This window comes from Streptomyces sp. NPDC031426 (assembly GCF_055581585.1).
Map to the genome: position 1 here is coordinate 1 of NZ_JBVIJE010000002.1, position 53,531 is coordinate 53,531.

Genomic DNA, 53,531 nt, shown 5'->3' on the forward strand with positions numbered 1-53,531 from the left:
CCGCTACGAGCGCAAAGCCGAACACTTCATGGCCTTCACCGCCATCGCCTGCAGCCTCATCTGCTACCGCAGACTCACCAAATGAGACGAGGTCTAAGGTGGCCCCGTGACCGACAGCACCAGGCGTCCGCTCGCCGTGTATGACCTCGACAACACTTTGGCCGACACGGCGCACCGGCAGCACTTCCTGGAGACACGGCCGAAGAACTGGGCCGCGTTCTTCGCCGCCGCGCCCGCGGACCCGCCCCTCGCCGAGGGCATCGCGCTCGCCCTGGAGAGCGCCCGCGAGTGCGAGGTCCTGTATCTCACCGGCCGTCCCGAGCGGTGCCGGCGCGACACGCTGGACTGGCTCGCGGCCCATGGGCTTCCCGAGGGGCGCGTGTACATGCGCAGCAACGCCGACCGCAGGCCCGCCCGGTTCACCAAGCTGGAGATCCTGCGCCGGCTCGCCCAGGACCGCGAGATCCGTGTCCTCGTGGACGACGACGAAATGGTCTGCGACGACGCCGAGCGCGCCGGGTTCACCGTCGTGCGTGCCCGCTGGGCCGCGAAGTCCGCGGCACTCCAGGAGGCTCAGGAGCGGGAGGGCCGCACCTGACGCCGGCCGGCGTCAGCCCGCGTCCTCGATGCGGAAGCCGACCTTCAGTCCCACCTGGTAGTGCTCGATCCGCCCGTTCTCGATCTGGCCGCGGACCTCGGTGATCTCGAACCAGTCCAGATTGCGCAGGGTCTGGTCGGCGCGGGCGATGCCGTTGCGGATGGCCTGGTCGATGCCTTCGTGCGACGTGCCGACGATCTCGGTGACCCGGTAGGTGTGATTCGTCATGAGGGTGCTCCTCTCGTGTCACGCCGTACTCCACCGTGCCCCATCCCCGCCCCGCCCGCACGGTGTCCGGGACCTACGCGGGTAGCCGGTGCCCCCTTGACCCTCCGTATTGGTCCATACCAAAATCCAGCACACCCGTGCGAGCGGTGCCGCTCGTCCCCCCACGTCGGGCCCCCACGCCTGTCCGCATTCCCGCCAGACAGAACAGGACCCCTCGTGAGACGTCGTCTGCTCGCCCTCGTGTGTGTCACCGGTTCTTTCCTGAGCGCCTGCGGGATGCTCCCCGGCGAGCACGAGCGCAAGACCGTCACCGTGTGGCTGATGAAGGACAGCGCCTCGGACGCGTTCCTGCGGCGCTTCACGGCCGACTTCGAGCGCAGCCACAAGGACCTGCGCCTGGACATCCGCATCCAGCAATGGACCGGCATCGTCGACAAGGTCCGCGCGGCGCTCAAGGACGACTCCGGGGACGGGCCCGATGTCATCGAGGTCGGCAACACCCAGGTGCCGCTGTACGCCGACGGCGGCAAGCTCGCCGACCTCACGCTGGAGTCGATGCGCGACTGGGGCAAGGACCAGTGGCTGCCCGCCCTCGCCGGGCCCGGCGAGGACGCCAACGCGCAGTACGGCATCCCCTGGTACGCCGCCAACCGCGTCGTCATCTACCGCAAGGACCTGTTCGAGGCGGCCGGCATCACCCGCCCGCCGAGGACCCGCGAGGAGTGGCTCGCCGACACCGAGAAGCTCGACTCCGCGGGCAACCAGGGTATTTACCTGGCCGGACAGGACTGGTACACGCTCTCGGGGTTCATCTGGGACGAGGGCGGCGACCTCGCCCGGCTGAAGGACTACCGGTGGGAGGGTGCGCTCGGCACCCCGGCCGCGCTGCGCGGCATGGACTTCTACCGGCGGCTGCAGGCGTTGGGGCGGGGCCCCGCGGACGCGGACGAGGAACACCCGCCCCAGGCAGGGGTGTTCGCCGACGGCAGGGTGGCGCAGATCATCGCCGTACCGGGGCTGGCGCAGTCGATCGTGCGGCAGAACCCGGATCTGCAGACCAAGCTGGGCTTCTTTCCGGTGCCTGGGAAGACCGCCGCACGGCCCTGCACCGTCTTCACCGGCGGCTCCGACCTCGTCGTCCCCTCGGGCACCAAGGACCAGTTCGCGGCGACCGCCGTCGTCGGGGCGCTCGTCGGTGCCAAGTGGGACACGGAACTCGCCCGCACGATGAACTACGTGCCCAACAAGACCACGCTGGCGAGCGCGGTCGCGGGCGAGGAGGGGGTCGCCGCCATGGCCGCGGGTGCGGCACACGGCCGGGCGACCCCCAGCACCCCTCAGTGGGCCGACGTCGAGGCCGACAACCCGATCAAGGAGTACATGTCCCGGGTGCTCCGGGGTGCGGACCCGGCCACGGAGGCCCGCCGGGCCTCCGCGAAGATCACCGAGGAACTCGCGCCGGAGGTGTGAGTCACCGTATTGCGTGCATTACTTTCCGCTGTTGCGTCGTCACTCAGATGGGTGTTGCATGGCGAAAGGGTGACGTAGTCCGAAGCCCTCACATAAAAGTCCTCCGGACGTATACGTGCCCGGCACAAGGAGGTTCAGCGATGGTCATTCCTGGGTCGGCGCACAGCCGTCGTCACTTTCTCGGTGCCGCAGCCGCGGCTGCCATGGCGGCCCAGTTCGACATGAGTGGTGGTGCGCAGGCGCAGCCCGCATCGGGAGAACGTGTGGCTCATCCCGCGGATGGTCCTGCGACGCGGACATCCTTCGGGCCGGTGAAGCAGATCAATGCCGGGCAGTTGAATGTGGGGTACGTCGAAGCCGGGCCCGCGAACGGCCAAGCGGTCGTGCTCATGCATGGTTGGCCCTACGACATTCACAGCTACGTCGAGGTCACGCCGTTGCTCGCCGCCAAGGGATACAGGGTCATCGTCCCTTATCTGCGCGGCCACGGAACGACGCGGTTCCTTTCCGGCGCCACACCCAGGAAGGCCCAACAGTCGGCATTCGCCGTCGACATCATCGCCCTCATGGACGCCCTCAGGATCGAGAAGGCCATCCTCGCCGGATACGACTGGGGATCGCGGACCGGTGACATCATCGCGGCCCTCTGGCCCGAGCGCTGCAAAGCACTGGTCTCTGTGACCGGCTATCTGATCGTGAACGTCGAAGCGAACAAGATGCCGTCGCCCCCGAAGAGTGAATGGGCGTGGTGGTACCAGTACTACTTCGCCACCGAAAGGGGTGTGCTCGGTCTCCAGGAATATCGGCGTGATCTGGCCAGACAGGTCTGGAAGTTCAACTCTCCGACCTGGAATTTCGACGAGGCCACCTTCGAACGAACGGCAGCCGCTTTCAGCAACCCCGATTACGTCGATATCGTCATCGACAACTACCGCTGGCGGCTCGGTCTCGCGAAGGGCGAGCCGCGGTACGCCGGTCTGGAAAAACGCCTCGCCGCCGCGCCGGTCATCAAGGTGCCGACGATCACCATCGACGGAGCACACGATCCCTTCACTCCTCCGGGGAACGGATCGTCTTATCGCAAGAGGTTCGCAGGCGCATACGCGCACCGGACACTGAACGCAGGGCACAACGTTCCTCAGGAGGCCCCGCAGGCCTTCGCGGCGGCTGTCGTGGAAGTCGACGGGTTCTGACCGCGCTGCTGGTACCCGGCGCGCGCACGCAGGGTGGGCGGCGCTCACCAGGTCTGCTCGGAAGCGCGGACGAGGACCTCGTTGACGGAGACCCGGCGGTTGCGAGTGACGACGAACGCAACGGTGTCCGCGATGTCCTGGGGACGCAGCATCTCCATCCCGGCCAGCTGCTGGTCCAGGGACGCCCTGATCTCGTCCCGCGAGTGCGTGACGAACTCGGTGTCCACCGTGCCCGGTTCGACCACGCTCACGCGCAGTCGCTGCCGCATGACCTCCTGGCGCAGGGCCTCGGTGAACCCGTTCACGCCGAACTTCGTCATGCTGTAGACGGCCGTGCCCGGCCGGGCCACACGCCCTGCGGTGGAGCTGATGTTGACCAGGTCGGCGACTCGGCGGGGCGAGTCCTCCGCCGCCCTCAACAGGTGCGGCAATGCCGCGTGGGTGACATGGAGCAGGCCGTGGAGATTCACCGTCAGCATGCGCTCCCATTCCTGAGCCGGCGCGTTCAGAACCGGTCCGGCCATGCCCACACCCGCGTTGTTGACGAGGATGTCCAGGCGACCGAGTTCAGCCACCACACGCTCCACGGCCGCCGTCGCCAGTTCCTGCTCGGTGATGTCGGCTTCCACCACGAACGCCGCCCCGCCCTCGGCGCGGATCTTCTCGGCCAGTTCCTCCAGTCGGTCACGGCGCCGGGCGACCACCGCGACGGCGGCGCCCTCGGCGGCCAGGCTCAGGGCGGTCGCCTCGCCGATGCCGCTGCTGGCGCCGGTCACCAGGGCAACGGTGTTCTGCAGACGTGCGGACATGACTGTCTCCTAAATACGGATCGAGATTGTCGAGTTCGAGATTGAACGGGATGGATCAGGGCCGGTGACTGCGCGGAACGGCAGGTTCGGGTCCGTGACGGCTCGGGGTGTGACGTCGTCGTCAGGCGGTCGTGGCGGAGTCGGCGAGCATGTCGAGGGAGACCTGCCACAAGCGGGCCGCGTGGTGCGGGTCCACGGCATGGGCGGCAACTCCGCGGCGCACACCCGGCCGGTGCGGGCCGGCCTCGTTGCAGTCCTCGAAGTACCGGCCGGTGACGCCCTCGGCGAGCGGGGAGGCGGCGAGCAGCACCGAGGTCGCGGCGCCCTGCTCGATGTTCTTCCAGGACACGTCGGTGCTGGCGGGGTCGAACGAGGTCGGGCTGTTCGAGATGTCCCCGATGTGGCGGCCGAGCCGGGTGCTGGTGATGCGGCCCGGGTTGAGGGCGTTGACGGCGATCAGGTCGGACGCCCAGCGGCGGGCCGCCTCGACCGCGAACAGGACGTTGGCGGTCTTGGACTGGCTGTAGGCCGCCCACGGGTCGTAGGGGCGCTGTTCGAAGTTGATGTCGTCGAACAGTACGTCGCCGTTGACGTGGCCGACCGAGCTGACGGCGACCACGCGTGCGCCGTGGGCCGCTGCCAGGGCGCTGTGCAGGCCGGTGGCGAGAGCGAAGTGGCCGAGGTGGTTGGTGGCGAGCTGCATTTCCCAGCCCTCCCTCGTCCGCTCCAGCGGCGAGGCCATCACGCCGGCGTTGAGGACCAGGATGTGCAGGGGGCCCCGCCATGCCTCGACAAAGGCCCGCACCGAGGCCTGGTCGGCGAGGTCGAGCTGCGCGGCGCGCACCGTCCCCGGGCCGCTTGCCGGTGCGATCTCCTCGGCGACCTGTGCGCCCGTGGCCGGGGCACGGACACCGATGGTCACGTCGGCACCGGCAGCGGCCAGGACTCGCGCGGTCTCCCGTCCGATGCCGGAGGCTCCTCCGGTGACGATGACACGCCGGCCGCCGAGGTCGACGCCGGCCAGCACCTCGGAGGCGGTCGTCTGCGCACCGAACGGGGTCGTGACGAGGTCGTGGGTCATGAGGCTCTCCAAGAAGACGGTGGGATCGGGAGGCGAGCGCACGCGCGGTGGCGCGGAGACACGGGGCGTCGTACCCTCAAATCCGGAACGGGTTCCGGTTACGCCTTCGAGAGTAAGCGGAACCAGTTCCGCTTGCAAGTGTGGTGAGAAAGGGAGGCGGCAGTGACCGGCATCGAGGGGGGCTCGGCGGCGCAGCGCAGGCCGCTGCGCGCCGACGCGCAACGAAATGAGGACCGGCTGCTGGAGGCGGCCGCGGCCGCCTTCGCCCGTGACGGAGCGAGCGCCTCGGTCAAGGACATCGCCCGCGCCGCCGGAGTCGGCGTCGGCACTCTGTACCGCCGGTTCCCGTCCAAGGAGCTCCTGATCGAGGCGATCTACCGCCAGGAGGTGCAGCGGCTGTGCGAGGCGGCACAGCAGCTCACGGCCACGGAGCCGCCGGTGGACGCACTGCGGACCTGGATGGAGCGCTTCATCGACTTCATGATCGCCAAGGAGGGCATGGCCGACGCGCTGGCCGTGGTGCTCACCGACGACAGTGAGAAGCTGCACACCCGGGCCCTGCTCGCCGACGCCATCGCCCACCTGCTCTCTGCCGTGGAGGGGCGGTCGGCGGCACGGTCGGGGGTCGACGCCCGCGACGTGCTGATGGCCCTGGGTGGGATCAGTCTCATGGCCACCGGTGAGGAACAGCGCGAACTGGCCACCAGACTCATCGACCTGCTCCTGTACGGCATCGTGAAGAACTGACGCGAGGTGCCGCGCCTCGTGACTCCGGTCCCGTGTGCATGGAGCAGCGGCAGACGGTCGGCGCTCAGCCGCCGGCCACGCCGTTCCGGCCGGGGCGGTGACGAGCGGCGGCCTGCGGGCCCGGCAGGCACTCGGGCCGTATCAGGCAGTTGATCGCGAGCCGATGACCGTGCGCCGGCGTCGGCACCAGCGGCGTGGTCGAGGGCCCGGCCTGCCGCTGGATGCCGGACCGGAACAAGCGGGACGACCGGCCGCCCAGGCCCTCCAGGACGGCCTTGGCGCCGAGGCGACCGCAGACCGCGCGCCCGACGCCGCACTCGTCAACTCGCGCGGCCCGTCGGCCGACCGTTAGCCTGAATGCGTACTCCGGCACCGACGAGGCAGTCACCGCGTCGTGCGTGGCCGGCCCGCCGAGCGAGCTTCGACGAGTGACCGCCTCCACGGGGACGCCAGCCTCGAACCTCCACATTCCCGCCGGGCCCCGGGGCCGGTCCGGCCAGCACAGATGCAGATCAAGGCCGTACTCCCGCGTGACATGAGGTGTCCGCGCAGTCTCCCCGGGCAGAGCCGTCCCCGGCGTTCGCACAGAGGGAGAATTTCATGACCGAGAGCCACGCGCGGACCCCGGCCACCCCCGGCGTCCTCGTCGATCCGCTGCGCAATCGTGGCGTGGCCTTCACCCCCGAGGAACGCGACGCCCTCGGCCTCACCGGGCGCCTGCCGTCGGGAGTCCTCACGCTCGAGCGGCAGGCCCAGCGCGCCTACCAGCAGATGCAGGTTCAGGGCAGCGACCTCGCCAAGAACGTGTATCTGGAACAACTGCACGACCGCAACGAAACCCTGTACTTCAAGCTCCTCACCGAGCACCTCGTCGAGCTGCTGCCGATCGTCTACGACCCCACCGTGGGCGAAGCGATCGAGAAGTACTCCCACGAGTACCGGCGCCCGCGCGGACTCTTTCTGTCCATCGACCGGCCCGACGACATGGAGAAGGCCTTCGCCACGCTCGAACTCGGGCCCGAGGACGTCGATCTGATCGTGTGCAGCGATGCGGAGGAGATCCTGGGCATCGGCGACTGGGGCGTGGGCGGGATCCAGATCTCGGTCGGCAAACTCGCGGTGTACACCGCGGCCGCCGGCATCGACCCGCGCCGGGTCGTACCCGTGTCGCTGGACGTGGGCACGGATCGCACAGCGCTGCGGGAGGACCCGCTGTACCTGGGCAACCGGCACCCACGCGTCCGCGGCGCCGACTACGACGCCTTCATCGAGAGATACCTGGAGACGGCATCGTCCGCGTTCCCCGGCGCGCTCCTGCACTTCGAGGACTTCGGGCCCAGCAACGCGCGGCGGATCCTGGAGCAGTACGGCGGCCGCTACCGGATCTTCAACGACGACATGCAGGGCACCGGAGCCATCACGCTGGCCGCCGCCCTGTCCGCCGTCAAAGTCAGTGGCGTGCGGATGCGGGACCAGAAGCTGGTCGTCTTCGGTGCCGGGACAGCCGGGGTGGGCATCGCCGACCAGCTGCGCGACGCGATGGTCCGCGACGGCGCGGATCCGGAGCGGGCCGCCGCTCAGGTATGGCTCGTCGACAAGCAGGGGCTGCTCACCCGGGACATGTCCGACCTGCGCGACTTCCAGCAGCCCTACGCGCGGGATCCGGCCGAGGCCGCGGACTGGGCGAGGGACGAGGGCGCGATCTCACTGCTGGAAACGGTTCGCCGGGTCAAGCCGACGATCCTGCTGGGCACTTCGACCGCGCACGGCGCGTTCACCCGCGAGGTCGTCGAGGCCATGTCCGAGGGCACCGAGCGGCCGGTCGTCTTCCCGATCTCCAATCCCACCTCCCGGATCGAGGCCATGCCCGCCGATGTCATCGCCTGGTCCAGGGGGAAGGCGCTCGTCGCGACCGGCATTCCCGTCGAGCCCGTGGAATACGAGGGCGTGACGTATCGGATCGGACAGGCCAACAACGCGTTGTTGTACCCGGGCCTGGGCCTGGGCACGATCGTGTCGGGTGCGTCCCAGGTGACCGCCGGCATGCTGCTCGCGGCCGCACAGGCGGTGGCGGACCAGGTCGACCCGTCCGGGCCGGGCGCTTCCCTGCTGCCGCCCGTGGACGATCTCAGGGAGTCCTCGGCCATCACCGCGACCGCGGTGGTCAAGGCGGCCCTCGACGACGGCGTGGCCACCTCCAAGCCGATCGACATCGCGGAGGCTGTCCGGGAGGCCATGTGGCAGCCGGTCTACACGGACGGAGCCGCAGCATGAACACGCCCCACCCCGTCGCCGGCCGGACCGGGTCGGCGGGTCCGGACGAAGCCCCGAAGCTCCTCGACGTCCCCATCGGACTGCACGCGACCGGCACCCGGCGGGAGACCGACTCCATGGGAGCCACCGACGTCCCCGCGGACCGCTACTGGGGCGCCCAGACCCAACGGTCCCTGATCCACTTCTCCATCGGGGACGACCGGATGCCGAAAGCCGTCTATCACGCCTACGGCTACGTCAAGAAGGCCGCCGCCGCCGTCAACGGGCGCGCCAGGCGGCTCCCCGCCTGGAAGGCCGGGCTGATCCAGAGGGTGGCCGACGAGGTCATCGCGGGTGAACTGGACGAGCACTTCCCGCTGTACGTGTGGCAGACAGGGTCCGGTACGCAGTCCAACATGAACACCAACGAGGTGATCAGCAACCGTGCGATCCAGCTGGTCGGCGGTGAACTGGGCAGCAAGTCCCCGGTTCACCCCAACGACCACGTCAACATGGGGCAGTCCTCCAACGACACCTTCCCCACCGCCATGCACATCGCCGCTGTCAAGGAGATCCACGAGCACCTGCTGCCCAGCGTCAAGGCGCTGCAGCACGCCATCGAGACCAAGGCGCGGCAGTGGCAGGACGTGGTGAAGATCGGCCGCACCCACCTGGAGGACGCCGTCCCACTCACCGTGGGGCAGGAATGGTCGGGTTACTCCCACCAGTTGCAGCAAGCCGTCGACCGGGTCACCACATCCGCCGAGGGCCTGTACGAGCTCGCCATGGGCGGCACCGCGGTCGGCACGGGGCTCAACGCCCCACCCGGATTCGGCGAGCAGGTCGCAGCCGAGATCGCCGACGCGACCGGTTACCCGTTCACCACCGCGCGGAACAAGTTCGCGGCCCAGGGCGGCCTGGACGCCATGGTCGCCGCCTCCGCCGGGCTGCGGGCCCTGGCCGTGCCACTGATGAAGATCGCCAACGACATCCGCTGGCTGGCCTCCGGACCCCGCTGCGGCCTCGACGAACTCGTCCTGCCGGCCAACGAGCCCGGTTCCTCGATCATGCCGGGCAAGGTCAACCCGACCCAGTGCGAGGCGATGGTCATGGTCTGCATCCAGGTGCTGTCCGAGGACGAGGCCGTCGCCTTCGCCGGCACACAGGGCAACTTCGAGCTCAATGCCATGCGACCGGTCATCATCAACAACTTCCTGCACGCGGCCACCATCCTCGCCGACGCCTGCACCAAGATGCGCGAGTACTGCATCGAGGGCACCGAGCTCAACCGGGACCGGATCGACGCTTACGTCGACCGGTCCCTCATGCTGGTCACGGCTCTTTCGCCCGTGATCGGCTACGACAAGGCCTCCGCCATCGCCCACAAGGCCGACGACGAGGACACCACTCTGCGCGCGGCGGCACTGGCCTCCGGCTACATCAGCGCCGAGGACTTCGACCGCATCGTCCGGCCCGCCGCCATGGTCGGTCAGGCCTAGGACAACACACTGCGGGGGCCGCCGCCGTGGCCGCGGGCGCGGCGCACAGTCAGGCGACCCCCGCACTCACCGGGCCACACTCACCGCACCACACTCAGCGACAGCGCGAAGCGGCCCTGCGCGTCCGTCCACCAGTGACTCAACTCAAGTCCCGCAGACGCCAGTTCGGCGGTCACACCCTCCCTGCGGAACTTCGCGGACACCTCGGTGCGCAGTTCCTCGCCCGCCGCGAAGTCCACGGCCAGGTCCAGCGCGGGCACCTTCACGGTCTGCGCGGTACGGGAGCGCAGCCGCATCTCGATCCACTCGTGCTCGGCGTCCCAGAGGGCCACGTGGTCGAAGGCGTCCGGATCGAAGTCGGCGCCCAGCTCCCGGTCGACCACGGCCAGCACGTTCTTGTTGAACGCCGCCGTCACCCCGGCCGCGTCGTCGTACGCCCGGACCAGCACCCGTTCGTCCTTGACCAGGTCCGTGCCGAGCAGCAGCCCGTCGCCGGGGGCGAGCAGGGAGCGAACGGAGGCCAGGAACTTCGCGCGTTCGTCGGGCAGCAGATTGCCGATCGTGCCGCCGAGGAAGGCCACCAGCCGGGGACCAGGTGTCGCGGGCAGGGCCATCGGGGCGGTGAAGTCGGCGATCAGCGCGTGCACGTCGAGGTCCGGACGGTCTTCGACGAGCGCCTGTCCGGCCTGGGTGAGGGCGCTCTCGCTGACGTCGACCGGGACGTACGCCGCGGGCGCCAGCGCGTCGAGGAGGAAGCGGGTCTTCTCCGAGGAGCCCGAGCCGAGTTCGATCAGCGTGCGGGCACCGCTCGCCGCGGCGATCTCGCCGGACCGGCCGGCGAGGATCTCCCGCTCGGCGCGGGTGGGGTAGTACTCGGGCAGTTCGGTGATCTGCTCGAACAGCTCGCTGCCGCGGGCGTCGTAGAACCACTTGGGCGGCAGCCACTTGGGCTGGACGGTGAGGCCGTGCAGGACGTCGGCGCGCAGCGCGGCGTCCGTCGCGTCCTCGGGGAGGGTGCGGGTGACGTGCAGGGGGCTCACGTACAGGGCTCCTTCGATGATGGGGGTCCCCCCGCTCGAGCGGAGTCGAGAGTGGGGGAGGACGCGGGCGCGGGATCCTCCAGTGGTGCGAGCAGCACGCCGGCGCGGCTCGCGGTGAGCACGGTGCGGTCTGGAACCTCCTGCCAGAGCGGGTCGTCGTCGTAGGGCTCGGAGGCGACGACCGTGCTCAGGCCGGGATCCGTGCGGTACCAGAGGGTGTCGCCCCAGGCGGTGGCGGCGATCGTCGCGCCGTCCGTCAGCAGCAGGTTGAGCCGCGAGGCCGGGGCCGCCCCGGCCAGCTGGCGAACCGTTTCACCGAGGGCCTGGTCGGGCTCGTCACCCGAGCGCAGCCGGTGCAGGACCAGCGCCCAGACGAACGCCGAGTCGGTGCGGGCCTGCAGCGACAGCAGCTCGACCGGGGGCAGCGCGGAGACCAGCGGGGCGACCGAGTCGGGCCAGCCCGCGAGGGCGCCGTTGTGGCTGAACAGCCACCGGCCCGAGGCGAAGGGCGCCGCTGCGGCCTCGGCGTCGGCGCCCGCGAGCGTCGCGTCCCGTACGGCGGCGAGTACGCAGCCGGAGCGCACCACCCGGGCCAGGTCGGCGAAGGACAGGTCCGCCCAGACCGGCCCGGCCCGCCGGTAGCGCGCCGGAAGAGGGTCGTCCTGGGCGTACCAGCCGACCCCGAAGCCGTCCGCGTTGACCGTCCCGTAGCGCTGCCGCCGGGGCGCCCACGACTGGCGAACCAGGCTGTGCTCCGGCTCCAGGAGCAGTCGGCCGAGCGTTTCCTCGGGTCCCACATAGGCCAGATGACGGCACATCAGACGGCCTCCGAGCGCGCGGTGCGGAACCCGGAGAAGATCTGCCGCCGGATCGGGTAGTCCCAGTTGCGGAACGTGCCCCGGCAGGCCACCGGGTCCACGGCGAAGGAACCGCCGCGCAGCACCTTGTGGTCGGAGCCGAAGAACACCTCCGAGTACTCCTTGTACGGGAAGGCCCGGAAGCCCGGGTAGGGCAGGAAGTCGCTCGCCGTCCACTCCCACACGTCACCGATCAACTGCCGTACGCCGAGCGGTGATGCCCCGGCCGGGTAGCTGCCGGCGGGCGCGGGCCGAAGGTGCCGCTGGCCCAGGTTGGCGTGCTCCGGTGCCGGGTCCGCGTCGCCCCACGGGTAGCGCATGGAGCGGCCGGTGGCCGGGTCGTGCCGGGCGGCCTTCTCCCACTCCGCCTCGGTGGGCAGCCGCCGCCCGGCCCAGCGGGCGTAGGCGTCGGCCTCGTACCAGCACACGTGCAGCACCGGCTCGTCGGGCGGGACAGCCTCGGTGAGGCCGAAGCGCCGCCGCAGCCAGCGGCCGCCGTCCCGGCGCCAGAACAGTGGCGCGCTGATCGCGTGCTGCTTGATGTGGGCCCAGCCCTCCGGGGTCCACCAGCGCTCGGTGTCGTAGCCGCCGTCCTCGATGAACGCCTGGTACGCCGCGTTCGTCACCGGGGTGGTGTCGATCCAGAACGGCGCCACCTCCCGGGCGTGCGCCGGGCGTTCGTTGTCCAGCGCCCACGGCTCGGCCGAGGTGCCCATCGTGAACGGGCCTCCGGGGACGAGGACTTCGGCCGGTCCGGTGAACAGCGGGGCGGGTTCCGGGTCCGGGGCGGTGAGGACCTGCGAGCCCTTTCTGAGCTGATGGGTGATCAGCATCGTCTCGTCGTGCTGCTGTTCGTGCTGGGCGATCATTCCGAAGGCGAACCCCGCCTCGGTCAGCCGGGTGCCGTGGAAGTCCGCGCCCGCCAGCAGGTCCGTGACCCGGCCGCGTACCTCGGCCGCGTACCGGCGGGCCTCGGCGGGCGGCAGCAGCGGCAGCGAGGGCCGCTCGGCGCGCGGGTGCCCGAAGGCGTCGTACAGGCTGTCGATCTCGGGCCGCATGGCGTCCCGGCCGCCGACCGCCCGGAGCAGCCACAGCTCCTCCTGGTTGCCGATGTGCGCGAGGTCCCACACCAGCGGGGACATCAGCGGCGAGTGCTGGGCGGTGAGATCGGGTTCCTCGACGCAGGTGGTCAGCAGCGTGGTGCGGTCCCGTGCGGTGGTGAGGGAGGCCAGCACCCGCGCGCGCAACGTCTCGGTGTCCACCTCGGTCGTCGAGGTGTCGGTCTCAGGGGCGGTCATGTGCGGATGTCCTTCCTCCCATGGGCGGTACGGCCGGGCCGGGACGCGCGCAGGCCCCTGCCCGCCGAGCGGTCCAGCAGGTCGTCGGCCGGGCAGCGGCCCCGGTCGACATAGCGGTCCAGGTACGCGGCCACCGCGCCGGTGACCTCGGCGGTGGCGCCGATCCGGGGCAGGGCCTGCAGCGCCGCCGCGAAACACACGGCAGCGACCTCGCGCAGCTCCGGGTCGGCGAGGCCGAGGCGGGCCGCGTCGGTCCACAGCGGGTTGTGCGGGGCGGGCAGGTTCAGGCCCCGCTCCGCGAGGCGCTTGACGCTGCGGTACGCCGTCTCGGCGGCCGCCGGGTCGTCGAACAGCGCCGCCGTCACCGCGAGGGGCACGATCCAGCCGTCGTCGCCGGGCTGCGCGTCGATCATCCGCAACTCCAGGTGGCCGCGCGGCCGGACCGGTGGGAACAGCGTGGTCAGGTGGTACTCCAGATCCGCCCGGGTGGGCGGCCGGGGTGACCGGGAACGGGTCCACTCCCGGAAGGTGAGCCCCTCGGGCACGTGCCACGGCCCGTTGTCCCGGCGCACACACATCACCGGTGAGTCGAGCACATGCCGGGCCCACGCGGCACGCGGCTCGCCGTCCAGCGGGGGAGCGCCCGCCCGCCCGGCACCGATCTCCATCCACATCAGCTGCCGGGTGGACATCCAGCCCGTGCGCTCGTGGCCGAGCAGCGGGGAGTTGGCGAACGCGGCCACCAGGACGGCCCCCAGCTGGTGGGCCAGCCACCAGCGGCGCCGGTACCCGAGCGGGCCCGGCTCCTCGTGGCCGGCGTCCACGCAGACCTGCACGGAGGCGGAGGCGCACATCATGTGCCGGCCCGCCGGACCGGTGCGGTCCAGGCAGGTCTCCATCGCGTCGTAGCGCGGCTCGTGCAGGAACCGGCGGGGGGTGTGCCAGGGGTCGTGGCCGATGCCGACCAGACCGAGCCCTTCCTCGGCGAGGACGGCGCGGACGGTGTCCAGATCGGCGGAGACGGTGCCGATGCACTCCATCAGGGAGGCGGCGGGCGGCGAGCTCAGCTCCAGCTGGCCGCCGGGTTCCACGGTGAGCGGCGACCGCAGGGGCAGGGCCCGCAGCGCGGCGTACACCGCTTCGAGTCGTTCGGGTGTCACGGGGAGCTGCGGCATCCGCAGCTCATGGATGAGCCACTCCAGCTCGACACCGAGCGAGCGGGGCGGCCCGGTCTTGAAGCAGATGCCCCGGACCAGGGCCTCCACCTCGGCTTCGGTGACGGCGGTGCGATGCTCCGTACAGTCGCCACCGTCACTCTGAGAATCGGACATGTCGGGATCCTCCTGAGATTCCACCATGCCTCCGGCCCGGTCGACCGTCGGGCCGGGCAGGCACTCGTTCCACCCAAGACCCTCGCGCCGATTCGCACAAGGGTGCCCCTGGGGACGTTCCGGTTCGGTCATCTCCGTTTCCGTATGCGTTCTCCGGACCGTTCCTGGGGCGGGAAACTCCGTTGCACCGCATCACCAGCATCACCCAGGATGCGTGCATGAGCACGACGGGGGAGACCGCGCAGGCCGCGGACACGGCGCCCACGGGGGTGGCGCCATGAGCGCGCGCCTGCGCGGTATCGCCGCCGAGACCGAGCAGATCGTGGCGGCGGGCCGGTATCGCGCGCCGGACGGTCGAGAGGTGTCGATCGCCGCGCAGACCGAGGCCGCGCGGGCCGGTACGCGGATGTTCGGTCCGGAGCCGGTTTCCCTACGGCGGCCGGGTGACGCGGGGGCCGGCTCGCAACTCGCGGCGGACACCGTTGTCGAGGTCACCGGGGAGAGCAGTCTGAAGGCCGCCCACCGACTGGCCGGCGCCCCGGTCGCCGTCCTGAACTTCGCCTCCGCGCGCAATCCCGGCGGCGGCTATCTCAACGGCGCGCAGGCCCAGGAGGAAGCCCTGTGCCGCGCCTCCGCGCTGTACGCCTGCCTGCTGGAGGCGCGCGAGTTCTACGACCATCACCGCGCCCACCGCGACCCGTTCTACACGGACCGGGTGATCCACAGCCCCCGCGTCCCGGTGTTCCGTGACGACCGGGGCCGGCTGCTGGCCGAGCCGTACCTCGCGGGCTTCCTGACCGCGGCCGCCCCGAACGCGGGCGTCGTACGGCGCACGGCGGCCGAGCGTGCCGGTGAACTGCAGACCATCCTGGCGCGGCGGGCCGAGCGCGTACTGGAGACGGCCGCCGCCCACGGCTACGGCCGGCTGGTGCTCGGCGCCTGGGGCTGCGGCGTCTTCCAGAACGACCCGGTGCAGGTCGCGGGCGCGTTCCGCACCTTGCTCGGCCCCGGCGGCCGGTTCGCCCGCACGTTCGAGCACGTGGTCTTCGGGGTGCTGGACCGGACGCCGGGAACCGTGGTGCGTGAGGCGTTCGTCCGGGCGTTCCCGGAGTCCCGGACCGACGCGCCGTACGCCGGTCAGGTCCAGCCGTAGCGCTCGTGCAGCCGCTGCCGGACCAGGTTGAAGCGCATCCGGTCCAGCGCGCACGCCTCCCGGCGCATGCCGTCCTCGTGGAGCCGCAGGACACGGTCCACGTCCACCCATGAGTCCCGGCCCGACCGGTCCCACGGCCCGCTGCCGATCGCGACCCATTCCCGGTCGCCGTCGTGCCGCTTGCTGGACAGCTGTACGGCGAGGAGGGTGCCGGCCGCCTCCCGGGCGACGACCAGCACCGGGCGGTCCTTGCCCCGGCCGTCGTTCTCCTCGAACGGCACCCAGGTCCACACGATTTCGCCGGGGTCCGGGTCGCCGTCATGTGCGGGGGAGTACTCGGTGCGCACCCGGCCGACGTCGTGCGGGTCCGCCTCGGTGGTCGCGTGGGGGCCGTAGCGGCCGGGGACGTTCTCATCGGTAAACGTGGTCACGGAGGCACCCTAGTGGGAAGCTCGCACGGGGCAAGGGGCGGCTGCCACCGGCGGTGAGGGGCTTCCGCAGGGCAAGGGGCGCCTGCCGCCAGCAGCGAGAGGCTTCCGTAGGGCAACGGGCGGCTGCTGTCGGGGCGTTGTGCCGCTGAGGAGCGAGAGTGCGGCCGGTCGCGCACCGGTGGAGCGGATTTTGCCTCGCGGGGCCGGTGATGTGGCGGCGCTTGAGGCTGTGGCGTGCGGGCGGTCAAGGTGCGGCTGATCGAACCGCGGCGCGTGGGCGGTCAAGGGTGCGGGTGATCGAACCGTGGCGCGCGGGGCGGTCGGGGATGCGGGTGGTTGGTCCGTGGCGCGTGCGGGCGGTCATGGGTGCGGGTGATTGGTCCGTGGCGCGTGGGCGGTCATGGTGCCGGTGGTTGGGGCCGTGGCGCGCGGCGCCGTCATGGTGTCGGTGGTCGAGGCCGCAGGGTCGCCGGAGGCGTGATGGGCCGGCTGTCGAGGCAGGCGGGGTGCGGCCGGTCAGGGCCGCGGGCGGGTGCTGATCCGCATTCCCGGGCGGCGTTGATGCACGGTCACATAGGTCAGGCCCGCCTCGCCGGCGGTGATGCTGCGCTGTGCCCCGTGCGGCAGCCAGGCCAGGGCGCCCTCGGTGAGCGGCTGGGATTCGTCGGCGGTGCCCGTGCCGAGCACGCCGTCCCCGGACACCACCAGGAGCATCACATCCAGCTGTGTCTCGGTGTGCGCCGTGATCCGGTCGCCCGGGGCGAGCCGGACCACGTTGGCATCGAGCTGCCGCCCGCTCTCGGCCAGCTTCCACAGCACGCCGCCCGGCAGCGGCGGAGACTCGGCCAGGGCCCGGGCGTCCCACAGCACACGTGCGGTGGGCGCGGTACGGCCGGCCGGCCCGGCGTCGGTCGCGGAGCGCGACGTCATGTGGTGTTCCCCTCGACTCTTCCGTTTCCCTGCGAACAGGTACCCACTGGGACCCCGCCTGCTCACTCTACAATTAATACATGTAGGGTTCGTGAAAAATGAGCGCAGGTGGGGGAGGGGGTCCGGAGATGACCACGCGGGAGAGCCCGCGCCGTCGAGCGGTACTGGACGTACTGCGCGCCGCCCCCTCGCCGCTCGGCGTCACGGAGACGGCCGAGCGGATGGGCGTCCACCCGAACACGGTGCGGTTCCATCTGAACACCCTGGTGTCCGAGGGTCTGGTCGAGCGCCGGATCGAGCCGTCCCCAGGACCCGGCCGGCCGCGCACCGTCTACACCGCACGCCCCGGCATGGACCGCGGTGGCACGCGCGACTACCGGCTCCTCGCACGCATCCTGCTCAGCCGGTGGGCAACCACAGACCCGGCGACGGCGCGCGAGGTGGCCATGGAGACGGGCCGGGCGTGGGGTGCACACCTGGTGCAGCCGCCGCCCCCGTTCGAGGAGCCCACGACAGACCGCTCGGTGGCCGCACTCCTCGCTTTGCTGGACCAGTTGGGCTTCGCGCCGCACGCGGAGGAAGCGGACGAGACCGGCGGACCGCCCCGGCGGATCCGGCTACGGCACTGCCCGTTCCTCGAACTGGCCGAAGAGCACGGCACGTTGGTCTGCCCGCTCCATCTCGGACTGATGCAGGGTGCTTTGGCCCGGCTGGACGCCCCGCTGACGGCCACCGGCCTGGAGCCGTTCGCCGAACCCGACTCCTGCGTGGCTCACTTGGCCGCAGCCAAGGCCGCCTAGCGCACACACTCCCCGCGCTCCCCCCACCCCCCACACTCCAACGCACGTCACCCGCCGGCCCCAGGCAAAGAAAGGCCCCGCACATGAACGTCACGTCCGCCGCCACCGCAAGTGCGGTCACCTTCGTCTGGCTCGGCATGGTGCTGGCGATCTCCTTCCTGGAGGCCCCGCTGAAGTTCCGTGCACCGGGTGTGACCATCCCGGTCGGCCTGGGCATAGGCCGGCTGGTCTTCCGTGTGCTGAACGCGGTGGAGGCGGTGCTGGCCGTCGTTGTCATCGCCGCGATCGCCGTGGGCGGTGCCCCGGCCGGGATCACGGCGCTGACGGCGGTCGTCGCGGTGCTGCTCCTCGCTCAGCTGGCCGCCGTCCGGCCCTACCTCAACCGCCGGTCCGACCGGATCCTCGCGGGGGAGGAACTGCCCCGCTCCCGCAGCCACTTCTGGTACGTGGGGCTCGAACTCCTGAAGGTCATCGCGCTGATCGCCCTGGGAGTCGGCCTGCTCACGGTGTGACGGCACCGCGATTCCCGACGGCCGGCTCGCCGCGCCGGAAGCGGGTGGATGGCTGGGCTGCTGGTCGGCTGGTCGGCCGGTCGGGAGCGGCCGGGTGTCGGGGAACCCCTGGCGGCCGCTCGGTCGGGCGGGGACGGGCGGGCCGGAACCCCTGGTACGGCCGAAGCGGCCGTCACGCGGCCCGCGTCGCCGAGGCGGCCTCCGGTGGCCACCGGTCGTGCCAGCGCAGCTCCGCCTCCAGCTGGGCGGCGAGGGACACCAGCAGGGGTTCGCTGTACGCGGGCCCGAGCAGCTGCGCGCCCACCGGCAGGCCGTCACCGACGAACCCGGCGGGCACGTTGACGCCCGGCCAGCCCAGCACGTTCCAGGGCCAGGCGTAGGGGCAGGCGGCGATCATCGCCCGGTCCGTGGCCAGCCCGCGCAGCCCGTACAGGGCGCCGATCCGCGGCGGGGGAGCGGCCGTCGTCGGCGCGAGGATCACGTCGTACGACGCGAAGAACCGGCCTATCCGCCGGTGCAGCACCGCCTCCGCACGCCGGGCCGCCCTGAGCGGGGCCCCGCCGAGCAGCCGGCCGAGTCGCGCCGCGTCCCGGGTGCGCGGGTCGAGCAGCGCCGGGTCGGGCGCCTCGCGGACATGCTCGGCGATACCGGCGGTGGCGCGCGGCACGAAGGTCAGCCCGATCTGCCCGTACGGCGGGTCGGCCTCCTCGACCTCGTGCCCCAACTCGGCGAGTTTCCCGGCGAGTTCGACGACCCGGGCACGGATCTCCGGATGCAGCCGCGCCGGTACGGCGGTGAACGGCGGCTTCAGGGACAGCGCGATGCGCAGCCGGCCCGGGTCCCGGCCGACCGCGTCCGTCACCGTCAGCGGGGGCGGCCGGTGCGGGTCCCGGTCGTGGTTGCCGCTCGCCGCGTCCAGCAGCAGCGCCGCGTCGGCGACCGTCCGGGCGAGGGTGCCGTTGACCGTGATGCCCTGGAAGGACTCACCGCGCGGCCAGGTGGAGATCCGGCCACGCTGCGGCTTGATGCCGATCAGACCGGTCCACGCGGCCGGGATGCGCACCGAGCCGGCGCCGTCGGAGCCGAGCGCGGCGGGGACGAGTCCGGCGGCGACAGCGGCGGCCGAGCCCCCCGACGACCCTCCGGGCGTGTGCGCGCTGTGCCATGGGTTGCGGGTGTCCCCGAACGCGGGTCCCTCGGTGAACGGCCACTGCCCCAACTCGCACGTGTTGGTCTTGCCGACGATCACGGCACCGGCCGCACGCAGCCGCCGTACCGCCTCCCCGTCCTCGGCGACCGCGGGGAACTCGCCGGCGCAGCCGAACGCGGTCGGCTCACCGGCCACGTCCATGTCGTCCTTGACCGCCACCGGCACCCCGAGCAGCGGACGCCGTGTCCCGGCGGCCAACTCCCGGTCGGCGGCGTCCGCTTCGGCGAGCGCGGCCTCGGCCCGCACGATCCGGAAGGCGTTCAAGGTCCCCTGCGTGGCCTCGATCCGGGCCAGCGCGCGTTCCACCAGCGCGCGGGAGGTCACCTCCCCGTCGGCCAGCGCCCGCCGGGTCTCGGCGAGGCCGGCGGAACGGTCGTGCGTCATGGACGGGCACCTCCGGGAGACTCCGGGACCGATGTCTACCGAACGGTAACGTCACAGCCGGACGGCCGTACGGGTTTCGCACGGATGCGTCGGGCGACTGCCGTCCGCCCAGCGGCCCGTGCGCCCAGGTGCCGCACCAGGCCCAGCCCGGTCAGCAGCGCGACCAGAGCGCACACCCCGGACCAGCCGAACCCCGCGTACGCCCGGGAGCCGAGCCAGGAACCGAGGCTGCCGCCCAGATAGGCGCAGGTCATGTAGGCGGTGTTGAGGCGGCTGCGGACGTCCGCGGCGAGGGCGTAGACGCGCACCTGGTTGGCGACCATGCCGGACTGCATGCCGACGTCCAGCAGCAGCGTGCCCGCCACCAGGGACAGCAGGCCGGGGGTGCCGCCGAGGCTGCCGAGGGCGAGGACCGCCGCGGATGCCAGGACCAGCAGGAAGCAGACCAGGTTCACCGCGTCGGCGCCGCGCCGGTCCACCAGTCGGCCCGCGACCGGCGTGACGAGCATGGTCACCGCGTTGACCAGCGCGAGCAGTCCGACCGCATCCGCGCCGAGCCCGTAGCTCGGGCCCGTCAGCAGCAGCGCCACCCCGGTCCACACGGCGGAGAAACCGGCGAACACCGTCGCCTGGTAGAAGGAGGAGCGGCGCAGGGCCGGTTCGGCGAACAGGAGGCGGACCGGCTCGGCAAGCAGCCGAGGGTAGTGCTGCCGGGACGGCGCCGCCGTGGCCGGGAGCGCGCGGGCGAGGAGCGGCGCCACCGCGAGGGTGAGCAGGGCCGCCAGGACGTACGGCGCCCGCCAGCCGAGCCGGTCGCCGAGGGCGCCGCCGGCCGTGCGGGACAGCAGCATGCCCGCGAGGCTCCCGCTCAGCAGCGTGCCGCCGACCACGCCCCGCCGCTCCGGCGGGACCAGTCCGGCCGCCAGCGGACCGGCCAGCGGGGCGACCACCGTGCTCGCGCCGACCAGCACGCTCGCCACGAGCAGCGGCGGCAGCGCGGGCGCGGCGGCAGCGGCGCACAGGCCGAGGCCGGTCAGGGTGAGCAGGGTGACCAGCAATGAGCGCGGCGGCAGCCGGTCGCCGAGCGGGACGAGCAGGAAGATGCCGGCCGCGTACCCGAACTGGGTCGCCGTCACCACCCCGGCCGCCGTGCCGGGGGAGACGCCGAAGCCCGCCGCCACGAGCGGGGCCACGGCCTGCGGGAAGTACACGTTGCCGACCGCGACCCCGCAGGCCAGCGCCAGCATCGCGACGAGCCGCGGGGTACGCTGCCCGGTGTGGAGTTCCGTCATGTACCGAAGTCCACGCCCTGCGCGGACGGTTGGCGAAGGATGTAGCCGGGGGCTAAATGATCAGGTTCCGGCTCGGGGTCGACGACCTCGCCGACACCCGGTTCGCGATCTCACCGATCGGCCAGCTGATGGAGAGCCTGCGCGTCCTGCGCGCCCCCGCCCTGCACCCCTTGCACCGCGGCTGGCGCCGCACCGTGCTCGCCGCCCTCGACCCCGCCGATCTGCCCCTGCTGGCGGCCCTGGTCGGTCCGACCCTGGCCCTGCCCGACTTCCTGACACCCCGGCCCAGCGGCTACGCCCCCACGCTGGAGGAGGAGCTGACCGTCGTACGGGCCACGCCCCCGGAGGTCGTACGGCGCGACCTGCGCGCCGCGCACGCCCCGCGTCCGCTCCCCGGCGTACTGCGGCGGGCCGACGCGCCCGGTGACGGTCCCGTCCTCGAACTCCTCGACGCCCTCTGCTCGTTGCTGCACCGCTACTGGCAGACGGCCCTGCAGCCCCACTGGCCCCGGATCCGGCTCCTCCTGGAGGCCGACATCACGCACCGGGCGGGCCTGCTGGCCACCGGCGGTGCGCGGTCGCTGTTCTCCGGTCTGCATCCGAACCTCGGCTGGGGGGACGGCGTCCTGACCATCGACAAGATGATCGGCCGGCACGCGGTCGACGGCGCCGGGCGGGGCCTGCGGCTGGTCCCCTCGGTGTTCGCGCACAAGCCGGCGCCGCCGATCAGCGCCGACGCGCCGCCGATGCTCGCCTATCCGGGCCGGGGCACCGCCACCCTGTGGGAACCGGAACCCGCGCCCGACGCCTCCGGGCTCACCGCCCTGCTCGGCGCACCCCGCACCACCTTGCTGCGACTGCTCGCGGAACCCCTGCCCACGGTGGAACTGGCTCGCCGGCTGGGCGTGACCCCGAGCGCCGTCTCCCAGCACCTGCGCGTACTGGACGCCACGGGCCTGGTGACCCGCGCCCGAGACGGCCGCCGGGTGCTGTACCGGCGCAGCGCGCTGGCCGAGCGGCTGGTGTCGGGCGGGTCTCCTGTCCGCCTTTGACTTCGAGCGTGCTCCAGCACCTGGTGTGGGGGCCTCCGTGTGGAAGGGGTGCTTCGCGGTCCCGGCGGTGGAGGGACTGGCCGGCCTCGGCCCAGCCGCGCGGACGCGACAAGGGGCCGGACGGATCCGGCCCCTTGGTGGTGCGTGCGGCTCAGGCGGCCGCGCCCTCGCCGACGTTGCCGTGCAGACGGGCGACGACCTCGGTCAGCTGGGCGGCGACCTCGGCGTCGTCGACCGGGTGGGTCTCGGCGAAGCGGGTCAGGGAGCCCGGGATGGACAGCTTGATGTCCTCGATCACCTTGCCGCCGGCGATGCCCACGGCCTTGCGGGCCTCGTCCTGCGCCCAGACGCCGCCGTACTGGCCGAAGGCGGTGCCGATCACGGCGACGGGCTTGCCGCCGAAGGCGCCGGCGCCGTACGGGCGGGACAGCCAGTCGATGGCGTTCTTGAGGACGGCCGGGATGGTGCCGTTGTACTCGGGGGAGAAGAGCAGGAAGGCGTCGGCGGCCTGCGCGGCCTCGCGCAGGTTGGCGGCCTGGGCCGGCACGCTGCCCTCGACGTCGATGTCCTCGTTGTAGAAGGGCACGTCGGCCAGGCCCTCGAACACCACGACCTCGGCGCCCTCCGGAGCGAGCTTGACAGCGGCCTCGGCGAGCTGGCGGTTGGTCGAACCGGCACGAAGGCTGCCGACGAGCGCGAGGATGCGAACAGACATGGGGAACACTCCAAGGGGCTGAAACATCGCCGTTACGATCCGGACCGAGGTCCGCTTATCTTTGATACCACCGTAACCGGACCGCGGTCCAGTTTTGTTCCCGATGCTTTACGCTGTCTTCATGCCCAGCGCTCTGCCGCCGTTCCCGCCACCTCAAGAGCCCCTTGACCTGCCTCAGTTGCTTGAGGTCGGCATGGGGCCCGAGGAGCCGTGCCTGCGTGCCGACGCGGCGCGCAACCGGGCCCGGCTGCTGGAGGCCGCCGCGCGGCTGATCGCGGAACACGGGGTGGCCGGGGTCACCATGGAGGCGGTCGCGGCGGCGGCGCAGGTGGGCAAGGGGACGGTCTTCCGCCGCTTCGGCGACCGTACGGGACTGCTGATGGCCCTGCTCGACCACTCGGACCGGAAGCTGCAGGCCGACTTCCTGGGCGGGCCGCCGCCGCTGGGGCCCGGTGCGCTGCCCCTGGACCGCCTGCGGGCGTTCGGGGTGGCCGTGCTGTACCGCTCGGTCGAGCAGCTCGACCTGCAGCTGGCCGCCCAGACGGAACCGACCCGCCGGTTCTCCCACCCGGCGGTCACCGCGCTGCGCACGCACGTCACGATGCTGCTGCGGCAGATCGTGCCGGACGCCGACTGCGAACTGCTCTCCCAGACCCTGCTCAACTCGCTCGACCCGGCCTTGATCCACCACCAGACCAGGCAGTGCGGGATGCCCATGGAGCGCCTGGAGGCCGGCTGGATCGACCTGGTCGCCCGCGTCACGGGGACCCGCCCGCCCCGCTGAGCGCCGGTCTGGGCGAACAGGTTCGGTCATGTTCGTCGCGAACAAGATCGTGACGAACATGTTCGCCACGGCGCCGCTCCACCTGATAGTCGAACGGTGAACCACGTCGCCCCGCCTCATCCCGGCCCCCGGCCCTCTGCCAAGATGCGGTCTGTCATGGTGCAGATACCGAACACGCCCACGAGTGCCGATGTGGCCCGCCTGGCGGGCGTCTCGCGCGCGACCGTGTCCTACGTCCTCAACAACACCAGCGCCGTACGCATCAGCGAACCGACGCGCCGCCGCGTGCGCGAGGCCGCGCGGGAGCTGGGGTACGTCCCCCACGCCGCCGCCCGCAGCCTGCGTGCCGGACACAGCCGTATGGTCCTCATGCCCGCCCCGGCGATCCCGGTGGGCCCGCTCTACAGCGGATTCCTCAACGAGCTGCAGTGGGAGCTCGGCCGGCTCGACTACACCGTCGTGCAGTACGGCACCGTCGGCCTCCAGGGTGACGAAGCCGCCCGCTCCTGGGCGGAGTTGCGGCCGGTCGCCGTCCTGGTGCCCGGCGCGGAACTCGGGCCGCAGGGCGTCGGCGTCCTCAAGCGCTCCGGTGCCCGGGCCGTGGTCACCCTCGGCCCCGGACGTGTCGACGGCGCCCATGCCATGCTCATGGACTACGACGCCGTCGGCGAGGGCGCGGGCGCCCATCTGTACGCCCGGGGCCGGCGCCGGATCGGCGTCGTGGTGCCCGAGGGGTGCGGTCTGGAGGCCTACTCCCGGCCCCGGCTCGCCGGTGTGCGCCGGGCGCTGCGCGGCACGGACGCCGCCGTCACGGAGCTGCCGCTCGCCTTCACGGAGGAATCGGCCGCACAACTGGCCGCGCGCTGGCGGGAGTCGGCGCTGGACGCGGTCTTCGCCTACAACGACGAGTACGCGATGCTCCTGATGCGTGCCCTCCAGGACACGGGTGTGCGCATCCCCGAGGACGTGGCCGTGATCGGCGCCGACGACCTGATGCTCGGCCGGCTGCTGCGGCCCCGCCTCAGCACGGTGCACATCGAACTTCCCTCGGGCCGCGACCTCGCCGAACTGGTCGACCGAGCGGTCCGCGACCCCGGCGGCGAGCCTGAGGTGCACAAGGTCCTGGGCGCCACGGTGGTGCCGCGCGAGTCCAGCTGACCCGGACCCCGGCCGCAGCACGGCTTCCGGATCTCCGTGTCACGATGTAGTTTCGCGCTCAACCAAGTAGCGTCGAGGCAGGAGTTCCCTACCGCCCGGCGATCGATCGGAGAGCCGTATGCCGCTGCTCGACCCGAAGACCTGGCAGGACCGCAGCCTTGCCGGACCCGCCCACACCGTCACCGAGCCCGCCACTGGCGATGCGCTCGGCACCGTCACCCTCGCCGCCCCCGAGGACGTCGGTGCCGCCGCACGGGCCGCACGGGCCGCCCAGGGCGCCTGGGCCCGCGCACCCCACTTCCAGCGGGCCCAGGTGCTGCGCAGGGCGGGGGACCTGTTCACCGAGCACGCCGACGACTTGCGTGAGTGGCTCGTGCGCGAGTCCGGATCCATCCCGGGCAAGGCGGACTTCGAACTCCACGTGGCCGCCCAGGAGTGCTACGAGGCCGCCGCCCTCGCCTCCCGCCCGACCGGGCAGGTGCTGCCCAGCGAGGCCCCCCGGCTGTCGTACACGCGCCGGGTCCCGGTCGGGGTGGTGGGTGTGATCTCCCCGTTCAACGCGCCGCTGATCCTGTCCATCCGCTCCGTCGCGCCGGCCCTCGCGCTCGGCAACGCGGTGGTCCTCAAGCCGGATCCGCGCACCGCGGTCTGCGGCGGCCTCGCCCTCGCCGCCGTCTTCGCGGAAGCCGGCCTGCCCGAGAACCTGCTGCAGGTACTGCCCGGCGGCGCGGAGACGGGCCGGGCGCTGGTGGAGGACCCGCTCGTCCCCGTCATCTCCTTCACCGGATCCACGGCGGCGGGCCGCGCCGTCGGCGAGGCGGCCGGCCGCCACCTGAAGCGGGCCCACCTCGAACTCGGCGGGAACTCGGCCCTGATCGTGCTGGCGGACGCCGACCTCGACGCCGTGATCTCCACCGCGGCCTGGGGCTCGTTCTTCCACCAGGGCGAGATCTGCATGACGACCGGCCGTCATCTCGTGCACGCCTCGCTCTACGACGAGTACGTCGAACGGCTCGCCGCCAAGGCCGACTCGCTGACCGTCGGCGACCCGCACCGCGAGCAGGTCCACCTCGGTCCGGTCATCGACGCGGGACAGCTCGCCAAGATCGACGGCCTGGTGCGCACGAGCACCGCCCGCGGCGCGAAACTCGCCGCGGGCGGCACCCATGAACAGCTCTTCTACCGGCCGACCGTGCTGGCCGACGCGGGGGACGACACCCCGGCCTACGCCGAGGAGGTCTTCGGCCCGGTCGCGCCGGTCCGCTCCTTCGCCACCGCCGACGAGGCGGCGGCGCTCGCCGCGGACACCCCGTACGGGCTCTCCCTCGGCATCGTCACCCGGGACACCGCCCGGGCCCTCGACCTCGCCGAGCGGATCCCCACCGGCATCGTCCACGTCAACGACCAGACCGTGAACGACGAGGCGGTGGCCCCCTTCGGCGGCGTCGCCGCGTCCGGCACCGGCGCCCGCTTCGGCGGCGAGGCCAACCTGGACGCCTTCACCGAGCTGCGCTGGACGACCGTACGCGGCGACGTGGCGCCGTACCCCTTCTAGGGGCGGCCATACCCTTCCGGGGGCTACTGGGCGGCGCCCCCCTGGGACTCCTGGGCCGCGATGTCCTTGCGGACCTGGTCCATGTCCAGCTTCCGGGCCTGCCCGATGAGGTCCGTCAGCGCGGGCTCGGGCAGGGCGCCCGGCTGGGCGTAGACGGCGACCTTGTCCCGCACGATCATCAGCGTCGGGATCGACTGGATGCCGAAGGCCGCGGCCAGCTCCGGCTGGGCCTCGGTGTCCACCTTTCCGAAGATCAGGTCCGGGTTGTCCTCGGCAGCCTTCTCGTACACGGGTGCGAACTGGCGGCACGGCCCGCACCAGGCAGCCCAGAAGTCGATCAGAACGAAGTCGTTGTCGGTGACCGTCTGGTCGAAGTTGTCCTTGGTCAGCTCCACGGTGCTGCTCATGGCGTGAGTCCCTCATTCCTGGTGTGGGGGTGTGCCGACGGCGGAAACACGGCCGCCGGACCGCCTATTCCACACGTGCACGTCTGTGTTCCGCGCGCGTACCCATGTGGCCGTCGCACACACCACCCACCAGACTGACCCCATGACGGAAACGGAATCCATCGCGTACGACGTCGTGGTGCTCGGGGCCGGGCCCGTGGGGGAGAACGTCGCCGACCGCACGCGCGCGGCCGGCCTCACCACCGCGGTCGTGGAGAGCGAGCTGGTCGGCGGCGAGTGCTCGTACTGGGCGTGCATGCCCAGCAAGGCCCTGCTCCGGCCGGTCATCGCCCAGGCGGACGCCCGCCGGCTGCCCGGTCTCGCCCAGTCGGTCCAAGGGCCGCTCGACACCCCGGCCGTCCTCGCGCGCCGGGACGAGTACACCTCCCACTGGAAGGACGACGGCCAGGTCGGCTGGCTCGACGGCATCGGCGCCGAGCTGTACCGCGGCCAAGGGCGCCTCGCCGGCCCCCGCACGGTCACCGTGACGGCCCCCGACGGCACGGTCACCACCCTCACCGCCCGGCACGCCGTCGCCGTCGCCACCGGCACCCGCGCCCAGCTGCCCGACCTGCCCGGCCTCGCCGAGGTGAAGCCCTGGACCAGCCGCGAGGCGACCAGCGGCAAGGCTGCCCCGGCCCGGCTGATCGTCGTCGGCGGCGGTGTCGTCGCCACCGAGATGGCCACCGCCTGGCAGGCCCTCGGCTCCCAGGTCACCCTGCTGGTGCGCGGCAAGGGCCTGCTGAACCGGATGGAGCCGTTCGCCGGGGAACTGGTCGCCGAGGCACTCACCCAGGCGGGCGCCGACGTCCGCACCGGCACCTCCGTGGAGTCCGTCACCCGGAAGAACGGCACCGTCGTGGCCGTGACCGCCGCCGGCGACCGGATCGAGGCCGACGAGATCCTCTTCGCCACCGGCCGGACCCCGCACACCGACGACATCGGCCTCGACACCGTCGGCCTGGAACCCGGCTCCTGGCTGGACGTCGACGACACCCTCCGCGTCACCGGCACCGACTGGCTCTACGCGGTCGGCGACGTCAACCACCGCGCCCTCCTCACCCACCAGGGCAAGTACCAGGCCCGCATCGCCGGCGCCGCCATCGCCGCCCGCGCGGCCGGCGACTCCGTGGCGGACGAGTCCTGGGGCGCGCACGTGGCCACCGCCGACCACCACGCCGTACCCCAGGTGGTGTTCACCGACCCCGAGGCCGCCGCGGTCGGTCTCTCCCTCGCCGAGGCGGAACAGGCCGGCCACCGCGTCCGCGCCGTCGACGTCGAGTTCTCCGCCGTCGCGGGCGCGGGTCTGTACGGCGACGGCTACAAGGGCCGCGCCCGCATGGTGGTCGATCTGGAGGACGAGATCCTGCGAGGCGTCACCTTCGTCGGCCCCGGCGTCGGCGAACTCATCCACTCGGCGACCGTCGCCGTCGCCGGCCGCGTCCCGGTCGGCCGCCTGTGGCACGCGGTCCCGTCGTACCCGACGCTGAGCGAGGTGTGGCTGCGGCTGCTGGAGGCCTACCGCGACAAATGACCGGCCGATTACGGTAGTTCGAAGCCGAGGGCGTCGGCCGCGGTCTGCGGGGTCGGCCCACTCCACAGCGCGGCGACGGCCTCGTTGGTCGACAGCGAGCGCAGTTCGGCGCGGTCCAGGTAGAGGGTGCCGTCCAGGTGGTCCGTCTCGTGCTGGACGATCCGGGCGGGCCACCCGGTGAACACCTCGTCGAGCGCGCGCCCGTGCTCGTCCGCGCCGCGCAGCCGCACCTCGGCGTGCCGGGCCACCACCGCCTGCCAGCCCGGCACGCTCAGGCAGCCCTCGAAGAACGCGGCACGAGCGGTGCCGACGGGCTCGTAGACCGGGTTGACCAGGACACGGAAGGGCTGTGGCACCCGGCCCCGGGCCACCGCGACCTCCTCGGGCACCGGCGCCGGATCCTCGATGACCGCGATCCGCAGGGGCACGCCGACCTGCGGTGCCGCGAGGCCCACGCCGGGCGCGGCGTGCATGGTCACGCGCATGGCCTCGATGAAACGGGCCAGCAGGGCGGGGCCGAGCTGACCGTCGTACGGCTCGGTGCCGCGGCGCAGCACCGGCTGCCCGGCGGCGACGATGGGCAAGGGGCCGCCGGCGGCGAGGAGTTCCTCGACCCGCTCGGCGAGCGGTGCGTGATCACGGAGAGGGGCCATCGCGTCAGCATGCCATGCCACCCGGCTGCCCACGGGTGCACCTGGTCGTGATGACGTGAAGTAGCGTGCTCCGACACGCCGGCGCCGACTTCCGACGTCCAGAAGGTCACCGCGGCCTGGGCGCGGCAGCGCCTGGGCGGCGACCTCGCCTACACCACCGTCGTCACCCTCCTGACCCGGCTGCCGGCCAAGGACGCCGTCGCCCGCGAACGCCAGGGCCGCTCCTTCGCATGGACGCCGACCGCCGACGTGGCCCGCCTCGCCGCCCTGCGCATGCGCCGCCTGCTGGACGGCGAAGGGACCGCGAGGCGGCCCTCGCCAGCTTCGTCACCGCCCTGCCGCCCGGCGACGAGCAGGTGCTGCGCGCCCTGCTCGACGGCAAGCACCACTGGGTGGTGACACACACGGGACGGCCGTCTCCCTGAGGCAGGCCGAGGGCCCGGCTCCCTGCCGGGAACCGGGCCCTTGTGCCGCGGCTCATCGCCGCGGCTCAGTCCTGCGGGAAGTCGCCCGCGAGCGCCGAGGCGATCCGCAGATGCCGCTCCGCCTCCTCGTGCCGGGCCTGCCGCTGGAGCGTCCGGCCCAGCATCAGCCGGGCGTAGTGCTCCACCGGGTCACGCTCGACGACGATCCGCAACTCGGCTTCCGCACGGCGCAGTTGGGCCGAGTGGTAGTAGGCACGGGCCAGCAGCAGCCGGGGTCCGGTCTGCTCCGGCACCTCCTCGACCAGCCCGGTCAGCACCCGCGCCGCACCCGCGTAGTCCTCGGCGTCGAAGAACTGCTGCGCGCGCTCCCAGCGCTCGGCCGGTGTGCCGTGGTCGTAGTACGTGGTCTCCACTTGCGTCTCCACTCGTGACCTCCTTCGACGGCCACAACGGAACATGCTTGTTCAATATTCCACTAAACCTGTCGGGCCTCCAGGGCGGCCAGCTCGGCGTTGGCGCGCTCGGTGATCAGGGTCAGCACCCGGCCGGTCACGGCGCGGTCTTCCTCGGAGATGCCGGCGTAGATCCGGGCCGACACCGGTGCCGTCTCGGCCGAGGTCCTGGCGTACAACTCCCGGCCGCTCCCCGAGATTTCCACCCGGGACGCCTCCGCCGCGACGAGCAGCCCGGCGGCGATCAGCTCGTCGATCGTCTCGTGAGCGTCCGCCGCGTCGACCTTCAACGCGTCGGTCACGCCGTCGACCAGCGCGGCGCGCTCGACCGGCCCGTCCGCGACGGCGGCGAGCCGCAGGGTGACGTTCTGCTGGAAGGTGGTGCCGTAGGAGGCCAGCACGCGCTCCAGGACGGCGCGAGCGGCGTAGTGGGCGAGGGCGATGGTGCGCGGGTCGACCAGGGGTGCGGTGGTGGTCATGACTGCTCCGTCTCGGGATCGGTGGTGCCGAACGGGTCAAGCGGTGCGTCGAGCAGGATCGTCAGCTCCCGGCCGAACTCCCGTGCCCGCGGGCTGTCGAGGCCGCCGAGCGGTGCCAGCAGTTGCCGCAGCAGCCCCTCCACGACATCGATCGCCTTCCGGGTGATCTCGCGTCCCTGCTCGGTGAGTTCGAGCTGTACGGCGCGCGGATCGCCGGGGTCCCGGGTGCGCTCCAGGAGGCCGGCCGACTCCAGGCCGCGAGCCAGCTTGGAGACGTACAGCGCCTCCAGGCCGGTGTGATCCGCGAGGCGCCGCTGACTGGGTCGCAGGCCGGCGCGGTGCATGCCGTACAGCGACGCCACCAGTGCGTACTGCGCGTGGGTCAGCCCCAGCGGGGCCACGGCGCGATCCACCGCGACCCGCCACTTCATGGACAGCCGCCACACCAGGAAACCGGGCGTGGCTCCTTCGGAAGCCTTGCTCATGACAGATACGGTACATGGCTACTATGTACATGGCTACTATTCGGGACGGCTGCCGGGGGATGTCCGGCCGAGGGGAACGATCGTGTCCGGCATCGACATGGACATGGGCATCCACCAGCTGACCGACCGCTACGTCGCCGTGTGGAACGAACCCGACGCGGAGCGCCGCCGCGCCGCGATCCGTGAGCTGTGGTCCGCCGACGCGGTGCACATGCTGCAGCCCCCAAGGAGTTGCTGCAGGCCGATGTACCCCTCGACCTCGTCCGCCCGCGGCACCCAGGTGAACCCCTAGGCGCTCCGGTCATCCTCGGCCGACGCGGCCAGGTCGGCGGCATGGCGGTGCGCCAAGGGCTCCAGGCGTACAAGGGCTCCTTCGAGAACCGGGCCGTCAAGCGCGAAACTCACCGATCACCACTCCATGCCTGTGCAGACCGTCCGCATCCGGGCGCAAGCGTTCCAGGGCCGTCGTACTCCTGTCGCGTGGATTTCCGCACGTCATTGGCGGCGGGAGCGGCTCAGCGATGGCCGGCCACCTGCGTGGAGAGGAAGTCCAGCAGGGCGGCGTTGAAGGCCCCGGGCTGCTCCGCGCCGGGCAGATGCCCTGCCTTCTCGATGACCTCCATGGCCGCGTGGGGGACGAGACGGTGGATCACCTCGGCGTCCGCGACGGGCGTGTAGACGTCGTCCGCGCCGACGATGATCAGCACCGGCTCCCGCACGTCGGCCAACGTGTCCCGGTAGTCGGGGCGTTCGGCCCGTCCACGCAGTGCCGCCGCCGCGCCACGGGGGTCGGTGGCCCGCATCATGCCCAGGACTCGTTCCGCGACATCGGGCATCGCGGTGACGTTGTACGGGGCGAGCATCTTGTCGATCACCTCACCTGCGTAGCCGGCCATCCCCTCGGCGAGGAGCCGGTCGGCCAGCCGGTTGCGGAACTCCTTGCCCTCGTCGGTCTCGGCAGGTGCGGAGGCGTCGGACAGCACCAGGGCGTGCACCCGCTGCGGGTGACGGCGCCGGAACTCCATGGCGATCTGACCGCCCATGGACACGCCGCCGACCACCGCCCGCCCGATGCCCAGATGGTCGAGGAGAGCGGCGAGGTCGTCCGCGAAGTCGGAGAGGAAGACCTTCCCGGGGGTGACGCTGCTGCGGCCGTACCCGCGCAGATCGGGCGTGATGACCCGGTATCCGGCCTCGGCCAGTGCCTTGGCCTGGGGCGCCCACAGGGTGCGGTTGAAGGGGTGCCCGTGGATCAGAAGGACCGGCAGCCCGGCCGAGGGCCCGAGGTCGTCGTAGTGGATGGTGGCGCCACGCAGGGCTACGGCGTTCATGTCAGGCAGCGTAAACCTTGCCCTTGGGGGCAAGGTCAACGCGGCTACGCCTCGTCCCGTCGTAGATCCCGTGACGATCTTCATCTGTGACGAAGGCGTGAACCGGCTGTGCGAAGCGTTCTCGCACGAGATGCTTCGACCGGGGGAGGATGGGGCGAAATCGGAGGCGCTGCGGGCATGAATCAGCCGGTGTTCGAAGAGCGGGACGCGGACCGCCCGTCGGTGCGGATGGGGCCGTGGCGGTTCGTGGTCTGGTTCGGCACGGTCAGCCTGCTCGCGGACTTCGTGTACGAGGGCGCCCGCTCGATCACCGGCCCGCTGCTCGCCTCGCTGGGCGCGTCCGCCCTCGTCGTCGGCGTGGTCACCGGCGCCGGTGAGGCGGCGGCACTGGGGTTGCGGCTGGTCTCCGGCCCGCTGGCCGACCGCACTCGCCGCTTCTGGGGCCTGGCGATCGCCGGGTACGCCCTGACGGTCGCCTCGGTGCCGCTGCTGGGCGTCGTCGGGGTGCTGTGGGCGGCGTGCGCGCTGGTGATCGCCGAGCGGGTCGGCAAGGCGGTGCGCTCGCCCGCGAAGGACACGCTGCTCTCGCATGCCACCGCCGCCACCGGGCGGGGCCGCGGCTTCGCCGTCCACGAGGCGCTGGATCAGATCGGCGCCCTCGTCGGCCCGCTGCTGGTGGCGGGCGTGCTCGCGCTGACCGGGAACGACTACGGGCCCGCGCTCGGCGTGCTCGCCCTCCCCGGCATCGCCGTACTGCTGCTTCTGTTCTGGCTGCGGGCCCGGGTGCCGGACCCGGAAGCCTACGAACGCGAGGTGACCGCCGCCGCACCCACGGCACCGGGCGGGCGGGACGGCCGGGACGGGCGGCTGCCGAGGGCGTTCTGGACCTACGCCGGGTTCACGGCGGCCACCACGACCGGGTTCGCCACCTTCGGCGTGCTCTCCTACCACCTGGTCCAGCGCCATCTGCTGTCCGCCGCGTGGGTGCCGGTGCTGTACGCGGCGGCGATGGCCGTGGACGCCGTCGCCGCCCTGGCCACGGGCTGGCTGTACGACCGGCACGGTCCGCGCGTGCTGATCGCCCTGCCCGTCCTCACGGCGGGTGTGGTGGCCCTGGCGTTCACCGACACGGTCGCCGTCGCGGTGGTCGGGTCGCTGGTGTGGGGCGCCGCCATGGGCATCCAGGAGTCCACCCTGCGGGCCACGGTCGCGGATCTGGTGCCCAGCGGACGGCGCGCGACCGCGTACGGCCTGTTCGCGGGCGTGGTCGGCGCGGCGAGCCTGGTCGGCGGCGCGCTGACGGGCGGTCTGTACGGCTACTCGATCCCCGTGCTGATCACGGTGGTCGTCGTCATCCAGGTGCTGGCCGTGGTGTTGCTGCTGGTCACCGGGGTACGAACCGCATCCGGACCCACGGAGTAGGCCTGCCGACGCCGGCCCACCCGTGTGGCTGGTTGCCGCCCCGGCCGTCCGGCAGGAGACTGCTGGTATCCGGCGATCGGGCTCACCGCCAACCGCACCGACGCGGTGCTGATGGCCTCTCCCCGCTGACCACGCTCACGTCTGAGGAGGTCAGGGCCATGCCCCGGATCACCGTCGACATCGACGCCACCGCTTCCTCCACCATCCGCACGTCCGACGACGGCGCCTCCGGCCGCCTCACGTCGACGGGCTGGCCGGTCGGACACGGACGCATCCCCGACACCCTGGACGACGACGGGTTGCCCCTGGACGCCCTGGTGCTGATGCCCGAACCCGCCCTGGCCGGCACCACCGTGCCCGCCTGGCCGCTGGGCGTCCTGCACCGCATCGGTGCACCGGCCGCACCCGCCGCCCCGGTGCTGCTGTGCGTTGCCGAGGACCCTTCCTTCATCGACCTCGTCGACACCGACGACCTGCCCCGCTGGCACGCCGAAAGCGACGCCTGGGCCGCCGTTCTGGCACGCCTGCAGCATCAGGCCGTCGGCGAGGTCACCGACTGCGGTACCCGCGCCGAGGCCGAGCACCTGATCAGCGACGCCCATCATGCCTACGAGCGGCTCACGGGCTGCCTCGAATGACGGATCACTCGAACGACCACCGGGCAACGGCTCGCCGAACCCGCGCGGCAGCGCCTGCGGAATCCAGCCGCCGTGGCCCATCCCGGCATACCGGGTAGACCGCCGCAGACCGGCACCGGCTCGTCGTCGGAGGACACTGACCGGCAACGGATCCGTCAAGATTCACCCAAGCGCAGGACAGGAAACCCTTTAGGTAAGGCTCACCTAACCTATGCTGACGTCGTCCCCAGGCAGCCCGCCCCCACCCGGCCGCCATCAGAGCACGACCCGGAGTTCTCCCCATGTCCAGCGCCAACATCGCCCTGCTCGGCGCCATCGCGGGCTTCACCATCTACCTCGGCCTCCCGCTCGGCCGGCTGCGCACACCGACGCCCCGCCTGAGGGCCGGGCTGAACTCCGTGGCCATCGGCATCCTCGTCTTCCTCGTCTGGGACGTCCTCACCCACGCCTGGGAACCGGTCGACGAAGCGCTGAGCGACCACCACTGGGCGACGGTCGCCTCCGGCGGACTCGTCCTCGCCGCCGGACTCTCCGCCGGACTCGCCGGGCTGGTGTACTACGACGCCTGGATCGCCCGCCGCCGCGCGGCCGCCAGGCGTCCCGCCGGTCCGGGCGCCGCCGTGGCGACGGAGCTGGCGCCGAAGACGCGCAGCCAGGCGGCCTCCCTCGCCCTGATGATCGCGACCGGCATCGGCCTGCACAACTTCGCCGAGGGCCTGGCCATCGGCAACTCCGCCGCCAAGGGCGAACTCTCCCTCGCCGTGCTGCTCATCGTCGGCTTCGGCCTGCACAACGCCACCGAGGGCTTCGGCATCGTCGCCCCGCTCGCCGCCGAGGGTGAGCGCCCCTCCTGGGTCACCCTCTTCTGGCTGGGGCTCATCGGTGGCGGACCCACCTTCCTCGGCACCCTCGTCGGCCAGCACCTCGTCAACGACACCCTCTCCATCGCGTTCCTGGGCCTGGCCGCCGGCTCCATCCTCTACGTCGTCATCGAGCTGCTCGCCGTAGCCCGCAAGGCCAACCTGAAGACCCTCACCACCTGGTGCATCCTGCTCGGCCTGCTCCTCGGCTTCGCCACGGACGCGGTGGTGACCGCCGCCGGAGCCTGACCGTTCCCACGCATGGCAGGGACCTGCCCACTGCAACGGCGTTCCGGGTGCCCGGGACGCCGTTTTCGTGCCGGGTCGTCAGTCGTGCGGCGGCAGGTGGCCGATCTGGTGGTCGGCGATGTTCAGCGCTTCGTCGACCAGGCGGCGCAGATGTCCGTGCCGCAGCGCGTACACGACCCGGCGCCCCTCCTTCCGTGTGGTCACGAGCCCGGCCAGGCGCAGCCGGGCCAGATGCTGGCTGACCGATGTCCGTGTGGCATCGGTCGTCCCGGTCAGCGTCGTGACGTCGGCCTCCCCCTCGCCGAGCCGCCGCACCAGAGCCAGACGGGTGCGGTCGGCGAGCAGGCCGAGGACCTCCACCGCGACCGCGAGCCGTTCGCCCTCGTCCACTTGTTGCGAGGGGTGCGCACCTGATAGATGCATGCGTGCGTTCATGTGCACATAATGGGGGGCAGCAGCACCGGCGTCCAGCCACGACCAGCCCGCCGTCGCGAAAGGCGCACCTTGAACGAGCAGACGCACACCCACGAGCCGCACGGGCACCGGCATGCGTACGCCGACGGCCACCACGATCACGGGCACCACCACAGCGGCCACGATCATGGGCACGGGCACGATCACGGGCACGGGCACGACCATGACCACCCGCACGGAGCCGGATGGTGGCCGAAGGCCCGGCACCAGCTCGCTCACCTGGTCACGCCGCACAGCCACGAGGCGCTGGACAAGGTCGACCCCGCGATGGAGACCTCCCGCGAGGGGATGCGCACGCTGTGGCTGTCGCTCGCCATCCTCGGGGCGACCGCCGTGGTCCAGGCGATGATCGTGGCGGTGTCCGGGTCGATCGCGCTGCTGGGCGACACCATCCACAACGCGGCCGACGCGCTCACCGCCGTACCTCTCGGGATCGCGTTCGTCCTGGGGCGGCGGGCGGCCAATCGCCGCTACACCTACGGGTACGGCCGCGCCGAGGACCTGGCCGGCATCGCCATCGTGCTGACCATCACCGCCTCCTCCGCGCTGGCCGCCTACGAGGCCGTCGACCGACTGCTGCACCCTCGCGACGTCAGCCACCTGTGGGCCGTCGCCGTCGCCGCCGTGGTCGGCTTCGCCGGCAACGAGTGGGTGGCCCGCTACCGCATCCGCACCGGCCGCAGGATCGGCTCCGCCGCGCTGGTCGCCGACGGCCTGCACGCCCGCACCGACGGCTTCACCTCGCTGGCCGTCCTCCTCGGCGCCGGCGGCGCCGCCCTCGGTTGGCGCTGGGCCGACCCGGTCGTCGGACTGCTGATCACTGCCGCGATCCTCATGGTGCTCAAGGACGCCACCCGCGAGGTGTACCGGCGCCTGATGGACTCCGTCGACCCCGCGCTGGTCGACAGCGCCGAGCGGGCCCTGCGCACCGTCGAGGGCGTCGAACATGTCGCCTCGGTGCGGATGCGCTGGATCGGCCACTCCCTGCGGGCCGAGACCGACATCGTCGTCGACCCGCAGCTGAGCGTCGCCCGGGCCCACGCCATCGCCGTCGAAGCCGAACACGCCCTGATCCACGCGGTGCCCCGGCTGACCGCCGCCACCGTGCACACCGACCCGCACCCCACTCCTGACTCCGGTGACCCCCACGCGGCTCTCGTCCACCACGCCACCCGATGACGCCGGCAGGGCCGGTGCGGTGATCGCCCTGTCCCGCGGTCACTGACCAGGCCCGGACGGGCCGGCGTGAACGGGCCGCGCGTGTGCGAGAGCGATTGGCCTTGCGGACCGGGGAGCGGGCCACCTCGTCGGTGCCATAGGTGTAGCCGGCCGGGTCAGGCATGGCGCTTCTTCACTTGTCCGTTCGGCGCGTCTGCTGCCCTCGGCGAGCGGGCCGGTCGTGCCCCGCCCGGGCAGACAGGCCACCGGGCAGCAGGCCGAGCGCGAGGACGGCGGCTACGACGTAGAGCAGTGCCGAGCCCAGGGCGGTGAAGTAGGCGCTGACCAGGATCAGGCAGTACCAGCGCATCCGGCGTCCTCACATGTCATCGTGGGGTCATGGCGAGCGACGCACATGTGGCCGTGCTGGTCGGACTGCAGGCTTCCGGGAAGTCCACCTTCTACGCGCGGTGCCTGTCCGGCCGGTACGCGCTGGTCAGCAAGGACCTGTTCCCGCGGGGCGCCAAGAACAAGCAGCAGCGGCAGATGCGGCTGGTGGAGGAGCATCTGGCGGCGGGGCGGCCGGTGGCGGTGGACAACACCAACCCCTCGCCACAGGAGTGGGGCCCGCTGCTGGAGCTGGCCCACACGCACCGGGCGCCGGTCACGGCCTACTGGTTTCCGCCGGACGTGGCCGGTTCGCTGCGCCGCAACGCCGCACGTGCGGGCCGTGAGCGGGTCCCGGATGTCGGCGTTCTGGCGACGCTGAAGCGACTGCGCAAGCCGTCACCGGCGGACGGATTCGACGAGGTCCGGGAGGTACGTTTCGACGGGCGGGGCGGCTTCGACGTACGGGGACGAGGCCGGGACCTTCTCCACAACGACACCACCCTCCGAACCGGCATCGACGGCGCGGCCAGGGTGGCGGGAGGGAATCAAAGGGGCGTGTGCAGCGTTTTGGGGGAATACGGGGAATAGATAGAGCACCTCGGGGCGTGAGTCGGGAGGTGAGCGGGTACGGGCACTCCCTTCAGTACGCAACTGTCGGTGCCGGGCCTGTCACCGGTGCGCGGTTTCGGTGCCGAGGTCGGCCGGGCGGCGGTACGCCTGGTCAGGCTGCCGGTCGATATCGCCGTGGAGGGCGTGGGGCAGCTGACCGGCTGGATCGGTCATCCCCAGCCCGCGGGGTCGGCGCAGTGGAGCAGGCCAGGGGCGGCCGACGCGACGATCCCGGTGCTGCTGGTCCACGGTCTGGCCGACCGGGAGTGGGTCACCTCCTCTCTGCGGCGTGGCCTGGACGGCTGCGGTGCGGGCCCCTTCGTCACGGTCAGCTACAACGCGCTCAGCCCGGACATCCGCACGGCGGCCCGGGTTCTGGGCGAGCAGGTCGAGATGGTCCATGCCGACGGTGCGGCCGGACCCGTGATCCTGATCGGATACAGCCTCGGTGGCCTGATCGCCCGCTACTACGTACAGCGCCTCGGCGGGGACCACCATGTGCCCCTGCTCGTCACACTGGCGACCCCGCACGCCGGGACGGCGACGGCTCTGCTGGCTCCGCCCCATCCGCTGCTGCGCCAGCTGCGGCCGGGCAGCGATGTGCTGACCGAGCTCGCCGAGCCCGCCACCGGATGCCGTACCCGGTTCGTGGCCTTCTACAGCGACCTGGACGAGGCTGTCGTACCGGCCGCCAGGGGCCGTATCGACCATCCCCACCTCAAGGCCCGCAACATACTCGTGCCGGGTGTCGGACATCTGACCCTGCCCCTGCACCAGCCGGTCATCGATCAGCTGCGCTCCCTGCTGACCGCCGCCGGCCAGGCCGTGGCCCCCGGATCAGTCGCGCACCGCTCGTCGTGCACTGCTCGTGACATCGGCACCGCCCGTGACATCGGCGACGAATCGGAGGACGCTGAGACGTAGGGGGTAGGAACGAACGTAGCCGGTAAGAACGTCAGCACCTGTGCGGACCGACACCATGGCCTCTTCACCCAGCCCCGACAACGACGCGACCATGCGTCTGTATCGCCCCGAGGACGAGCCAGGGGTGCAAGAGCTGATCGATGCGGACCGGCTGCCCGGGCAGCAGCGTTGCACCCCGGAGCAGCTGGCCGCCGCGCGGCGCGGTCCGCTCGCCCTGGCCGGCTGGGTCATGTCGGCCCGGCCCGGGATCGGCGTCCTGGCCGACGCCGAGGAGCGCCCCCGCGGCGTCGTCGCGTACGCGTCCTGGACAGATGCCCGCACCGGCGTGATCTGCTGGGCTTACGGCCGCGAGGATCCACCCGTGCTGCGGGCCATCCTGGGGCATGCATGCGCCGAACTCGCCCACTGCCCGAAGATCGACGCGTTCGTCGGCGCCCCACCGGGTCCCCTGGGGCCGGGCGGCCTGCCCCGCGCCCGCCGGGCCGCGACCCATGACGCTCTGGTGGAGGCCGGATTCACCGGCCGTTGCCAGGGTGCCTACCTGCACTGCGCGCTACCGGGCGATCCGTCGCCCGCCAAGCTGGTCGCCGACGTCTTTCCCTGCGAAGTCCCGCCCGGGCACCGGCTGATCGTCCGCGACGGGGCCGAGCCGGTCGCGGAGGCGGTGGTCGGTGCCGGACCCGGCCGCACCGCGACTGTGTACTGGATCGAGACCCGTCACACCCACCGTGGCCGGGGCCTCGGCCGCAAGCTGCTCGGCCAGGCTCTGGCCCTGCTGGCCGAACAGGGTGCCTGCGAGGTCGCCCTCGTCATCGACGACGTCCCGGCCCGTCCCCCGGAGAGCGAGGCCGCCGCCCGCCTCTTCGGCTCCTTCGGCTTCACCCTCGTCGACCGGTTGTGGACCTACCGGCGGCAGCACCCCCCGAGCCCGCGGCCGACCGCGTGACTCCGGCGGTGCGACCGCGGCGCCGTCCGGTGTGACACCGGGAGCCGCACTGGTCAGGCCGGCACTCGCTCGGCGGCCTTCTCCGCGGCCTTGAGAACCGTGGAACGTGCCTGATGGCGCCGCTCGTACTCCAGAACCCGCCGGCAGTGCCTGGGCTCGGCGTCATTGAGCCGCTTGACGACCTCCTCCGCGGTCATGCCGTCGTAACCGGGCCAGGGCACCGGCCCGAGCAGGGTGGCGATCCGGCTCAGGACGGCCGGGCGGCCCGCGTGGGAACGCTCGTAGGCGCCGACCGTGGCCAGGTCCGACTGCGTCAGGTGCGGCAGCCGGTCGATGATCATCCTGGTGCTGAGCCTGCGGTAGTCGGGGATCGGCAGCTCGTCCTCGCTGATGAGGGCTCCCCGCGGGGCGCCCTGGAGCCGGTCCGCACCCGGCATGCGCTCAGCCGTCTCCCGCAGCCAGCTGCTCCACTCGCGCACCGCCAGGGCAGCACCGCCGACACCGGCTCCGTCCGTGGTCTCGCTGGCCGCCACCGCGGCTTCGGCGTGCCGTTCCAGAGCGTCGGCGAACTCCTCCAGCGCCTCCTCGTCGTCATGGCGGATGGAGCCGAGCAGCTCGGTGGTGACGGCGTCCCCGGACTCCTGGGCGATGCGTTCGGCGGCCCGGCAGACGGCCAGGGCCAGCGCGGTGACCGCGTACTCGTCCTCGGCGTTCTTCAGCAGCCGCAGCTGGGTGGCCGTTCCCCGACCGCGGAACACGGCGGCCGGAACCCACATCGCCATGCCGAAGGGCAGCCGGGCCGCATGCCCGGTGAGCTGCCAGGCGCCCCCGAGGACGCTCTGCATCAGCCCGCGGGGCTGCAACGTGCCCAGCCGTTCGTCGATGCGGTAGACGTGGCCGCGGGCGTCGCCGAGGCGGCGCTCCAGGACATCCCGGTGTTCACCGGGGGGCGTGACGGCGAGGTGGGCCTTGAAGCGGTCGGCGAGCGCCGCCTTGGTCTCACGGACCTCGCGCAGCGCCGGAACGAGCAAATCTGTGGCTACGGACATCAAGGTTCCTTCGGATGCTCGGTGCTCGGGAGGAATTCGGCCGGAAGCCGGCCCCGCCCCCACCGTGCCCCGAACCGGCCACTCCCGCATCCTCCGCTCCGGCGTACGGGAGCGGGCGCAAGTGCGGGCCGGTGCCGTGCCTCGGCGCCGAGGCCCCGCTCCTGGTGGTGCTGCGCTGCGGGAACGCGGTGGACGGCCTGCCGTACGTCAGTGTCGGTGCGCTGAGCCATCCGGGGCTTGGTCCACTACGTGGCGATCCCCTGGCGGCCCGCTCCTCCTCCCGGCGCCGCCGTCCCGTCGCTCTTGCGTGCCGTGTTGCGCTGGTAGAGCCGCTGGATGTCGTGTGCGGTGATGATGCCGTCGAGGCGATAGCCGTCCATGACCAGGACCGGCAGCCCGCCGCCGGTGCCGAGCCGTGCCAGGACCGCGGTGAGCTGTTCGTCCGGCGCGGCGATCGTGCACTGGGAGACGGGTGTCGCGAGGTCCCGTACGGGACGCGCCTGCTGCTCGCCGGACGGACCGAGGGTCAGTCGGCGCAGCTCCACGACCCCGCTGGGCCGGCCTTCGAAGTCCAGCAGCGGCAGCACCGAATGCCGTGTCCGGGCGGCCACGTCGGAAAGGAAACGGTCCACGGTCAGCCAGTCGGGGCCGGTGTCCACCGGACTGGTCATCGCGTCGGCGACCCGCACCCCGCGCAGGGCCAGGGCCAGTTGCGCCCACCGGCGTTCGGCCGCGGCGGCGCCCGCCACGAACAGTGCGACGACCATCAGCCACAGTCCGCCCGTCATACCCCTGGCGAACGCGAGCCACCCCACCAAGGCCAGAGCCATGCCGATGATCTGTCCGGTGCGCCCGGCCGCGCGCTGGGCCCGTTCGCGGTCGCCGGTGCGCCACCAGAGCGCGGCCTGGAGCACGCGGCCTCCGTCGAGCGGAGCGGCAGGCAGCAGGTTGAAGACGCCCAGCAGCAGATTGATACCGCCGAGCCAGCCCAGTACGGCGACGGGGAGTCGCCAGTCGAGCGTCGCGTGGACCCCTGCCGCGGCGCCTACGGCGGCCCCGCCGAGCAGCAGACTGGCCAGCGGCCCGCTGACGGCGACCGCGAACGCCGTCCGCGCCGTGGCCGGCCGGTCCATTCGGGTCACTCCGCCCAGGGCCCACAGCGTCATGTCCTGCACCGGCACCCCGGCCCGGCGGGCCACGAGCGCGTGCGCCGCCTCATGCGTCACCAGGGCGGCGAGCAACAGGAGAGCGCCGGCGACCCCGGCCGTCGCGTACGCGAGAGGGGCCAGACCGGGCACGTACGCGGGCAGCGTCCGGTCGGCCAGACCGTACGCGAAGAACAGCATGATCAACGGCACGCTCCAGTGCGCGCGCACCGTCACGCCCCGCACACTTCCGATCCTGATCGAACCCTTCATCGCCAATCTCACCACCGAGGGAGCGACGCGTATGGCCCCACGGCCGTGCTTCGCCCCCTCCATGGTCCATCGGCACCCCCGCGAACGGAAACGCCCCACCTGGCGTTCTTCCACGTCCGCCGGTCGTCCGTCAGGGTGTGCAGCACACCGTGGCCATGTCGGTGAAGGACTCCGTGGACCCGGCCTTCCATCCGGTGCTCACCAGTGTCCTGCCGCCGCGGGTGGAGCCGTCGGAGGCCGTCCAGCGGACCTTCGCATCCACCGCAACGGTGGCAGCCGGGCCGGGATGTCACCGCGCCGGGGCAGACACCCGTTCAGTACGACCATGCCGTCCCGTACGGAGACGGTGACCGCATCGGATGCCAGGCCGAGTCGCCGGGCAGGAAGGGGGCCGACCGCCTCGTGCCGCAGGGACGGAAGGCTGGGATGTCCGCTGCCGGTCGAGTTCCTCTCAGGCCTCGGCGACAGCGCCGAAATCAGGGCCGACCGGCCCTGGTCCGTGGGCCGGTAAGCCAGAAAGATCTCGGTGGGCAGGGTCGGTCCTGTCCACCGGCGGACATCGCTGCGGGACGCGGACAAGGAGTTTTCGATGGCGGACGGCGAGCAGGACAGCACGATCCGGGTCTTTCTGCTGGACGACCACGAGGTGGTGCGGCGCGGTGTGCGCGACCTGCTGAACGACGAGCCGGACATCAGTGTGATCGGCGAGGCCGGCACGGTGGAACAGGCCCTGGTGCGCGTCCCCGCGCTGCGCCCGCAGGTGGCCGTGCTCGACGTACGCCTGCCCGACGGTGACGGCGTGACCGTGTGCCGGGAACTGCGCTCACGAATGCCCGAGTTGGCCTGCCTGATGCTGACCTCCTTCGACGACGAGGAGGCCCTGCTCGACTCCATCATGGCGGGCGCGTCCGGCTACGTCCTGAAGCAGATCCAGGGCTCGGACCTCGTGTCCGCCGTGCGCACCGTCGCCGGCGGCCAGTCTCTGCTCGACCCGAGCGCCACCACCAGGCTGATGGCCCGGCTGCGCGGCGGTGAGCAGCGGGAGGAGGAGCCGGACGAACTGCGGGGCCTGACGGAACGTGAGCGGGAGATCCTGGCCCTGATCGGGGAGGGGCTGACCAACCGCCAGATCGGCCTGCGGCTCTACCTTGCCGAGAAGACGGTGAAGAACCACATCTCCCGTCTGCTCGCCAAACTCGGCGTCGAACGGCGCATCCAGGCCGCCGTCATCGCCACTCAGGTCCACGACAGGCAGCGGCCGGAAGGATCCTGAAGCCCCGGGACCGGGTGCACAGCCTGCTGGAGGCCGTCCTCTCGGTCGGCCGGGAGGACGGCCTCGAGCACCCCGAGCCGCTGCGGCCGGCCAAGCTCTCGGAGCACTCCGCTTCGTACGGCTTCCCGCCGGGCCATCCGCCCATGAACACCTTTCTCGGCGTACCGATCCGGGATCGTCGCCTCGGTGCCCGGACGCCGTGCCCTCCGTGCGAACAACCAGGACCGCCGAGGAGTTCGACCGACGACAACGGCCGTCGCCCGCGTGCCCACGAGGGCGACGGCCGTCGTGCGAGCGTGGTGCCTCCCCCGACACGAGACCCGCGCGGACGTCCTTGCCACTCGTGGGGGACCGCGGGAAGGACCGCCCCGCCTCTTCGGAGTCGCAAGGACATGGCACCGCAGCCTGGTTGACGTCGTGTCCCGGGAGACTGCCGCGGTTCCTGCCTATGAGAGTCGAACCCCGACGGCTTGCCGGGAAGAGGGCCGACCGGCCCTCGGGCCAGGGTCTGAAGGCCCCGCTGTGACACCGCCCGGCCCACGGGCCGTCTGGTGCGGGCCGAGCGGGCGCGGGCGCCGGGACCATCGGGGCCCACCGGAGACCCTGCGCGCCGCACCGCCGACGAGACCGGCACCATCCACGACCTTTCGTCGGGGCACCCTGATCCGCCCGGACCCCACGGCGGGCTGAGCACGGCGCAGCGGCTGAGTCCGGCTCGCGCCCCAACCAGTCCGCCGGGCAGGGACGTTCAGCCCATCCGATGGAGACCTTCGGCATCGGGCGGGACGCCGCGCGACGGACGAGAGTGAGTGAGGGAGGAGGGGCAGTGGCCCCTGCCCGCGCAACCCTGAACACGACGCTGGAATCGGGTTCCCCGATGCAGGAGGTGGAGATCATGCCCCGCACCATCACCGTGGGTCTCGACGGCTCGCCCGAGAGCCGTGCGGCCGCGGAGTGGGCGGCCCGCGAGGCGGAGCTGCGTGGACTGCCCGTGAAACTCGTCCAGGTCTGGGAGCCGGCACCGGCCCCGACGGCGCACGCCCCGTTCCTGGGCGGCGAGACCTATCAGCACTGGAGCGAGCGGATACCCCGGGAGTCCGCCGAGGACCTGCGGTTGCGCCACCCCGGTGTCGAGGTGAGCACGGAGCAGCTCAGCGGTTCGCCCGCCGAGGCCCTGGTCGGCGTGGCGAAGGACGCCGAACTGCTGGTCCTCGGCTCGCGCGGGCTGGGCGGCATCGCCGGTTTCCTGGTCGGCTCGGTCGGACTCGCCGTCGTGGCGCACGCCGAGCGGCCCGTCGTCCTGGTCCGGGCCGGCCGGCAGGCCGCGGACGAACACAAGACGCACCCGGCCGGTGGCCCGTCCGCCGCCACCTCCGTCCGCCCGGTCGTCCTCGGAGTCGACCTCGGCTGCCCCGACGAGACCGTGATCCGGTTCGCCCTCGACGCCGCCGTCCGCCAGAACGCGCCGCTGCGCGTCGTGCACGGCTGGAACCCGACGCCGTACTACGCCTACGGCATGGCCCCCGACCCCGGAGTCCAGCAGTTGCTGGCGGACAGCGACGCCGGCGCCCTGACCGACGTGCTGGCCCCCTGGCGGCAGAAGTACCCGGACGTCGAGGTCGTCGCGGAGTCGCGCTTCGGCAGCCCGTCCAACGTCCTGATCGACGCCTCCCGCGAGGCCTCGCTGGTGGTCGTCGGCCGGCGTGTCCGCCGGCCACCCGCCGGTGCCCACATCGGACCCGTCACCCATGCCGTCCTGCACCACGCCACCGCCCCCGTCGCCGTCGTCCCGCACGACTGACCCGCCCCGAGGGAGTCCGTCGACGACGTCCTGCGCGGCCGGGTCAAGGCCCGCATCGTTTTCGACGTCGGAACAGGGGGCTGACAGCGCTGGACCTCCCCATCGTCGTAGGCGTCGACGGCTCCGAGCCGAGCCTGCGGGCCGTCGACTGGGCGGCCGACGAGGCCGCCATGCGCGGGGTGCCGCTCCCGCTGGTGTACGCCTCGCTGTGGGAGCGGTACGCGGGTGTCTCCCTCTCCGCAGACCTCGGCAGGCCCTCCGATCAGCTGATGACCGAGGAGATCGTGGCCACCGCCGAGCGGCGGGCCCGGCGCCGGCAGACCGACGTGAAGATCTTCACCGACGTACTGCCCGAGGGAGCCCGAATACGCCCTCGTACGGGAGAGCCGTATGGCCTCGGCGGTCGTCCTCGGTTCCCGCGGCCGAAGCGGAATGACCGAGGCGCTCGTCGGCTCCGTCAGCGTGGATCCGGTCGTTGCCAGGCCGGTTCAGAAGGGCTTGATCGAGGGTCCGATCGACCGGCCCGGGCGCCGGACTGCCCCCACGCCCGGACGCCTAGGTCTGGGCGCCTGCCGTCTGCTTCTCCTTCCTCTCCTTCTTCTCCTTCCGCCCACTGCGTACCAGCCAGGTGGCTCCGCCGACGGCGAGGGCGACGGGCCATTCCAGAGCTCCCGCCACGGTCAGTGCGCCGAGGCCGCCGTAGAAGGCGAGATCCTTGACTGTGGGAGTACCGGGCATGCGGGCCGTCGCCGCCCGGGCCGTGCTCGTCATCTCCTCCTTGCTGAGGTACGGAATCGGCACCGGAGGATGCAGCGTGCGCATGTGCAGGTGCAGACCCGCGCCGTCCCCCTCATGGGTCTTCTGTTGCGGTGTCTCCGCTGTCTTGGCCATCCCCCCTCCTCCCTTCATCGGAGTCGGTGTGGTGTGCCTCTTCAATTCTCGCGCGTTTCCGGTGGCGTGTGGCGAGGCAAAGCGTTGCCGCGGAAACGAGCGGAAAGCGATCACGGCGGCAGATCGACAGGTGTCGCTGAACCACTACGCCGCCACCGCGTGCGTGACCCGGATTTTCGACTGGCTGTGCGGGCGCCGCTCCCAGTCGTCCATGAAGCGGGCTGTCAGGCCATGCCGCGCGGCCAGCGAGAGAAGGGTCTCGGTGCGGTAGTAGAAGTCCTCGCGGAGCACCTGGTGCTCGGTGCCCTCCGTGCGATCGTAGGTGAAGTCGAAGAAGCCGCCCGGGGCCAGCACGCGCCCGACGTTGGCCAGGCACTCGTCGATCACCGCGAGCGGCGAGTGCGAGAAGACGCTGTGGGCGTGCACCACGGTGAACCAGCCCGACGGCAGGAAGTCGAGCGTCAGGTTCTCGACGAGAGCCAAGTGGGGGAGGCGGCCCTGCAGGCCCCGGCGGACGAGGGTGCGCTGTGCCTCGAGGAGGATGTCCGGCGAGATGTCGATGCCGCAGTAGTGACCGGGGTCGAGGTAGTCGATGAACCGCCACCCCGCGCGAAGGTTCCCGCAGCCGATCTCCAGCATGCGGTCCCGCGGCTTCAGACCGTGTTCGACCAGGTAGTCGAACTGCATCTGCCCGAGCGCCAGCCAGCCGGCCTCCGAGCCGCTCCCGACGGCACGCTCTGGGCTGCGCGCGGTGTCGGAGGCCATGACGGCGCGGTAGTACGCGACGTGGTCGCGGTGACGGAAGCCCAGCCAGGTGTCCCGTGCGGCGCGGCGCAGATAGGGAGGGATTCGCCCGGGGTGCCGTACGGCATATAGGAGCTTGTGCTTCAGAGACGACCGGTTCTTCGACAGCTCGGGCTTCGGCATGGCTGACTCCGTGATCCACGACGGCCCCCGCCTGGCAGCGTAGCTCGGGGCGAGCGGTAGGGCCTCTCCGCCGGAGCGGTCCCCCCCCCGGTCGGCAGCACGCCGGTGCGCTGCCGTCAGTCCGCGGCGGGTCAGACAGCGGTCTCGCTGTGGTCGCACAACGCCCTGTCGTCCTCCTCGTCTTGTTCCGCCTTGGCGAGGTCGGCGGCGCGGAAAGCGGTGGACCACACGCGGTGGAAGTAGTCCTGCAGTTTGCGCAGGTCCAGGGCGAAGGAGTCGTCGAGGAGGCCGAGAGGAGGCCGAGTCCGGCCAGGGCCTTCTCCAAGCCATCGAGGGCGCGTGCGGTGGGCTTCAACTCGGTGCGGTCGCGGTGGAGCAGCGCCAGGTAGCCGCGGGTGTAGGGGCACGCCTGGTCGCTGCTGCGGTCGACGCCGGTAGGCGCAGAGCCCGCGCATGGCGCTCATGGTGCTGATGAACGAGCCACCGGAGGTGTACAGCCTGTTCGTCATACGCCCGTCGTTGGCCTACTGCGACATGCCCACGACCTTGGGCAGCATGACCCAGTCGTAGCCATCGACGAAGCAGCGGTGGAACCAGTCGGTCACCGCGGTCGGCCGGTGGTGTGGTTGAGGGCGACGAGCAGGTGTCTTGTCGCCCTTCGCCTTGGCCGCGCCGCGCAGCGTCTTGCCGTCCACAGCCAGGCTGCCCAGCCCGGCGGCCTGGGGTTGCCCCGGGTGGCGGTCGGCGAGCCCGCGGCCCACCGCCTCCAGCGGGCGGCGCTAATGGCGTTTGCTCACTTGGTCCGAGTGAACCGGGCGGGGTGCGTTTCGCCTCGCCCGGCTATTTGCGTGCCGGGCTGGAAGATCCCAGCTCAGCGCACCCGTCCCCGCGCCTTCAGTGGCACCGGCGGCAGCTCCGGCGCAGACAGCGGATCCCCGTCGTACCCCTTCACAACCCCAAACCTCGACCCGCTCATCCAGTCCCCACGGGCCTGCTCGATCTCCGCCTGTGTACGCCCGACGAAGTTCCACCACATGATCAGCTCTTCCGCGAACGGCTCGCCGCCCAGCAGCATGATTCCGGTGTCCGACTCGGCGCGCAGCGGGAGTTCGGAGCGTCCGCAGCCGAGGTAGAGCAGCGAACCGGGGAGCACCGGTACGCCGTCCACGTGGACCTCGCCGGACATGGCCAGCACGCCGTACTCGAAGTCGGGCTCCAGGGGCAGCCGTACGCCGGCGCCCCGGGTGAGGGCGAGGTCGGCGCCGATGATGGGGGTGTACGTCGTACCGGGCGAGGCGGAGCCGTCGAGGTCGCCGAGGATCACCGTGGCGGTCAGGCCGGGCGCGGTGATCGTGGGCAGGTCCGGGTGGTGCTCGAACCGCGGGTCGGTGTGGCGGTGTTCGTCGGGCAGCGCGACCCACAGCTGGGCGCCGTGCAGGAAGCGGGCGTGTGGGCGCGGGCTCTCCTCGGAGTGGCTGATCCCGCGGCCCGAGGTCATCAGGCCCAGCTGTCCGGGCCGGATCGTCTGCAGGCTGCCCGTCGAGTCGCGGTGCAGCACCTCGCCCTCGTGCAGCCAGCTGACCGTCTGCAGCCCGATGTGCGGATGCGGCGGGACCTGCATGCCGGGCTCGTCGGCGATGTCGTCCGGGCCGTAATGGTCGACGAAGGCCCACGCGCCGATCATGCGACGGCCGAGGTTAGGCAGCAGCCGGCGCACCTCGGTCGACTCGCCCAGCCTCACCTGACGGGGGCTCAGCAGCTCGCGGACGGGCTCGGCCACGACGAATCCGCGGCCGCCGCAGACGCTGGGCACGGGCGCACGGTCAAGGTTGCTCATGGCGGACAACTTAGCGGTGCGGGCGGCGTACCGGTGAGGGTGAAAACCGCATTTCCCTTGGTTGAGTCAACAACTGACTTGCACTCGGGGTACGCAGAGCCAGCCGTCGCCTTGGAAGCCCGATCGTGCCCGAGCTGCTGCACGATTCCGCCTCCGAACGCGGCCTGGCTCGCGGGCTCGGTGACGGCGGCGCTCAGCGACGGCCTCGGACCGGTGCTCGTCGGCCGGGCGCTACAGGGCCTGGCCTGTGACCCTCCTGGACGCCGCGGGCGACGTCGTCGCGACGACCACCACCGGCGACGACGGGGCGTACGCCTTCTCCGACCTGGACGGCGGCCCGTACACGCTCATCGTGCTCGGCTGTCCGCCCGGGCCGCCGGGGTGACAGTCGTCGGAGCGGATGTCGAGAACCACGACATCGAACTGGCGCATCCACAGGCGTAGTTCTGACCTGTTGCGGACCTGTGCGGACCTGCCCGGGACCTGTCGGGGCAGGGGTGCGTGGGATCGGCGAGGGCCTGGCGTGCCGTGGACGCGGTGGCGGTGGCGGTGGCGGGAGCGGGGGCCGGCGCCGGACTCATGGTTGTCGCGCGCTCGGTGACGGTCCGGCCGTGGACGGAGTGGCCGTGGACGGGCTGGCCGGGCTAGGGACCGGTGACGGCGTGCCGGTTGCCGGGTGCGGCGGGCGGGCCGGCTCGGTCGGGCGGGACTGGCCGCCGCGCACCGTGAAGAACACCAGCGCGGCCAGGGCGGCCAGCGCCAGCGCGCCCACCACCGTACGGCGCGGCAGCGCCCGGCGGGGACGCCTCGCTGCCGTCGGCACGCGCAGTGGCCGCAGGTCGGCGGGACCCACGGAATGCGCCCGCGCGGCCAGTGCGGCCCGCAGCCGCTCCTCGACCGGCGTGTACGCGGTTCCGGTACCGGACTCGTTCATCGCAGACCCTCCAGACGTCGGCCGAGGGCGTCCAGGGCCCGGCTGGCCGTGGACTTGACGGCACCCCGCGACAGGCCGAGCGTCGCCGCGATCTGGGCCTCGCTCAGATGCGACCAGTAGCGCAGCACCAGCACCTGCCGCTGCCGCCGGGTCAGCGTGCGCAGCGCCGCCAGCACCTCCCGGTGGTCCTCGTGCAGCAGCACGTCCTCTTCCGGGGCAGGAGCGTGCTGCTCGGGGGCGGGGGTGTGCGCCCGTACGGTCCTGCGCCGGCGCAGCACCGAGCGGGCCGCGTTGACGACGCTGGTCCTCAGGTACGCCTCCGGGTCGTCGAGCGAGGCGAGCCGGTGACCGTGTCGGCGGAAGAGCGCGGTGAAGGCGTCCTGCACGACGTCCTCGGCGGTGGGCAGATCGTCCACCAGCAGCACCGCCAGCCGGACCAGGGCGAGGCGGCGGTGGTGATACAACTCCTCGATGCTGGGCGGGTGTTCGGGAGTGGTGAAGGGGAACGCCCGGACCGCGCCGGTGCCGCTGACGGCCGTACCGGGAGCCGCATCGGTGGACGTGCCCGTACGGGCGCGGGCGCGCACGAGGACGCGGGTGCGCAGTGCCTGCGTGCACCGCCGCCAGGGCGTGGGGCGTGGCGGGATGCCGGGCACCCGGATCCAGGGCAGGGCCGCCGCGGGTGGTGTGGCTGTGGTCATGGGTCTCCCGGAGCCGGAAGCGGGGCGCCGCCCGCTTCCGACCCCTGCCTAGGTGCTGCTGCTCAGCGGTGCTGCGAAACCGGCGCCGGTGCGGCGAGGCCGCGGTGCGGACCGTGCGCGGGCCGCGCTGGTGCCGGTACGGGGCTCGGGGCGGCCTGTGTTGGCGCCGGCACCGGGGTCGGAGTGGCCGGCGCGGGCTTCGGAGTCGCCGTGTGGGTCGGTGACGGTACGGGGGACGGCGTCGCGGTGTGGATCGGCGAGGGTACCGGGGACGGCGTCGCGGTGTGGATCGGCGAGGGTACCGGGGAGGGGGTCGCGGTGTGGATCGGCGAGGATACGGGGGACGGGGTCGTGGTGCGGACCGGTGACGGCGCGGCGGACGGGGTCGCGTGGCCGCCGTCCTGGGCCGCCTGGGCGGTCATGGTGCCGGCGACGGCCAGGGCCGCGCCTACGGCGGAGACCCCCAGGGCGGCACGCAGCCTGCGGACGCGGTCGGGGTGGGCTGCACGGTGTGCGGACATGGTTTCCTTCGGTCGTTCGGGGTCGGACATCTGGTCGAAGTGGAGGCCTCCACCCCGACAGACGTCCGACCCGGGCCGAGGTTGCAGGCAACGGCCGACCAAATTTCCGCACGCCGCCGTCGCTCCTACTACTTCGACACCTGGCGCGACGGGCACCGACCAGACCATCCACGATCTGCTGCGCTGGCAGGTGCGGGAGAAAGCGAACATACCGCCCTCTGAGAGAGATCGCGCCCCTCGTCGCGGCTGCGGGACCTCACCAGCAGGACCGCCCCGCGTGACCGCTCCTCGCTGGTGTCCGTCGAGGTCCGAGCCCGCGATCATCCTGGGACCTCCCCCTCCTCGTAGCCCCTGCGGACCCGCGCCCTGCCGCCCTTGCGGAATCCTGACTGCCGTGGCCCTTGGGGGCGGCGCCCGCTGGTGCCCTGAAATGCAATGGCCTTGGCGCCGTTTCGAGGGGCGCCCGCTCTCGCCGCTGCAAGGGACCGCCGCTGGTGACGGGGCGGCCCGTCACACGCCGTCAGCCCGCGCAATCTCCGTCCAGTCCGGCGCCAGCACCGACCAGATCTCCTCGTCGTGTCGCTCGCCCCGGTACGGGTAACTCTCCCGCAGGACCGCCTCCTTGCGCATGCCCAGCCGCCGGGCGACCGCGATGCTGGGTGCGTTCCCCGCCGATACCCACCACTCCACGCGGTGGATGCCCCGCTCCCGGATCGCCCAGTCGATGAGCAGACGTGCGGCCCGGGTCACCAACCCCCGGCCCACCGCGGCCGGTTCCAGCCAACAGCCCGCCTCCGCCGTGCCCCGAGGGACGTCCATCCGGCGCAGGATCACCGCTCCGACCAGCGTGCCGTCGAGCCGGATCCCCCGGATGAGGCCCGCGTCGGCCGCCTCCTTCCCGGCGTACGCCGTCAGGAACTCCCGGGCGGCCACCAGATCCGTGACCACGTCCGGGAGAGCGTTGAACCGTCCGATGAACTCCCGGCCCCGGTCCACATGCGCGAGGAACTCCTCGGCCTGCCAGGGCTGGAGGGGACACAGCTCGGCACCGTCGGCACCGAGGGAGGTCGCGTACATGGTCACCTTCGGATGATCGGGTGGGACATCTGTAGGCCAGCCTACGGTCGGCCCCCTCGCCGAGGACCGTCCGGCCTCCTTGCGAGGCTCGCGCATGTCGAGGGCGGTACGGTCCGCCGACGTCACCCGTCGAACGCCGCCACCTCCCCCTCCGCGAACGCGACCGCGTCCGCGTGCCCGAACAGGCCGGGCAGGCCGCCGGTGTGTACGAACACCGTCTGCTCGCCCGGCCGGACGTCACCGTCCCGGACGGCAGCCCGGAGCCCTGCCAGAGCCCGGCCCGTGTAGACGGGGTCGAGGACCAGGCCCTCGGTGCGGGCTGCGATCCGGAGCGCCTCTTTCACCGGCCCGGTCAGCGTCGCGTAACCGCCGCCCACCTGGTCCCGGCGCACCCGCAGCCCCTCCGGCGTGATCTCCTCGGTCGAGAGCGGTGCCGCGAACTCGGCGACGGCGGCGGCCGGGTCGGCCAGCGCGCCCACGTCGACGCCGAGGACCGAGCCGGCGCCCAGGGCCGCGACCAGGCCGGCCATGGTGCCGCCCGAGCCGAGCGCGACCACCACCGTGCGCAGCTGGGGCACCTGCTCGTCCAGTTCCTCGCCGCAGCGCACATAGCCCCGGGCGCCCGGCACCCCCGACCCGCCGAACGGGATCAGCGCGGGCCGGGCACCGCTCGCCCGCAGCCGTGCGCACACCTCGGCCGCCGCCGCGTCCAGCCCGGCCTGGTCCACCTCGCCCGCCCAGGCGATCCGCGCCCCGAACAGCCCGTCCAGCGCGAGGTTCCCGGACCGCGAGGCGCCCGGCGCGCCGCGCAGGACGAGGACGGCGGACAGGCCCAGCCGGGCGGCCGCGGCGGCGGTCAGCCGGGCGTGGTTGCTCTGCGGGGCGCCCGTGGTCACGAGCGTGTCCGCGCCCTCGGCGAGCGCCGCGCCCACGGTCCACTCCAGTTTGCGGATCTTGTTTCCGCCGCCGCCCAGACCGGTCAGGTCGTCCCGTTTGATCCACAGGTCCTCGGGCCCGAGCCCCAGCGCCGCGGCGAGCCGGGGCGCCGGTTCGACGGGGGTGGGGAAGGTGCCGAGCGGAACGGGGGAGTGGCCCATGGCGTACGTCCTTCGATGCCGGTCGCGGTCGTTCGGCACCAGTCGATCACACCGGCAGCAGCCGGGCGATCAGCGCGCTGAGCTGACGGGCCGTACGGCACTCGTGCATCTCGACCAGCTCGGCGTACGCGGGCGCGGCCGAGTCGCCGG

General features: G+C 72.2%; 56 protein-coding genes and 5 pseudogenes (1 of these 61 running past the window's edge). 27 read left to right on the plus strand and 34 right to left on the minus strand.

Annotated features, from left to right (window positions below):
- Positions 1–106 precede the first annotated feature (106 nt).
- A complete protein-coding gene (locus ACZ5NH_RS02965; protein ID WP_468772686.1) occupies positions 107–598 on the plus strand; it encodes a phosphatase domain-containing protein in 492 nt (163 codons plus the stop codon).
- A gap of 12 nt (positions 599–610) precedes the next feature.
- Here the strand turns inward: ACZ5NH_RS02965 and ACZ5NH_RS02970 are convergent, their stop codons facing one another.
- Entirely contained in the window at positions 611–826 is a 216-nt protein-coding gene (locus ACZ5NH_RS02970; RefSeq protein ID WP_388633379.1) for a dodecin, read from the minus strand.
- Between the two features lie 216 nt (positions 827–1,042).
- Here ACZ5NH_RS02970 and ACZ5NH_RS02975 point away from each other — a divergent pair, with 216 nt between their 5' ends.
- Both ACZ5NH_RS02975 and ACZ5NH_RS02980 read left to right on the plus strand, forming a co-directional pair.
- Entirely contained in the window at positions 1,043–2,296 is a 1,254-nt protein-coding gene (locus ACZ5NH_RS02975; protein ID WP_468772688.1) for an extracellular solute-binding protein, read from the plus strand.
- A gap of 140 nt (positions 2,297–2,436) precedes the next feature.
- A complete protein-coding gene (locus tag ACZ5NH_RS02980; protein ID WP_468772689.1) occupies positions 2,437–3,489 on the plus strand; it encodes an alpha/beta fold hydrolase in 1,053 nt (350 codons plus the stop codon).
- Positions 3,490–3,533: 44 nt separating this feature from the next.
- Here the strand turns inward: ACZ5NH_RS02980 and ACZ5NH_RS02985 are convergent, their stop codons facing one another.
- Both ACZ5NH_RS02985 and ACZ5NH_RS02990 read right to left on the minus strand, forming a co-directional pair.
- Entirely contained in the window at positions 3,534–4,298 is a 765-nt protein-coding gene (locus ACZ5NH_RS02985) for an SDR family NAD(P)-dependent oxidoreductase (RefSeq protein ID WP_468772691.1), read from the minus strand.
- Between the two features lie 121 nt (positions 4,299–4,419).
- Complete coding sequence (locus tag ACZ5NH_RS02990) at positions 4,420–5,379, minus strand: SDR family NAD(P)-dependent oxidoreductase (RefSeq protein ID WP_468772692.1); 960 nt, start codon at positions 5,377–5,379, stop codon at positions 4,420–4,422.
- Positions 5,380–5,541: 162 nt separating this feature from the next.
- Here ACZ5NH_RS02990 and ACZ5NH_RS02995 point away from each other — a divergent pair, with 162 nt between their 5' ends.
- Positions 5,542–6,126: a TetR/AcrR family transcriptional regulator gene (locus tag ACZ5NH_RS02995; protein WP_468772694.1), complete on the plus strand. Its 585-nt coding sequence runs from the start codon at positions 5,542–5,544 to the stop codon at positions 6,124–6,126.
- Positions 6,127–6,190: 64 nt separating this feature from the next.
- Here ACZ5NH_RS02995 and ACZ5NH_RS03000 read toward each other — a convergent pair whose 3' ends face one another.
- Positions 6,191–6,514 carry a hypothetical protein gene (locus ACZ5NH_RS03000; protein WP_468772696.1) on the minus strand — a complete coding sequence of 108 codons (324 nt, stop codon included), beginning with the start codon at positions 6,512–6,514 and terminating at the stop codon, positions 6,191–6,193.
- A 212-nt stretch (positions 6,515–6,726) separates the two neighbouring features.
- On the opposite strand from ACZ5NH_RS03000, the gene ACZ5NH_RS03005 reads away from it, so the two are divergent.
- Positions 6,727–8,400, plus strand: a complete 1,674-nt coding sequence (locus ACZ5NH_RS03005; protein ID WP_468772697.1) for an NAD-dependent malic enzyme — start codon at positions 6,727–6,729, stop codon at positions 8,398–8,400.
- Entirely contained in the window at positions 8,397–9,878 is a 1,482-nt protein-coding gene (fumC, locus tag ACZ5NH_RS03010) for a class II fumarate hydratase (protein ID WP_468772699.1), read from the plus strand. The genes ACZ5NH_RS03005 and fumC overlap by 4 nt, the downstream gene beginning before the upstream one ends.
- A gap of 80 nt (positions 9,879–9,958) precedes the next feature.
- On the opposite strand, the gene egtD is transcribed toward fumC, so the two are convergent.
- The 4 genes from egtD to egtA are packed head-to-tail and all read right to left on the minus strand — an operon-like array spanning position 9,959 to position 14,404.
- The gene (gene egtD / locus ACZ5NH_RS03015) at positions 9,959–10,918 is read right to left on the minus strand and encodes an L-histidine N(alpha)-methyltransferase (protein ID WP_468772700.1); all 960 of its coding nucleotides are present in this window, start codon (positions 10,916–10,918) and stop codon (positions 9,959–9,961) included.
- Positions 10,915–11,736 carry an ergothioneine biosynthesis protein EgtC gene (gene egtC, locus ACZ5NH_RS03020; protein WP_468772702.1) on the minus strand — a complete coding sequence of 274 codons (822 nt, stop codon included), beginning with the start codon at positions 11,734–11,736 and terminating at the stop codon, positions 10,915–10,917. Before egtC ends, egtD begins: the two co-directional genes overlap by 4 nt.
- Positions 11,736–13,073, minus strand: coding sequence for an ergothioneine biosynthesis protein EgtB (gene egtB, locus ACZ5NH_RS03025; protein WP_468772704.1), 1,338 nt, complete (start codon positions 13,071–13,073; stop codon positions 11,736–11,738). Before egtB ends, egtC begins: the two co-directional genes overlap by 1 nt.
- Positions 13,070–14,404 carry an ergothioneine biosynthesis glutamate--cysteine ligase EgtA gene (gene egtA / locus ACZ5NH_RS03030; protein ID WP_468772706.1) on the minus strand — a complete coding sequence of 445 codons (1,335 nt, stop codon included), beginning with the start codon at positions 14,402–14,404 and terminating at the stop codon, positions 13,070–13,072. The genes egtB and egtA overlap by 4 nt, the downstream gene beginning before the upstream one ends.
- 277 nt (positions 14,405–14,681) lie before the next feature.
- Between egtA and ACZ5NH_RS03035 the strand changes: the two genes are divergently transcribed.
- Positions 14,682–15,557: a TIGR02452 family protein gene (locus ACZ5NH_RS03035; protein WP_468772708.1), complete on the plus strand. Its 876-nt coding sequence runs from the start codon at positions 14,682–14,684 to the stop codon at positions 15,555–15,557.
- Here the strand turns inward: ACZ5NH_RS03035 and ACZ5NH_RS03040 are convergent.
- Together ACZ5NH_RS03040 and ACZ5NH_RS03045 are read right to left on the minus strand one after the other, a co-directional pair.
- Positions 15,542–15,988 (minus strand): type II toxin-antitoxin system PemK/MazF family toxin, encoded by a 447-nt coding sequence (locus ACZ5NH_RS03040; protein WP_451555596.1) that lies wholly within the window; start codon positions 15,986–15,988, stop codon positions 15,542–15,544. The genes ACZ5NH_RS03035 and ACZ5NH_RS03040 overlap by 16 nt on opposite strands.
- A gap of 516 nt (positions 15,989–16,504) precedes the next feature.
- The gene (locus ACZ5NH_RS03045; protein WP_468772709.1) at positions 16,505–16,918 is read right to left on the minus strand and encodes a cupin domain-containing protein; all 414 of its coding nucleotides are present in this window, start codon (positions 16,916–16,918) and stop codon (positions 16,505–16,507) included.
- A gap of 128 nt (positions 16,919–17,046) precedes the next feature.
- Between ACZ5NH_RS03045 and ACZ5NH_RS03050 the strand changes: the two genes are divergently transcribed.
- Both ACZ5NH_RS03050 and ACZ5NH_RS03055 read left to right on the plus strand, forming a co-directional pair.
- A complete protein-coding gene (locus ACZ5NH_RS03050) occupies positions 17,047–17,718 on the plus strand; it encodes a helix-turn-helix transcriptional regulator (RefSeq protein WP_468772711.1) in 672 nt (223 codons plus the stop codon).
- Positions 17,719–17,801: 83 nt separating this feature from the next.
- Positions 17,802–18,230: a hypothetical protein gene (locus tag ACZ5NH_RS03055; RefSeq protein ID WP_468772713.1), complete on the plus strand. Its 429-nt coding sequence runs from the start codon at positions 17,802–17,804 to the stop codon at positions 18,228–18,230.
- Between the two features lie 172 nt (positions 18,231–18,402).
- On the opposite strand, the gene ACZ5NH_RS03060 is transcribed toward ACZ5NH_RS03055, so the two are convergent.
- Both ACZ5NH_RS03060 and ACZ5NH_RS03065 read right to left on the minus strand, forming a co-directional pair.
- The gene (locus ACZ5NH_RS03060) at positions 18,403–19,824 is read right to left on the minus strand and encodes an amidase (RefSeq protein WP_468772714.1); all 1,422 of its coding nucleotides are present in this window, start codon (positions 19,822–19,824) and stop codon (positions 18,403–18,405) included.
- 35 nt (positions 19,825–19,859) lie between these two features.
- Positions 19,860–21,116 (minus strand): MFS transporter, encoded by a 1,257-nt coding sequence (locus ACZ5NH_RS03065; RefSeq protein WP_468772716.1) that lies wholly within the window; start codon positions 21,114–21,116, stop codon positions 19,860–19,862.
- A gap of 56 nt (positions 21,117–21,172) precedes the next feature.
- Between ACZ5NH_RS03065 and ACZ5NH_RS03070 the strand changes: the two genes are divergently transcribed.
- On the plus strand, positions 21,173–22,168 hold the full coding sequence (locus ACZ5NH_RS03070) for an ArsR/SmtB family transcription factor (protein WP_468772718.1): 996 nt from the start codon (positions 21,173–21,175) through the stop codon (positions 22,166–22,168).
- Positions 22,169–22,319: 151 nt separating this feature from the next.
- Here ACZ5NH_RS03070 and ACZ5NH_RS03075 read toward each other — a convergent pair whose 3' ends face one another.
- A complete protein-coding gene (locus tag ACZ5NH_RS03075; protein WP_388633418.1) occupies positions 22,320–22,883 on the minus strand; it encodes an NADPH-dependent FMN reductase in 564 nt (187 codons plus the stop codon).
- 103 nt (positions 22,884–22,986) lie between these two features.
- Between ACZ5NH_RS03075 and ACZ5NH_RS03080 the strand changes: the two genes are divergently transcribed.
- From ACZ5NH_RS03080 to ACZ5NH_RS03090, 3 genes are all read left to right on the plus strand, one after another.
- Positions 22,987–23,667, plus strand: coding sequence for a TetR/AcrR family transcriptional regulator (locus ACZ5NH_RS03080; protein WP_451555587.1), 681 nt, complete (start codon positions 22,987–22,989; stop codon positions 23,665–23,667).
- Positions 23,668–23,823: 156 nt separating this feature from the next.
- The gene (locus ACZ5NH_RS03085; protein WP_468772721.1) at positions 23,824–24,825 is read left to right on the plus strand and encodes a LacI family DNA-binding transcriptional regulator; all 1,002 of its coding nucleotides are present in this window, start codon (positions 23,824–23,826) and stop codon (positions 24,823–24,825) included.
- Between the two features lie 118 nt (positions 24,826–24,943).
- On the plus strand, positions 24,944–26,380 hold the full coding sequence (locus ACZ5NH_RS03090; RefSeq protein WP_468772722.1) for an aldehyde dehydrogenase family protein: 1,437 nt from the start codon (positions 24,944–24,946) through the stop codon (positions 26,378–26,380).
- 23 nt (positions 26,381–26,403) lie between these two features.
- Here the strand turns inward: ACZ5NH_RS03090 and trxA are convergent, their stop codons facing one another.
- Entirely contained in the window at positions 26,404–26,787 is a 384-nt protein-coding gene (trxA, locus tag ACZ5NH_RS03095) for a thioredoxin (RefSeq protein WP_468772724.1), read from the minus strand.
- 142 nt (positions 26,788–26,929) lie between these two features.
- On the opposite strand from trxA, the gene ACZ5NH_RS03100 reads away from it, so the two are divergent.
- Positions 26,930–28,360: a dihydrolipoyl dehydrogenase family protein gene (locus tag ACZ5NH_RS03100; protein ID WP_468772726.1), complete on the plus strand. Its 1,431-nt coding sequence runs from the start codon at positions 26,930–26,932 to the stop codon at positions 28,358–28,360.
- 8 nt (positions 28,361–28,368) lie between these two features.
- On the opposite strand, the gene ACZ5NH_RS03105 is transcribed toward ACZ5NH_RS03100, so the two are convergent.
- Complete coding sequence (locus tag ACZ5NH_RS03105) at positions 28,369–29,013, minus strand: peptide deformylase (protein WP_388633436.1); 645 nt, start codon at positions 29,011–29,013, stop codon at positions 28,369–28,371.
- Between the two features lie 105 nt (positions 29,014–29,118).
- On the opposite strand from ACZ5NH_RS03105, the pseudogene ACZ5NH_RS03110 reads away from it, so the two are divergent.
- Positions 29,119–29,438 (plus strand): annotated as a pseudogene (locus ACZ5NH_RS03110) (BlaI/MecI/CopY family transcriptional regulator); the annotation flags it as partial.
- A 65-nt stretch (positions 29,439–29,503) separates the two neighbouring features.
- Here the strand turns inward: ACZ5NH_RS03110 and ACZ5NH_RS03115 are convergent.
- The 3 genes from ACZ5NH_RS03115 to ACZ5NH_RS03125 all read right to left on the minus strand — a co-directional run bounded on the left by ACZ5NH_RS03115 (position 29,504) and on the right by ACZ5NH_RS03125 (position 30,854).
- Positions 29,504–29,851, minus strand: coding sequence for a tetratricopeptide repeat protein (locus ACZ5NH_RS03115; protein WP_388633565.1), 348 nt, complete (start codon positions 29,849–29,851; stop codon positions 29,504–29,506).
- Positions 29,852–29,913: 62 nt separating this feature from the next.
- A complete protein-coding gene (locus tag ACZ5NH_RS03120) occupies positions 29,914–30,369 on the minus strand; it encodes a MarR family transcriptional regulator (protein WP_468772727.1) in 456 nt (151 codons plus the stop codon).
- A complete protein-coding gene (locus ACZ5NH_RS03125) occupies positions 30,366–30,854 on the minus strand; it encodes a MarR family winged helix-turn-helix transcriptional regulator (RefSeq protein WP_451557034.1) in 489 nt (162 codons plus the stop codon). The genes ACZ5NH_RS03120 and ACZ5NH_RS03125 overlap by 4 nt, the downstream gene beginning before the upstream one ends.
- An 82-nt stretch (positions 30,855–30,936) precedes the next feature.
- On the opposite strand from ACZ5NH_RS03125, the gene ACZ5NH_RS03130 reads away from it, so the two are divergent.
- Positions 30,937–31,146 (plus strand): hypothetical protein, encoded by a 210-nt coding sequence (locus tag ACZ5NH_RS03130; protein WP_468772729.1) that lies wholly within the window; start codon positions 30,937–30,939, stop codon positions 31,144–31,146.
- Here the strand turns inward: ACZ5NH_RS03130 and ACZ5NH_RS03135 are convergent.
- Both ACZ5NH_RS03135 and ACZ5NH_RS03140 read right to left on the minus strand, forming a co-directional pair.
- A pseudogene (locus tag ACZ5NH_RS03135) lies at positions 31,146–31,259 on the minus strand (GNAT family N-acetyltransferase); the annotation flags it as partial. The gene ACZ5NH_RS03130 and the pseudogene ACZ5NH_RS03135 overlap by 1 nt on opposite strands.
- 110 nt (positions 31,260–31,369) lie before the next feature.
- A complete protein-coding gene (locus tag ACZ5NH_RS03140; RefSeq protein WP_468772731.1) occupies positions 31,370–32,185 on the minus strand; it encodes an alpha/beta fold hydrolase in 816 nt (271 codons plus the stop codon).
- 177 nt (positions 32,186–32,362) lie between these two features.
- Between ACZ5NH_RS03140 and ACZ5NH_RS03145 the strand changes: the two genes are divergently transcribed.
- The 3 genes from ACZ5NH_RS03145 (at position 32,363) to ACZ5NH_RS03155 (ending at position 35,354) form a co-directional block, all read left to right on the plus strand.
- On the plus strand, positions 32,363–33,607 hold the full coding sequence (locus tag ACZ5NH_RS03145; protein ID WP_468772732.1) for an MFS transporter: 1,245 nt from the start codon (positions 32,363–32,365) through the stop codon (positions 33,605–33,607).
- Between the two features lie 158 nt (positions 33,608–33,765).
- Entirely contained in the window at positions 33,766–34,245 is a 480-nt protein-coding gene (locus ACZ5NH_RS03150; RefSeq protein ID WP_468772733.1) for an inorganic diphosphatase, read from the plus strand.
- Positions 34,246–34,526: 281 nt separating this feature from the next.
- The gene (locus ACZ5NH_RS03155; protein ID WP_468772734.1) at positions 34,527–35,354 is read left to right on the plus strand and encodes a ZIP family metal transporter; all 828 of its coding nucleotides are present in this window, start codon (positions 34,527–34,529) and stop codon (positions 35,352–35,354) included.
- 78 nt (positions 35,355–35,432) lie between these two features.
- On the opposite strand, the gene ACZ5NH_RS03160 is transcribed toward ACZ5NH_RS03155, so the two are convergent.
- Positions 35,433–35,789 carry an ArsR/SmtB family transcription factor gene (locus ACZ5NH_RS03160; RefSeq protein ID WP_468772735.1) on the minus strand — a complete coding sequence of 119 codons (357 nt, stop codon included), beginning with the start codon at positions 35,787–35,789 and terminating at the stop codon, positions 35,433–35,435.
- A gap of 69 nt (positions 35,790–35,858) precedes the next feature.
- Here ACZ5NH_RS03160 and ACZ5NH_RS03165 point away from each other — a divergent pair, with 69 nt between their 5' ends.
- The gene (locus ACZ5NH_RS03165; protein WP_468772736.1) at positions 35,859–37,007 is read left to right on the plus strand and encodes a cation diffusion facilitator family transporter; all 1,149 of its coding nucleotides are present in this window, start codon (positions 35,859–35,861) and stop codon (positions 37,005–37,007) included.
- A 172-nt stretch (positions 37,008–37,179) separates the two neighbouring features.
- Here the strand turns inward: ACZ5NH_RS03165 and ACZ5NH_RS03170 are convergent, their stop codons facing one another.
- The gene (locus tag ACZ5NH_RS03170; RefSeq protein ID WP_468772737.1) at positions 37,180–37,356 is read right to left on the minus strand and encodes a hypothetical protein; all 177 of its coding nucleotides are present in this window, start codon (positions 37,354–37,356) and stop codon (positions 37,180–37,182) included.
- A 29-nt stretch (positions 37,357–37,385) separates the two neighbouring features.
- On the opposite strand from ACZ5NH_RS03170, the gene ACZ5NH_RS03175 reads away from it, so the two are divergent.
- From ACZ5NH_RS03175 to ACZ5NH_RS03185, 3 genes are all read left to right on the plus strand, one after another.
- Positions 37,386–37,964: an AAA family ATPase gene (locus ACZ5NH_RS03175; RefSeq protein WP_468772738.1), complete on the plus strand. Its 579-nt coding sequence runs from the start codon at positions 37,386–37,388 to the stop codon at positions 37,962–37,964.
- Positions 37,965–38,033: 69 nt separating this feature from the next.
- Positions 38,034–38,909 (plus strand): esterase/lipase family protein, encoded by an 876-nt coding sequence (locus tag ACZ5NH_RS03180; protein ID WP_468772739.1) that lies wholly within the window; start codon positions 38,034–38,036, stop codon positions 38,907–38,909.
- A 55-nt stretch (positions 38,910–38,964) separates the two neighbouring features.
- A complete protein-coding gene (locus tag ACZ5NH_RS03185) occupies positions 38,965–39,855 on the plus strand; it encodes a GNAT family N-acetyltransferase (RefSeq protein ID WP_468772740.1) in 891 nt (296 codons plus the stop codon).
- 53 nt (positions 39,856–39,908) lie between these two features.
- Here the strand turns inward: ACZ5NH_RS03185 and ACZ5NH_RS03190 are convergent, their stop codons facing one another.
- The 3 genes from ACZ5NH_RS03190 to ACZ5NH_RS03200 form a co-directional block, all read right to left on the minus strand.
- A complete protein-coding gene (locus ACZ5NH_RS03190; RefSeq protein ID WP_468772741.1) occupies positions 39,909–40,904 on the minus strand; it encodes a hypothetical protein in 996 nt (331 codons plus the stop codon).
- Positions 40,905–41,149: 245 nt separating this feature from the next.
- Entirely contained in the window at positions 41,150–42,322 is a 1,173-nt protein-coding gene (locus ACZ5NH_RS03195) for a site-2 protease family protein (protein ID WP_468772742.1), read from the minus strand.
- Between the two features lie 130 nt (positions 42,323–42,452).
- Positions 42,453–42,584, minus strand: a complete 132-nt coding sequence (locus ACZ5NH_RS03200) for a hypothetical protein (RefSeq protein WP_468772743.1) — start codon at positions 42,582–42,584, stop codon at positions 42,453–42,455.
- A gap of 327 nt (positions 42,585–42,911) precedes the next feature.
- On the opposite strand from ACZ5NH_RS03200, the gene ACZ5NH_RS03205 reads away from it, so the two are divergent.
- The 3 genes and pseudogenes from ACZ5NH_RS03205 to ACZ5NH_RS03215 form a co-directional block, all read left to right on the plus strand.
- Entirely contained in the window at positions 42,912–43,595 is a 684-nt protein-coding gene (locus tag ACZ5NH_RS03205; protein WP_468772744.1) for a response regulator, read from the plus strand.
- Between the two features lie 895 nt (positions 43,596–44,490).
- Entirely contained in the window at positions 44,491–45,396 is a 906-nt protein-coding gene (locus tag ACZ5NH_RS03210) for a universal stress protein (RefSeq protein WP_468772745.1), read from the plus strand.
- An 89-nt stretch (positions 45,397–45,485) separates the two neighbouring features.
- Positions 45,486–45,861: pseudogene (locus ACZ5NH_RS03215) on the plus strand (universal stress protein); the annotation flags it as partial.
- 90 nt (positions 45,862–45,951) lie between these two features.
- Here ACZ5NH_RS03215 and ACZ5NH_RS03220 read toward each other — a convergent pair.
- The 4 genes and pseudogenes from ACZ5NH_RS03220 to ACZ5NH_RS03235 all read right to left on the minus strand — a co-directional run bounded on the left by ACZ5NH_RS03220 (position 45,952) and on the right by ACZ5NH_RS03235 (position 49,051).
- Entirely contained in the window at positions 45,952–46,287 is a 336-nt protein-coding gene (locus tag ACZ5NH_RS03220; RefSeq protein ID WP_468772746.1) for a hypothetical protein, read from the minus strand.
- A gap of 144 nt (positions 46,288–46,431) precedes the next feature.
- The gene (locus tag ACZ5NH_RS03225; RefSeq protein WP_468772747.1) at positions 46,432–47,214 is read right to left on the minus strand and encodes a class I SAM-dependent methyltransferase; all 783 of its coding nucleotides are present in this window, start codon (positions 47,212–47,214) and stop codon (positions 46,432–46,434) included.
- 316 nt (positions 47,215–47,530) lie between these two features.
- Positions 47,531–47,828, minus strand: a pseudogene (locus tag ACZ5NH_RS03230) (cryptochrome/photolyase family protein); the annotation flags it as partial.
- Between the two features lie 257 nt (positions 47,829–48,085).
- Complete coding sequence (locus ACZ5NH_RS03235; RefSeq protein ID WP_468772748.1) at positions 48,086–49,051, minus strand: pirin family protein; 966 nt, start codon at positions 49,049–49,051, stop codon at positions 48,086–48,088.
- A gap of 247 nt (positions 49,052–49,298) precedes the next feature.
- Here ACZ5NH_RS03235 and ACZ5NH_RS03240 point away from each other — a divergent pair.
- Positions 49,299–49,495: pseudogene (locus ACZ5NH_RS03240) on the plus strand (carboxypeptidase regulatory-like domain-containing protein); the annotation flags it as partial.
- 133 nt (positions 49,496–49,628) lie between these two features.
- Here the strand turns inward: ACZ5NH_RS03240 and ACZ5NH_RS03245 are convergent.
- The 5 genes from ACZ5NH_RS03245 to ACZ5NH_RS03265 all read right to left on the minus strand — a co-directional run.
- Complete coding sequence (locus ACZ5NH_RS03245) at positions 49,629–49,985, minus strand: hypothetical protein (RefSeq protein WP_468772749.1); 357 nt, start codon at positions 49,983–49,985, stop codon at positions 49,629–49,631.
- Complete coding sequence (locus ACZ5NH_RS03250; protein WP_468772750.1) at positions 49,982–50,686, minus strand: RNA polymerase sigma factor; 705 nt, start codon at positions 50,684–50,686, stop codon at positions 49,982–49,984. The genes ACZ5NH_RS03245 and ACZ5NH_RS03250 overlap by 4 nt, the downstream gene beginning before the upstream one ends.
- A 1,031-nt stretch (positions 50,687–51,717) precedes the next feature.
- Positions 51,718–52,284 (minus strand): GNAT family N-acetyltransferase, encoded by a 567-nt coding sequence (locus tag ACZ5NH_RS03255; protein ID WP_468773077.1) that lies wholly within the window; start codon positions 52,282–52,284, stop codon positions 51,718–51,720.
- Positions 52,285–52,406: 122 nt separating this feature from the next.
- Complete coding sequence (locus ACZ5NH_RS03260) at positions 52,407–53,381, minus strand: pyridoxal-phosphate dependent enzyme (RefSeq protein ID WP_468772751.1); 975 nt, start codon at positions 53,379–53,381, stop codon at positions 52,407–52,409.
- Positions 53,382–53,427: 46 nt separating this feature from the next.
- A protein-coding gene (locus ACZ5NH_RS03265) for a vWA domain-containing protein (protein ID WP_450982002.1) crosses the window boundary here: on the minus strand, positions 53,428–53,531 show its final stretch. 1,249 nt of this gene lie beyond the right edge of the window; the window shows 104 of its 1,353 coding nt (coding positions 1,250–1,353); its start codon lies beyond the right edge, outside the window; the stop codon is at positions 53,428–53,430.

Bases quoted from the DNA above. Each gene is read 5' to 3' on its own strand.
- ACZ5NH_RS03090 (WP_468772722.1), top strand. From the start codon at position 24,944: ATGCCGCTGCTCGACCCGAAGACCTGGCAGGACCGCAGCCTTGCCGGA.
- ACZ5NH_RS03245 (WP_468772749.1), bottom strand. From the start codon at position 49,985: ATGAACGAGTCCGGTACCGGAACCGCGTACACGCCGGTCGAGGAGCGG.
- ACZ5NH_RS03170 (WP_468772737.1), bottom strand. From the start codon at position 37,356: ATGCGCTGGTACTGCCTGATCCTGGTCAGCGCCTACTTCACCGCCCTG.
- ACZ5NH_RS03065 (WP_468772716.1), bottom strand. From the start codon at position 21,116: ATGACGGAACTCCACACCGGGCAGCGTACCCCGCGGCTCGTCGCGATG.
- ACZ5NH_RS03225 (WP_468772747.1), bottom strand. From the start codon at position 47,214: ATGCCGAAGCCCGAGCTGTCGAAGAACCGGTCGTCTCTGAAGCACAAG.
- egtA (WP_468772706.1), bottom strand. From the start codon at position 14,404: ATGTCCGATTCTCAGAGTGACGGTGGCGACTGTACGGAGCATCGCACC.
- ACZ5NH_RS03145 (WP_468772732.1), top strand. From the start codon at position 32,363: ATGAATCAGCCGGTGTTCGAAGAGCGGGACGCGGACCGCCCGTCGGTG.
- ACZ5NH_RS03080 (WP_451555587.1), top strand. From the start codon at position 22,987: ATGCTTTACGCTGTCTTCATGCCCAGCGCTCTGCCGCCGTTCCCGCCA.
- ACZ5NH_RS02990 (WP_468772692.1), bottom strand. From the start codon at position 5,379: ATGACCCACGACCTCGTCACGACCCCGTTCGGTGCGCAGACGACCGCC.
- ACZ5NH_RS03085 (WP_468772721.1), top strand. From the start codon at position 23,824: ATGGTGCAGATACCGAACACGCCCACGAGTGCCGATGTGGCCCGCCTG.
- ACZ5NH_RS03220 (WP_468772746.1), bottom strand. From the start codon at position 46,287: ATGGCCAAGACAGCGGAGACACCGCAACAGAAGACCCATGAGGGGGAC.
- ACZ5NH_RS03075 (WP_388633418.1), bottom strand. From the start codon at position 22,883: ATGTCTGTTCGCATCCTCGCGCTCGTCGGCAGCCTTCGTGCCGGTTCG.
- ACZ5NH_RS03140 (WP_468772731.1), bottom strand. From the start codon at position 32,185: ATGAACGCCGTAGCCCTGCGTGGCGCCACCATCCACTACGACGACCTC.
- ACZ5NH_RS03120 (WP_468772727.1), bottom strand. From the start codon at position 30,369: ATGACCACCACCGCACCCCTGGTCGACCCGCGCACCATCGCCCTCGCC.
- ACZ5NH_RS03125 (WP_451557034.1), bottom strand. From the start codon at position 30,854: ATGAGCAAGGCTTCCGAAGGAGCCACGCCCGGTTTCCTGGTGTGGCGG.
- fumC (WP_468772699.1), top strand. From the start codon at position 8,397: ATGAACACGCCCCACCCCGTCGCCGGCCGGACCGGGTCGGCGGGTCCG.
- ACZ5NH_RS03205 (WP_468772744.1), top strand. From the start codon at position 42,912: ATGGCGGACGGCGAGCAGGACAGCACGATCCGGGTCTTTCTGCTGGAC.
- ACZ5NH_RS03155 (WP_468772734.1), top strand. From the start codon at position 34,527: ATGTCCAGCGCCAACATCGCCCTGCTCGGCGCCATCGCGGGCTTCACC.
- ACZ5NH_RS03070 (WP_468772718.1), top strand. From the start codon at position 21,173: ATGATCAGGTTCCGGCTCGGGGTCGACGACCTCGCCGACACCCGGTTC.
- ACZ5NH_RS03160 (WP_468772735.1), bottom strand. From the start codon at position 35,789: ATGAACGCACGCATGCATCTATCAGGTGCGCACCCCTCGCAACAAGTG.
- ACZ5NH_RS03260 (WP_468772751.1), bottom strand. From the start codon at position 53,381: ATGGGCCACTCCCCCGTTCCGCTCGGCACCTTCCCCACCCCCGTCGAA.
- egtC (WP_468772702.1), bottom strand. From the start codon at position 11,736: ATGTGCCGTCATCTGGCCTATGTGGGACCCGAGGAAACGCTCGGCCGA.
- ACZ5NH_RS03255 (WP_468773077.1), bottom strand. From the start codon at position 52,284: ATGTACGCGACCTCCCTCGGTGCCGACGGTGCCGAGCTGTGTCCCCTC.
- ACZ5NH_RS03210 (WP_468772745.1), top strand. From the start codon at position 44,491: ATGCCCCGCACCATCACCGTGGGTCTCGACGGCTCGCCCGAGAGCCGT.
- ACZ5NH_RS03045 (WP_468772709.1), bottom strand. From the start codon at position 16,918: ATGACGTCGCGCTCCGCGACCGACGCCGGGCCGGCCGGCCGTACCGCG.
- trxA (WP_468772724.1), bottom strand. From the start codon at position 26,787: ATGAGCAGCACCGTGGAGCTGACCAAGGACAACTTCGACCAGACGGTC.
- ACZ5NH_RS03175 (WP_468772738.1), top strand. From the start codon at position 37,386: ATGGCGAGCGACGCACATGTGGCCGTGCTGGTCGGACTGCAGGCTTCC.
- ACZ5NH_RS03105 (WP_388633436.1), bottom strand. From the start codon at position 29,013: ATGGCCCCTCTCCGTGATCACGCACCGCTCGCCGAGCGGGTCGAGGAA.
- ACZ5NH_RS02970 (WP_388633379.1), bottom strand. From the start codon at position 826: ATGACGAATCACACCTACCGGGTCACCGAGATCGTCGGCACGTCGCAC.
- egtB (WP_468772704.1), bottom strand. From the start codon at position 13,073: ATGACCGCCCCTGAGACCGACACCTCGACGACCGAGGTGGACACCGAG.
- ACZ5NH_RS03190 (WP_468772741.1), bottom strand. From the start codon at position 40,904: ATGTCCGTAGCCACAGATTTGCTCGTTCCGGCGCTGCGCGAGGTCCGT.
- ACZ5NH_RS02985 (WP_468772691.1), bottom strand. From the start codon at position 4,298: ATGTCCGCACGTCTGCAGAACACCGTTGCCCTGGTGACCGGCGCCAGC.
- ACZ5NH_RS03185 (WP_468772740.1), top strand. From the start codon at position 38,965: ATGGCCTCTTCACCCAGCCCCGACAACGACGCGACCATGCGTCTGTAT.
- ACZ5NH_RS03060 (WP_468772714.1), bottom strand. From the start codon at position 19,824: ATGACGCACGACCGTTCCGCCGGCCTCGCCGAGACCCGGCGGGCGCTG.
- ACZ5NH_RS03250 (WP_468772750.1), bottom strand. From the start codon at position 50,686: ATGACCACAGCCACACCACCCGCGGCGGCCCTGCCCTGGATCCGGGTG.
- ACZ5NH_RS03100 (WP_468772726.1), top strand. From the start codon at position 26,930: ATGACGGAAACGGAATCCATCGCGTACGACGTCGTGGTGCTCGGGGCC.
- ACZ5NH_RS03035 (WP_468772708.1), top strand. From the start codon at position 14,682: ATGAGCGCGCGCCTGCGCGGTATCGCCGCCGAGACCGAGCAGATCGTG.
- ACZ5NH_RS03050 (WP_468772711.1), top strand. From the start codon at position 17,047: ATGACCACGCGGGAGAGCCCGCGCCGTCGAGCGGTACTGGACGTACTG.
- ACZ5NH_RS03150 (WP_468772733.1), top strand. From the start codon at position 33,766: ATGCCCCGGATCACCGTCGACATCGACGCCACCGCTTCCTCCACCATC.
- ACZ5NH_RS02980 (WP_468772689.1), top strand. From the start codon at position 2,437: ATGGTCATTCCTGGGTCGGCGCACAGCCGTCGTCACTTTCTCGGTGCC.
- ACZ5NH_RS03195 (WP_468772742.1), bottom strand. From the start codon at position 42,322: ATGAAGGGTTCGATCAGGATCGGAAGTGTGCGGGGCGTGACGGTGCGC.
- ACZ5NH_RS03235 (WP_468772748.1), bottom strand. From the start codon at position 49,051: ATGAGCAACCTTGACCGTGCGCCCGTGCCCAGCGTCTGCGGCGGCCGC.
- ACZ5NH_RS03055 (WP_468772713.1), top strand. From the start codon at position 17,802: ATGAACGTCACGTCCGCCGCCACCGCAAGTGCGGTCACCTTCGTCTGG.
- ACZ5NH_RS03005 (WP_468772697.1), top strand. From the start codon at position 6,727: ATGACCGAGAGCCACGCGCGGACCCCGGCCACCCCCGGCGTCCTCGTC.